This window comes from Longibaculum muris (assembly GCF_004343035.1).
Classification (GTDB): Bacteria; Bacillota_I; Bacilli_A; order Erysipelotrichales; family Coprobacillaceae; genus Longibaculum; species Longibaculum muris.
This window is the reverse complement of sequence record NZ_SMCQ01000006.1, coordinates 1-57671: the sequence shown is the minus strand read 5'-3', so window position 1 is coordinate 57671 and position 57671 is coordinate 1. Positions and strand designations below refer to the sequence as shown.

Annotated in this window: 59 protein-coding genes and 1 riboswitch (1 of these 60 running past the window's edge); of the genes, 49 read left to right on the top strand and 10 right to left on the bottom strand. The window is 29.9% G+C overall.

Going from position 1 to position 57671, the window contains the following annotated elements; translation table 11 throughout:
• Both EDD60_RS06105 and EDD60_RS06100 read right to left on the bottom strand, forming a co-directional pair.
• Positions 1–975, bottom strand: partial view of a HAMP domain-containing sensor histidine kinase gene (locus EDD60_RS06105; protein WP_229105208.1) — the 5' portion only. Its footprint begins 123 nt before the window's first position; only the first 975 of its 1098 coding nucleotides appear in the window; the start codon lies at positions 973–975; the stop codon falls past the left edge of the window.
• A gap of 23 nt (positions 976–998) precedes the next feature.
• The gene (locus EDD60_RS06100) at positions 999–1694 is read right to left on the bottom strand and encodes a response regulator transcription factor (protein WP_066446567.1); all 696 of its coding nucleotides are present in this window, start codon (positions 1692–1694) and stop codon (positions 999–1001) included.
• A 243-nt stretch (positions 1695–1937) separates the two neighbouring features.
• On the opposite strand from EDD60_RS06100, the gene EDD60_RS06095 reads away from it, so the two are divergent.
• From EDD60_RS06095 to EDD60_RS06055, 9 genes are all read left to right on the top strand, one after another.
• A complete protein-coding gene (locus tag EDD60_RS06095; RefSeq protein WP_066446569.1) occupies positions 1938–3536 on the top strand; it encodes a CTP synthase in 1599 nt (532 codons plus the stop codon).
• 54 nt (positions 3537–3590) lie between these two features.
• Complete coding sequence (locus EDD60_RS06090) at positions 3591–4037, top strand: hypothetical protein (protein ID WP_066446571.1); 447 nt, start codon at positions 3591–3593, stop codon at positions 4035–4037.
• Positions 4038–4067: 30 nt separating this feature from the next.
• Entirely contained in the window at positions 4068–4421 is a 354-nt protein-coding gene (locus tag EDD60_RS06085; RefSeq protein WP_243646645.1) for a GNAT family N-acetyltransferase, read from the top strand.
• A 172-nt stretch (positions 4422–4593) separates the two neighbouring features.
• A complete protein-coding gene (locus EDD60_RS06080; RefSeq protein WP_066446584.1) occupies positions 4594–4962 on the top strand; it encodes an ArsR/SmtB family transcription factor in 369 nt (122 codons plus the stop codon).
• Positions 4963–5709, top strand: coding sequence for an EFR1 family ferrodoxin (locus EDD60_RS06075; protein ID WP_066446587.1), 747 nt, complete (start codon positions 4963–4965; stop codon positions 5707–5709).
• Between the two features lie 12 nt (positions 5710–5721).
• Entirely contained in the window at positions 5722–6375 is a 654-nt protein-coding gene (locus tag EDD60_RS06070) for an HAD family hydrolase (RefSeq protein WP_066446589.1), read from the top strand.
• 90 nt (positions 6376–6465) lie between these two features.
• A complete protein-coding gene (locus tag EDD60_RS06065; protein ID WP_102135702.1) occupies positions 6466–7314 on the top strand; it encodes a Cof-type HAD-IIB family hydrolase in 849 nt (282 codons plus the stop codon).
• Positions 7315–7361: 47 nt separating this feature from the next.
• Entirely contained in the window at positions 7362–8357 is a 996-nt protein-coding gene (locus EDD60_RS06060) for a Gfo/Idh/MocA family protein (protein ID WP_066446592.1), read from the top strand.
• 64 nt (positions 8358–8421) lie between these two features.
• Complete coding sequence (locus tag EDD60_RS06055; RefSeq protein ID WP_066446595.1) at positions 8422–9432, top strand: MerR family transcriptional regulator; 1011 nt, start codon at positions 8422–8424, stop codon at positions 9430–9432.
• Here the strand turns inward: EDD60_RS06055 and EDD60_RS06050 are convergent.
• Positions 9401–10117: a hypothetical protein gene (locus EDD60_RS06050; RefSeq protein ID WP_243646644.1), complete on the bottom strand. Its 717-nt coding sequence runs from the start codon at positions 10115–10117 to the stop codon at positions 9401–9403. The two genes, EDD60_RS06055 and EDD60_RS06050, sit on opposite strands and share 32 nt — an antisense overlap.
• Positions 10118–10152: 35 nt before the next feature.
• Between EDD60_RS06050 and EDD60_RS06045 the strand changes: the two genes are divergently transcribed.
• The 8 genes from EDD60_RS06045 (at position 10153) to EDD60_RS06010 (ending at position 18853) form a co-directional block, all read left to right on the top strand.
• On the top strand, positions 10153–10824 hold the full coding sequence (locus EDD60_RS06045) for a GTP pyrophosphokinase (RefSeq protein WP_229105210.1): 672 nt from the start codon (positions 10153–10155) through the stop codon (positions 10822–10824).
• A gap of 50 nt (positions 10825–10874) precedes the next feature.
• Entirely contained in the window at positions 10875–12278 is a 1404-nt protein-coding gene (locus tag EDD60_RS06040; RefSeq protein ID WP_066446601.1) for a VanZ family protein, read from the top strand.
• Positions 12279–12357: 79 nt separating this feature from the next.
• Complete coding sequence (gene ispF, locus EDD60_RS06035) at positions 12358–12840, top strand: 2-C-methyl-D-erythritol 2,4-cyclodiphosphate synthase (protein WP_066446604.1); 483 nt, start codon at positions 12358–12360, stop codon at positions 12838–12840.
• 3 nt (positions 12841–12843) lie between these two features.
• Positions 12844–14280, top strand: a complete 1437-nt coding sequence (gltX, locus tag EDD60_RS06030) for a glutamate--tRNA ligase (RefSeq protein WP_066446649.1) — start codon at positions 12844–12846, stop codon at positions 14278–14280.
• A 150-nt stretch (positions 14281–14430) separates the two neighbouring features.
• Positions 14431–15225, top strand: a complete 795-nt coding sequence (locus tag EDD60_RS06025; RefSeq protein WP_066446607.1) for an immunoglobulin-like domain-containing protein — start codon at positions 14431–14433, stop codon at positions 15223–15225.
• The gene (locus EDD60_RS06020; RefSeq protein WP_243646643.1) at positions 15212–15784 is read left to right on the top strand and encodes a rhomboid family intramembrane serine protease; all 573 of its coding nucleotides are present in this window, start codon (positions 15212–15214) and stop codon (positions 15782–15784) included. The genes EDD60_RS06025 and EDD60_RS06020 overlap by 14 nt, the downstream gene beginning before the upstream one ends.
• Positions 15781–16224, top strand: coding sequence for a YaiI/YqxD family protein (locus tag EDD60_RS06015; protein WP_066446617.1), 444 nt, complete (start codon positions 15781–15783; stop codon positions 16222–16224). The genes EDD60_RS06020 and EDD60_RS06015 overlap by 4 nt, the downstream gene beginning before the upstream one ends.
• 51 nt (positions 16225–16275) lie before the next feature.
• Positions 16276–16359: riboswitch (cyclic di-GMP riboswitch) on the top strand.
• A gap of 70 nt (positions 16360–16429) precedes the next feature.
• Entirely contained in the window at positions 16430–18853 is a 2424-nt protein-coding gene (locus EDD60_RS06010) for a transporter substrate-binding domain-containing diguanylate cyclase (protein WP_066446628.1), read from the top strand.
• 18 nt (positions 18854–18871) lie between these two features.
• On the opposite strand, the gene EDD60_RS06005 is transcribed toward EDD60_RS06010, so the two are convergent.
• A complete protein-coding gene (locus tag EDD60_RS06005; protein WP_066446630.1) occupies positions 18872–20170 on the bottom strand; it encodes an MATE family efflux transporter in 1299 nt (432 codons plus the stop codon).
• A gap of 60 nt (positions 20171–20230) precedes the next feature.
• On the opposite strand from EDD60_RS06005, the gene EDD60_RS06000 reads away from it, so the two are divergent.
• From EDD60_RS06000 to EDD60_RS05925, 16 genes are all read left to right on the top strand, one after another.
• Complete coding sequence (locus tag EDD60_RS06000; protein ID WP_066446632.1) at positions 20231–21058, top strand: MerR family transcriptional regulator; 828 nt, start codon at positions 20231–20233, stop codon at positions 21056–21058.
• A 36-nt stretch (positions 21059–21094) separates the two neighbouring features.
• Positions 21095–21913, top strand: a complete 819-nt coding sequence (locus EDD60_RS05995; RefSeq protein ID WP_066446633.1) for a Cof-type HAD-IIB family hydrolase — start codon at positions 21095–21097, stop codon at positions 21911–21913.
• Positions 21913–22086: a DUF4250 domain-containing protein gene (locus EDD60_RS05990; RefSeq protein WP_066446640.1), complete on the top strand. Its 174-nt coding sequence runs from the start codon at positions 21913–21915 to the stop codon at positions 22084–22086. The genes EDD60_RS05995 and EDD60_RS05990 overlap by 1 nt, the downstream gene beginning before the upstream one ends.
• Positions 22087–22133: 47 nt before the next feature.
• Entirely contained in the window at positions 22134–23336 is a 1203-nt protein-coding gene (gene ilvA, locus EDD60_RS05985) for a threonine ammonia-lyase (protein WP_066446641.1), read from the top strand.
• A gap of 217 nt (positions 23337–23553) precedes the next feature.
• Positions 23554–24369: a PD-(D/E)XK nuclease family transposase gene (locus tag EDD60_RS05980; RefSeq protein ID WP_132226321.1), complete on the top strand. Its 816-nt coding sequence runs from the start codon at positions 23554–23556 to the stop codon at positions 24367–24369.
• A 189-nt stretch (positions 24370–24558) separates the two neighbouring features.
• Positions 24559–25236 (top strand): LytR/AlgR family response regulator transcription factor, encoded by a 678-nt coding sequence (locus tag EDD60_RS05975; RefSeq protein WP_066448106.1) that lies wholly within the window; start codon positions 24559–24561, stop codon positions 25234–25236.
• The gene (locus tag EDD60_RS05970; RefSeq protein WP_066448107.1) at positions 25233–26447 is read left to right on the top strand and encodes a sensor histidine kinase; all 1215 of its coding nucleotides are present in this window, start codon (positions 25233–25235) and stop codon (positions 26445–26447) included. Before EDD60_RS05975 ends, EDD60_RS05970 begins: the two co-directional genes overlap by 4 nt.
• A gap of 8 nt (positions 26448–26455) precedes the next feature.
• The gene (locus EDD60_RS05965; protein WP_132226320.1) at positions 26456–27508 is read left to right on the top strand and encodes a hypothetical protein; all 1053 of its coding nucleotides are present in this window, start codon (positions 26456–26458) and stop codon (positions 27506–27508) included.
• Between the two features lie 265 nt (positions 27509–27773).
• Positions 27774–30992, top strand: coding sequence for a carbamoyl-phosphate synthase large subunit (carB, locus tag EDD60_RS05960; RefSeq protein ID WP_066448111.1), 3219 nt, complete (start codon positions 27774–27776; stop codon positions 30990–30992).
• A 148-nt stretch (positions 30993–31140) separates the two neighbouring features.
• A complete protein-coding gene (locus EDD60_RS05955; RefSeq protein WP_132226319.1) occupies positions 31141–32346 on the top strand; it encodes a transglutaminase domain-containing protein in 1206 nt (401 codons plus the stop codon).
• A 9-nt stretch (positions 32347–32355) separates the two neighbouring features.
• Positions 32356–33069 carry an aspartate/glutamate racemase family protein gene (locus EDD60_RS05950; protein ID WP_066448114.1) on the top strand — a complete coding sequence of 238 codons (714 nt, stop codon included), beginning with the start codon at positions 32356–32358 and terminating at the stop codon, positions 33067–33069.
• Between the two features lie 9 nt (positions 33070–33078).
• The gene (locus EDD60_RS05945) at positions 33079–34599 is read left to right on the top strand and encodes an AMP-binding protein (RefSeq protein ID WP_066448117.1); all 1521 of its coding nucleotides are present in this window, start codon (positions 33079–33081) and stop codon (positions 34597–34599) included.
• On the top strand, positions 34600–34827 hold the full coding sequence (locus EDD60_RS05940) for an acyl carrier protein (RefSeq protein ID WP_066448124.1): 228 nt from the start codon (positions 34600–34602) through the stop codon (positions 34825–34827). It begins immediately after the preceding gene.
• A gap of 1 nt (position 34828) precedes the next feature.
• Positions 34829–36415 (top strand): MBOAT family O-acyltransferase, encoded by a 1587-nt coding sequence (locus tag EDD60_RS05935; protein ID WP_066448126.1) that lies wholly within the window; start codon positions 34829–34831, stop codon positions 36413–36415.
• An 11-nt stretch (positions 36416–36426) separates the two neighbouring features.
• Positions 36427–37512: an SGNH/GDSL hydrolase family protein gene (locus EDD60_RS05930; protein WP_066448129.1), complete on the top strand. Its 1086-nt coding sequence runs from the start codon at positions 36427–36429 to the stop codon at positions 37510–37512.
• Positions 37509–38003: a hypothetical protein gene (locus tag EDD60_RS05925; protein WP_066448132.1), complete on the top strand. Its 495-nt coding sequence runs from the start codon at positions 37509–37511 to the stop codon at positions 38001–38003. The genes EDD60_RS05930 and EDD60_RS05925 overlap by 4 nt, the downstream gene beginning before the upstream one ends.
• Positions 38004–38032: 29 nt before the next feature.
• Here EDD60_RS05925 and EDD60_RS05920 read toward each other — a convergent pair whose 3' ends face one another.
• The 6 genes from EDD60_RS05920 to bilQ form a co-directional block, all read right to left on the bottom strand.
• The gene (locus EDD60_RS05920; RefSeq protein ID WP_066448134.1) at positions 38033–38242 is read right to left on the bottom strand and encodes a helix-turn-helix transcriptional regulator; all 210 of its coding nucleotides are present in this window, start codon (positions 38240–38242) and stop codon (positions 38033–38035) included.
• Positions 38243–38251: 9 nt separating this feature from the next.
• Positions 38252–38566 (bottom strand): DUF6442 family protein, encoded by a 315-nt coding sequence (locus tag EDD60_RS05915; RefSeq protein ID WP_066448137.1) that lies wholly within the window; start codon positions 38564–38566, stop codon positions 38252–38254.
• 11 nt (positions 38567–38577) lie between these two features.
• Positions 38578–38895, bottom strand: a complete 318-nt coding sequence (locus tag EDD60_RS05910) for a DUF6442 family protein (protein ID WP_066448139.1) — start codon at positions 38893–38895, stop codon at positions 38578–38580.
• 142 nt (positions 38896–39037) lie between these two features.
• On the bottom strand, positions 39038–39865 hold the full coding sequence (locus EDD60_RS05905; protein ID WP_132226318.1) for a PD-(D/E)XK nuclease family transposase: 828 nt from the start codon (positions 39863–39865) through the stop codon (positions 39038–39040).
• A 224-nt stretch (positions 39866–40089) separates the two neighbouring features.
• Entirely contained in the window at positions 40090–40587 is a 498-nt protein-coding gene (bilS, locus tag EDD60_RS05900) for a flavodoxin family protein BilS (protein WP_066444038.1), read from the bottom strand.
• A gap of 13 nt (positions 40588–40600) precedes the next feature.
• Complete coding sequence (gene bilQ / locus EDD60_RS05895) at positions 40601–41032, bottom strand: bilirubin utilization transcriptional regulator BilQ (RefSeq protein WP_066444037.1); 432 nt, start codon at positions 41030–41032, stop codon at positions 40601–40603.
• 155 nt (positions 41033–41187) lie between these two features.
• Between bilQ and EDD60_RS05890 the strand changes: the two genes are divergently transcribed.
• The 16 genes from EDD60_RS05890 (at position 41188) to EDD60_RS05815 (ending at position 57610) form a co-directional block, all read left to right on the top strand.
• On the top strand, positions 41188–41736 hold the full coding sequence (locus EDD60_RS05890) for a LemA family protein (RefSeq protein WP_132226317.1): 549 nt from the start codon (positions 41188–41190) through the stop codon (positions 41734–41736).
• A 2-nt stretch (positions 41737–41738) separates the two neighbouring features.
• A complete protein-coding gene (locus EDD60_RS05885; protein ID WP_082787322.1) occupies positions 41739–43511 on the top strand; it encodes a DUF2207 family protein in 1773 nt (590 codons plus the stop codon).
• A 14-nt stretch (positions 43512–43525) separates the two neighbouring features.
• Positions 43526–44440 carry a M15 family metallopeptidase gene (locus EDD60_RS05880; protein ID WP_066444033.1) on the top strand — a complete coding sequence of 305 codons (915 nt, stop codon included), beginning with the start codon at positions 43526–43528 and terminating at the stop codon, positions 44438–44440.
• Positions 44441–44448: 8 nt separating this feature from the next.
• Positions 44449–44958 (top strand): dUTP diphosphatase, encoded by a 510-nt coding sequence (locus EDD60_RS05875; protein ID WP_066444031.1) that lies wholly within the window; start codon positions 44449–44451, stop codon positions 44956–44958.
• 124 nt (positions 44959–45082) lie between these two features.
• Positions 45083–46954: a BglG family transcription antiterminator gene (locus tag EDD60_RS05870; protein WP_066444028.1), complete on the top strand. Its 1872-nt coding sequence runs from the start codon at positions 45083–45085 to the stop codon at positions 46952–46954.
• Positions 46955–47082: 128 nt separating this feature from the next.
• A complete protein-coding gene (locus EDD60_RS05865; RefSeq protein ID WP_066444026.1) occupies positions 47083–48324 on the top strand; it encodes a PTS sugar transporter subunit IIC in 1242 nt (413 codons plus the stop codon).
• 3 nt (positions 48325–48327) lie between these two features.
• On the top strand, positions 48328–49599 hold the full coding sequence (locus EDD60_RS05860) for a 6-phospho-beta-glucosidase (RefSeq protein ID WP_066444025.1): 1272 nt from the start codon (positions 48328–48330) through the stop codon (positions 49597–49599).
• Between the two features lie 11 nt (positions 49600–49610).
• Entirely contained in the window at positions 49611–50639 is a 1029-nt protein-coding gene (locus EDD60_RS05855) for an SIS domain-containing protein (protein ID WP_066444023.1), read from the top strand.
• Positions 50640–50801: 162 nt separating this feature from the next.
• Positions 50802–51425 carry an LPXTG cell wall anchor domain-containing protein gene (locus EDD60_RS05850; RefSeq protein ID WP_066444020.1) on the top strand — a complete coding sequence of 208 codons (624 nt, stop codon included), beginning with the start codon at positions 50802–50804 and terminating at the stop codon, positions 51423–51425.
• A 20-nt stretch (positions 51426–51445) separates the two neighbouring features.
• Positions 51446–52087: a class D sortase gene (locus EDD60_RS05845; protein WP_165973131.1), complete on the top strand. Its 642-nt coding sequence runs from the start codon at positions 51446–51448 to the stop codon at positions 52085–52087.
• The gene (locus EDD60_RS05840; protein ID WP_066444015.1) at positions 52084–52908 is read left to right on the top strand and encodes a hypothetical protein; all 825 of its coding nucleotides are present in this window, start codon (positions 52084–52086) and stop codon (positions 52906–52908) included. The genes EDD60_RS05845 and EDD60_RS05840 overlap by 4 nt, the downstream gene beginning before the upstream one ends.
• A 115-nt stretch (positions 52909–53023) precedes the next feature.
• Complete coding sequence (locus EDD60_RS05835) at positions 53024–53641, top strand: CDP-alcohol phosphatidyltransferase family protein (protein WP_066444012.1); 618 nt, start codon at positions 53024–53026, stop codon at positions 53639–53641.
• Entirely contained in the window at positions 53641–54513 is an 873-nt protein-coding gene (locus EDD60_RS05830; protein WP_066444009.1) for a phosphatidylserine decarboxylase, read from the top strand. Before EDD60_RS05835 ends, EDD60_RS05830 begins: the two co-directional genes overlap by 1 nt.
• Positions 54514–54548: 35 nt before the next feature.
• A complete protein-coding gene (locus tag EDD60_RS05825; protein ID WP_066444004.1) occupies positions 54549–55319 on the top strand; it encodes a ParA family protein in 771 nt (256 codons plus the stop codon).
• Positions 55309–56205 carry a ParB/RepB/Spo0J family partition protein gene (locus EDD60_RS05820; RefSeq protein WP_066444002.1) on the top strand — a complete coding sequence of 299 codons (897 nt, stop codon included), beginning with the start codon at positions 55309–55311 and terminating at the stop codon, positions 56203–56205. Before EDD60_RS05825 ends, EDD60_RS05820 begins: the two co-directional genes overlap by 11 nt.
• A gap of 28 nt (positions 56206–56233) precedes the next feature.
• Positions 56234–57610, top strand: a complete 1377-nt coding sequence (locus EDD60_RS05815; protein ID WP_102135690.1) for an MATE family efflux transporter — start codon at positions 56234–56236, stop codon at positions 57608–57610.
• Positions 57611–57671: the final 61 nt, after the last annotated feature.

Below are 57671 nucleotides of genomic sequence, written 5' to 3'. Positions count from 1 at the left end.
CGTACCACCAGTAGAAGATGAACGAGACGAATCAGAACGATAAAACTTATCAAAAATATAAGGTAAATCTTCTTGAGAAATAGGATTTCCATAATTCATAATCTTAATGGTTACAGTTTCATCATCATTAAGAACTTCAATTTTAATCTCATGATTATCTTGACCATATTTCACAGCATTTGACAACAAATTATCAAAAACTCTTGCAATTAATTGACCATCACCTTTAATAAAAAGATTAGGTTGACTAATTCTAATAACAGGAGTTAAAAGATGTTCTTGAAAAGTTGGATAAAACTCATCAACCATCTGTAAAACCAATTCAGAAATATTGATTGTTGTCATATGAACTTTAACATTGGCTTGATCTAAACTTGTAAATTCAAACAAATCATCCATCATTCCTTGTAATCTCTTTGACTTTTCATAAGCCACAGTAGAATATTTTTGAATATCTTCTTTAGATAAATGTTCATTATTTTTAATCAATTCCAAATATCCCACAATAGTCGTAAGTGGTGTTCTTAAGTCATGAGCAACATTTGTAATCAAGTCATTTTTTTGCTTTTCAGCATTTCTTTCTGCATCAAAAGCTAATCTTTCATTTTCCTTTAAAATTTCACTTTCTCTTTCTTTATCTTTTAAAGTCTTTGCTAAAGCATTAATATTAGCCGCTAATAAACCAAGCTCATCATCATATTCAATCGGTGCTTCCACATCATAATACCCAGCCGTTACTTCTTGTATTGTTCCACTTAAGACACTAATATATTTTAAAGTAATATTCATTAAATCAAAAAAGATCACTAAGAAAATAACTAAAGAAATGACAAAAGCTAAGAAGTATTTCACTTCAATTGACATTCCAAAAATATTAAAACTCTCTAAAATAATCACAATTGCACTATAAACTAAAAACGTTAAAATATAAGTCACAACTAAATTAATGAACAGTCTCCAACGAAAACTGCTCATAAATAATCTTCTTATTTTATTCATCATAAGTCAAATTTATAACCAATCCCCCAAACTGTCTTAATATGTCGAGGATTTCTTGGTTGCCTTTCTACCTTTTCACGAAGTTTTCTAATATGAACCATAATTGTATTATTAGAATTTGTTGACTTCTCATGCCATATTTTTTCAAAAATATCTTCAATTGAAAAAACTGTACCAGGAGCACTTGCTAGTAAAATAAGAATCTCATATTCAATTCTTGTTAGTGATAAAGCAACACCATCTAAAGTAACAGACTTCTTTTGTGTATCAATGAGTAAATCATTCGCTTCAATAATATGTGTTGAATCATTGATTGGTTTATTAAAAACTTGAGCACGACGTATTTGTGATTTAACACGGGCAACTAATTCCATCGCATTAAAAGGTTTACTTACATAATCATCAGCTCCGGTTAAAAGGCCTTCAATCTTATCAGTATCAGCAGTCTTTGCTGAAACAATGATTACAGGAATATTATATTTTTCTCTAATCATTTTTAAAGCTTGAATACCATCAATCTCAGGCATCATCACATCCAATATGACAAGATCAATATGAAAAGCTTCAATATCATCTAATAAAGTCAAAGCATTATATCTTTTTTCAACTTGATATCCTTCTTGAGTTAAATAAATTTCTATTAAATCAGTAATTTCTTTTTCATCATCTACAACTAAAATATGAGGTACATCCATTCTATCATCCTCCTTCATATTCATTATAAAGAAAAATAGAAAAACGACAACCTATTTCTTTTCTTGAAGGTTATTTTTATAAGGTTGTATAGAATAAATGAGATAGTTCATACTTAAAAAAGGAAGATGTTATTGATATGATAGAAAATAATTGATTTGATAATAATTTTTTGTTAGAATAATAAAGGGCACTCAGAATCTTCCATTGAGTGCATTTTTTATTGAGTTGAAAGGAGATAAAGTATGACAAAATTTATATTTGTAACAGGTGGTGTAGTATCTGGTTTAGGCAAAGGATTGACAGCTGCATCTTTAGGTAGAATACTTAAACAACGTGGCTTAAAAGTTTTTATGCAAAAGCTAGATCCCTATATAAATGTTGACCCAGGAACCATGTCCCCATTTCAACATGGTGAAGTTTTTGTTACTGCAGACGGAGCAGAAACAGACCTTGACTTGGGTCATTATGAAAGATTTATTGATGAAGAATTAAATCGTGATTGTTCCATTACAACAGGAAAAATCTATAGCCATGTCATTGCTAAGGAAAGACGTGGTGATTATTTAGGAGCGACAGTCCAAGTTGTTCCACATATTACAAACGAAATTAAAGAAAGAATCTATGCAGCCGCTAAAAGCAGTCAAGCTGATATTGTGATTAGTGAGATTGGTGGAACGGTTGGAGATATTGAAAGTTTACCATTTATTGAAGCGGTTCGTCAGATTCGTTTAGATTTAGGTTATGAAAATACACTTTATATACATACAACCTTGCTTCCTTATATTGGAGCTAGCCATGAAGTGAAAACAAAACCTACTCAACATAGTGTAAAAGAATTAAGAGGTTATGGAATACAACCTGATATTATTGTTTGTCGTAGTGAGAAATATATTGATCAAGAATTAAAAGATAAGATTTCTTTATTTTGTAATGTTCCTACAAAAGCAGTTATTTCTAACTATGATGTAGATGTTTTATATGAATTACCAATGTTATTGTTAAATCAACATATGGATGATTTGGTTTTAGAACATTTAAGAATAGATGCTCCTAAAGCAGATATGAAAGCTTGGCAGGAGTTGATTCAAAGAGTCAAAGGGTTAAATAAAGATATTACAATTAAAATGGTTGGAAAATATGTTCAATTACCCGATGCCTATTTATCAGTTAATGAAGCTTTAAAACATGCAGGATACTATGAAAATAGTATTGTGAATATCGAATGGGTGAATGCTGAAGAAATAACTCAAGAAAATGTTAGCCAAATGTTACAGGGGGCAGATGGTATTTTGGTTCCTGGTGGATTTGGTGAACGTGGAATTGAAGGTATGATTACAGCTATTCAATATGCAAGAGAAAACAAAGTTCCGTTTTTAGGAATATGTTTAGGTATGCAATTAGCTTCTATTGAATACGCAAGACATGTTTGTGGATTGAAAGATGCCAATTCGATTGAGTTTGATGAAAATTGTTTAACTCCAATCATTCATTTAATGAATGATCAATCATTAGATGATATGGGTGGAACTCAAAGACTAGGAAATTATGATTGTCAATTGATTCCAAAAACGAAAGCCTATGCATTATATGGTAAACCACTTATTCAACAAAGACATCGTCATCGTTATGAATTTAATAACGAATATCGTTCAATTTTAGAACAACATGGTTTAACAATTTCGGGAATCAATCCAGAAAGAAATTTAGTTGAAATTATTGAAATAGAAGATCATCCTTATTTTGTAGCTGCTCAATTTCATCCTGAATTTGCTTCAAGACCAAATCATAGTGAACCATTATTTCAAGGATTTATCACTGCAGCAAGTCAAAATGGCAAGTAATTGCCATTTTCTTTTTGTCTAAAAAAGGGTAAAATAGAACAAAGGAGATTTATTATGAATAAACATAACATGGAAAATATTAAAGATTCATATTTTGTTTTTAAAACTTTAGCACAAACAAATATTCAAGAATTATTTCAATATCATTCTCGAAAATATTATACATTTGATATCACAAAATTACATAAACATGAAAATAATACATATTTACCAATTGATTTAAAAGATTGGACAAGTTTTGAAGATGTTTTAAAAGTTCTTTATCGATTAACAAATCCTTCATCAGGGAGACCAGGTTTCTCAATAACAACAATGATTAAGGGATATGATTTATCTCAACAACAACATTTTGTTTTTATTGGACAGTTTATAAATGGAAAACATACCGTGTTAGGGTATTATGAAGATGGAGTAGAGATGTATTATGATAAAAGGAATGAAGTTCTCTATTTAAGTGGAGATGTCAAACCAGAAGCTTATCAAAAGATTGGGAGAATGTGAAATAACTTGAATTGAAAGGAAGATAGGTTTATGGAAATAAAAGAAGTGACACAAAGAACAGAAATTATAGAACCATTATTAGAGGTTTGGCAAAAATCAGTTAGAAGTACACATCATTTTTTAAGTGAGGAAGAAATTGTTACAATTTCTCAATATGTACCAAGTGCTTTTGAAAACGTCCCACATTTCATTGTGAGCTATGAAGAACAAAAGCCAGTTGCTTTTATGGGAATTGATGGAGAAAGAATAGAAATGTTATTTATTGATCCTATTTGTCAGGGTCGGGGAATTGGAAAAAAATTAATTCAAATAGCAATTCAAGATTATGGAGCAAATGAGGTTTGTGTTAATGAACAAAATCCTCAAGCTAAAGGTTTTTTATGAGCATTTAGGATTTCATGTTTACAAAAGAAGTGAATATGATGAACAAGGGAATCCTTATCCTTTGGTGTATATGAAATTGGATATTAATGGTAACGATTTGCTTAACCAATATTGATAGTTCACGCATTTAAAGATATAATGGTCAATGAACTTTGACGAAAGGATTGATGATATGGGCCAGACAAGAAAAGACTTAGCTAAGGAATTTAATGAATGTCGTCCAATCCTTTCAGTATTAGGGGACACAACACGGCAAAGTATTATTTTATGTTTATTAGAAAATATTCAATGTGGAGGTATGCGAGTAGGAGAGTTATCTTCAGTGATTCATATTTCTAGAACAGCTTTATCCCATCATTTAAAAATATTAAAAGAAAGTGGTATTGTTGCGATGAGAGAAGAAGGTACAAAGAATTTTTACTACTTGAATTATCGGAGTCGACGTATGGCTTCTTTAGTCAAATTATTTCGTAAGATTGAAGAAGTTCAAGATGATAAATGTGAAACATGTCAAAATCGTATATGTGAAGGAGGGAAATAAATGAATTATAATATTTATTTTAGTCCTACAGGTGGGACTAAAAAAGTAACAAGTTTGGTTTCAGAACAATTTTCACCAGTTAAAGATATTGATTTATCTTTAATTGAAGATTTTAGTCAATATGAATTTAATCAAGATGATTTTTGTATTGTTGGGGTACCTTCATTTGGAGGACGTGTTCCTGCGATTGCGATTGAAAGATTAGCTATGATGAAGGCTCATCAAACACCTGTTTGCATGATTGTAACTTATGGGAATCGTGCTTATGAAGATACTTTATTAGAATTGAAAGATACTTTAAAACAACAAGGTTTTCTTCCTTTTAGTGCAATGGCCTGTGTTTGTGAACATTCTATTATGCATCAATTTGGACAAGGGAGACCCAATCAACAAGATCAACAACAAATTATTCACTTTACGAAAAATATAAAAGAAAGATTAACCAAAGAACTTACTGAAATAGAAGTTCCAGGTCAAAGACCTTATAAAGAATATCATGGGATTCCATTAAAACCAACAGCTTCAAAAAAATGTATTGAATGTGGGATTTGTGCAAAATCATGTCCAGTTCAAGCAATAGATATCAAACATCCTCAACAAACAGATAAAGATAAATGTATATCATGTATGCGTTGTATTGCAGTATGTCCAACACACGCAAGAAAAAATAATCCTGTTTTATTGGCAGCTTCAGTTCAAAAATTAAAGAAAGCATGTCAACAAGCAAAGGAAAATGAACTTTTTTAGGAGGTAATGAAAATGTTAAAAGCTATATTTATTGATCATATGGGAACTTTGGTATATGAACAAAGTGAATATTTAGAAGCATTATTAAAAAAATGTGTTGAACATTCAGATGAAAAGGATCCTCAAAAGATTGCTGATTTATGGCAAAAGAAGCATGATGCATTATTAAAGAAATATAATGGTGAGAACTTTAAAAAAGAATATGATATTGTTTTAGAAGCTTTTGATGATTTAAAGGCAGAAATTAATCTTGAAGGAGATAGTCATGAATATTGTGATTTATTAGTTCAACATTGGCTTCATACACCTGCTTATGATGATGCTTATGATTTCTTTGAACAATGTCCATTACCAATTTATATTATTACAAATAATGATACTTGTTATGTTGAAGAAAGTATGAAATTGTTAGAATTAAAACCAAAGGGTATTATTTCTAGTGAAACAACACATTATTATAAACCAGCTAAAGAAATGTTTGAAAAAGCATTAGCAATCACAAAGCTTAATGCTGATGAAGCTATTTATATTGGTGATAGTTTAAATAAAGATATGGAAGCAGCAAAGGCTGTAGGAATAAGAGCTTTCTTAATTGGAAAAGAAAAAACAGATGATCCTGATATTCAATCACTTGAATCATTACTAGATGTTTTTCAATATTTATAATCAAGTCATTTGACTTGATTTTTTTCAATTTCTGCAAAGTTTAATTCATTCGTTTAAAAATCATGTATGATGAATAATGGAGGTATAATTATGGCAATAAAAGTAATTATTATGGATGTGGATGGAACCCTTACCAATTCAAAAAAAGTGGTGACACCAAAAACAAAAGAAGCTTTATTAAAAGCAGAAGAAAAAGGAGCAATTTTAATATTAGCATCAGGAAGACCAACATCTGGTTTAATGGATTTAGCAAGAGAATTGAAAATGGATCAATATCATGGTTTATTAGTAGCTTATAATGGTTCAAAGGTTATTGATTGTAAAACAAATGAAACATTATTTAATCAAGCTTTAAGTGTTGAAGAAGGAAAAGCTGTCTTAGAACATATGAAGAAGTTTGAGCGTGTAAGACCAATGATTGATAAAGGTGAGTACATGTATGTTAACAATGTTTATGATAATTGGATTACATGGAAAGGGGAACCTTTTGATGTCATTCAATATGAATCACGTGGTGGTAAGTTTAAATTATGTGAAATAGATGATTTAGCAGCATTTGTTGATTTCCCTTTAAATAAAATTTTAACAACAAGTGATCCTGAATATTTACAAGCTCATTATAAAGAAATGATGGAACCTTTTAAAGATACATTAAGTTGTATGTTTACAGGAGATTTCTATTTTGAATTTACTGCTCAAGGCATTGATAAAGCCAAAGCTTTAGATACTGTATTATCACCTATGGGATATCGTAGGGAAGAAATGATTGCTTTTGGAGATGGACACAATGATGCTTCAATGGTGAATTATGCAGGAATTGGTGTAGCTATGGCGAATGCTGTGGATGATTTAAAGGCTATTGCTGATGAAGTGACTTTATCCCATGATGAAGATGGAATAGCTGCATCATTATATAAACATATGCCTGAAATAGTCTAAACAAATAAATTAAAAAAGTGATAAAATGGATAGTGGAGGTGTTTATTATGAAATTAGGAATTGTAGGTAGTGGTATGATTGTTGGTGATTTATTATCGTTTATTGAACAAATTCCAGAAATTGAATTGGTGCATATTTCGGGAACAAAACGTAGTGAAGAAAAATTAAGAACAATTTATCAAGAACATCATTTTCAAAGATATTCTACATCATATGATGAATTACTTAATGATGAACAAGTAGATACAATCTATATTGCTTTACCAAATCACTTGCATTACACATATGCCTTGCAAGCACTAGAAGCACAAAAAAATGTCATCTTAGAAAAACCAATGACATCAAATATTGAAGAAGCCAAAGAGTTACAACGTGTCGCAACTTCAAATCGTTTATTCTTATGGGAAGCCATAACTAATCAATATTTACCAAATTATTATAAAATCAAATCATTATTAAAAGATTTAGGCAAAATTAAGGTAGTAGAATGTAATTATTCACAATACTCATCACGTTATAATGCTTTTAAAGAAGGAAATATCTTACCTGCTTTTGATTATACAAAATCAGGTGGAGCATTAATGGATTTAAATATTTATAATATCCATTTTGTTGTGGGATTATTTGGCAAACCAAAAGATGTTCACTATTATCCAAATATAGAAAATCATATCGATACATCAGGTATCCTTATTCTTGAATATGAAACATTCCAATGTGTATGTATCGGAGCAAAAGATTGTAAAGCTCCACTTTCTAATAATATTCAAGGTGATCAAGGATGTTTACATGTTCCAACACCATTAAGTTATATTGGTTCAATGGAATTATTATTAAATGATGGAACAAAAGAAATAATCAATGACAATAAAGATGTCCATAGAATGTATGAAGAATTTATGGCATTTGTTAAGATGTATCAAAATAATGATTATCAACAATGTTATGAAATGTTAGAACATAGTATGATTGTAACTGAAGTTCAAACAATTGCAAGAAGAAAAGCAGGGGTTATCTTCCCAGCTGATGAAAAGCACATTTAGTGCTTTTTTCTTGACTGTAGAGTGACTCTATAGTGTTTAATGGAGTTAGAAAGAAGGAATGAGCATGAAAACAAGTGATTTAGAAAAATTGTTAGGATTATCAAAACATACCATTCGTTACTATGAAAAAGAAGGCTTCATTCAACCTCATAGAGATGAAAACGGATATCGTGATTATCGTGATGAAGATGTACAAACACTCAAATTAGTCAAATTTTTAAGAAGTTTAGAAATCTCGATTGATGATGTTAAAGCTATTTTAAGTGGAGATTTAAATTTTCAAGAATGTTTAAAAATGAATCAAGATTACCTCAGTCAACAATTAGAAAGTATTAAAGAAGTCAAACAAACGGTAGATTATTATCAAGAAAAAAACGTTCCTTTAATTCCTGCTCTTAATGAATTTCAAATACAGTCAACCAAATCTAAACTTGGTTTTCAAAAAACAACATCAAATGTTTCTCTAGGTAGAAAATTAACACGCTCTTGGGCATTGAGACAGATTATTTATGCTATGATAGCGTCATTAACTTTAGGGTGGATATTAGCAACTTTTTTCTTCGATGATCTCTTTGCTAAAACAATATGTATAATCATTATTGCAATGATATTTGAAGTACTATTTATAGCCAGTGCATTTAGACAAACAACCTCTTTGATGCTGGATAATTCTATGAATCAATCAGTCGAATTTTTAAATGATGGGATTCGTTATTATCAATTTACTGGTTTTGTTCATAACCTAAAGTATTTTATTGCTGTATTGTTGAATAAAGATGAAAAATATATGTCTTATTATCGTTATGAAGATATTGTAAGTGTTGAGATTCGAACAGTAAAAAGATATATGAAAATAGGTTCACCACTAGCTTATGAAGTGTTTGTGCCAGATTTCCACTTTTATTTTAAAGACGGTAAAGATTTCTATTTCTTTTGGCCGATGATTTTAGGCGATGATATAAGAATGATTGCTTGTATTTTAGAAGATAAAATAAAAAACATAGACGATAAAAAGAATATCCTCTATGCAATGAAAAATGGTATTAATTTAAATGATTATTTGATTGGTGAATAATTTTCAAAGAACGCTCTACTTCTTTTATTAAAGTAGGGTGTTTTTTTGTCTGTAAGAGTTCTAATAAAAGAGGTTGACTTTGTGGAAAAGCACTTAAACAAGTTATCAGTTTAAACATCATTAAATCATCTTGTGAATATTTTTCAATTTGTTGACAGACAAAAGAATAGGTTTCTTCATTTGCGAGTTCTTGGTGATAGAAGCAAAGAAAACCTAAGGCATCAATGGCTTCTAGTAACTGTTCTCTTGAAAGTGAGTTTAAACAATCGAAAAATAAATTAAACTTTTCAATAGAAATATATGCCAAACTTCTCGCAATAATATCTCTAGGTAAAGGGTAACTCTTTTTTAGTGAACCTTTAACTGGCAATTGTCGATATTGGTTATGTCCAATTTTTCCTAAATACTGACACATCATGGGAATATCACCATATTGAGTTAATTGATTTTGAATCTCTATTTTCGTATAGAGAGCTTTTTCTTTATGTAATTGTTGAAGTAAAATAGAGGTGTAATCTTCATCTTGATGATAGTTTTGGGATAATATACGAATACAAGCTGTTCTTATAGATGCAAAGTCATGTAAGTGAGAAATTAAATCTGCTTTGGATAAATCAAGAAATTGATTATATTCTTGTTCATCAAATTGACCTCTTTGTTTTAATTGTTGTAAATTACTTTTCATTGTCATCACCTTTTTTATCATAACATATTTTCACAATGAAGATAGAAAATTTATCATATTTTAAGGAATATAATGAAAATGGTGATGTTATGGAATTAATGGAAATATTTGATAATATAAAGGAAACAAGGAAGCTAATGCATCCTTACCGTAGTGCAATTGAAGTTGTAACAACAAAATTACATAATATTGATGATGAATTAAAATGTGAAAATGGTTATAGCCCCATTCACAATATTCAATCAAGAATCAAAACGCCACAAAGCATTATAGATAAACTCAAAAGAAAAAAGCTACCTATCACCTTAGAAGGTTTAAACCAACTTAATGATATTGCAGGTTTAAGGGTTGTATGTCACTATATCAATGATATTCAATACATATCACAATTATTTATTATGAATGAAGATATTCAACTCATTAAAAAAGAAAACTATATTGATTATCCTAAAGAAAGTGGTTATCGTTCTTTACATTTGGTAGTGAAAGTTCCAATCTATTTAAAAACAGGAGTAACTTATGTCCCTGTAGAAATTCAATTAAGAACGATTTCAATGGATTCATGGGCAAGCCTAGAACATGTTTTATCTTATAAAAGTGAGCAACCTATTGATATAGAAATACGCGAAAGGCTCAAAAAATGTGCTCGAAAGATGGCCGAGGTTGATTTAGAAATGCAAAAAATATCTCAGGAACTAAAAAAATAATTCACAATCTCTCCATAATATTATGTATAATAAACAATGGAGGTATTTTTATGAGATTATCATCTATTATAAATTTAGGGAAAGAATGTTTGATACTTGCTGGATTATTTATTTTAGGGATATGTATATTTTATGGATTCTATTGTTTTATTCAAAAATATGTTTTTAAAAAATCAATTCAAATAAAAAAGAAGAAATTTATCATAAATATTCTTTTAATCGGATATATCATTGTTGTTTTGTTAGTCACATTAGCAGGTCGTGCACGTGTAATACAATATGGGATAAGTTTAGAATTATTTAGTTCATATCACTATGCTTGGAATAATTTTTCAATAGTTGAATGGCGTAATATCATTTTAAATATCCTCATGTTTGTGCCTTTAGGTTTTTTATTACCTTTGGTTCATGAAAGTTTTAAGACATGGTGGAAAACTTATTTAGCAGGATTAGGTTTGACGGTTTTTATTGAGTTAAGTCAATTGATTTTTCATCTAGGGGTTTTTGAAGTTGATGATATAATGAATAATGCTGTTGGATGCATGATTGGTTTTGGGATTTATGCACTATTTGTTTTGATATATGGTTGTTTTCAAAAGAAAAAAGTAAAGATTTTACCAACTTTGTTAAAACAAATTCCTACTTTATTAGCCGTTTGTCTTTTTACCGGAATTTTTATGACTTATAAATATCAAGAATATGGGAATCTTAGAGATTATCCGAGTTCTCATATAAATATGAATGATATTCATGTTGAAACGCAAATATCTTTATCAGATAAAAAAGAAAAAGTTTATACTTATCAAAGTCAAAGCTATACACAAGAACAATGTTTAGAAAAGGCTAAAAGCTTTTTTCAAATGATTGGAGTGACAATAGATGAATCTTTAAATGAGTATTATGATGAAACAGTCTATTTTTATTCAGTTAACAAAACCCATTGTATATCAATTGATTATATAGATGGATTTATAAATTATAATGATTTTTCATTGTTTGATCAAAAAGATAAAGGTTTATCCTTAAAAGATATTCAAAAAATATTAAAAAAATATGATGTGATGATTCCAGATCAGGTCAGTTTTAGTGAAACAGAAGGAACATATGAAATTATTGCTTATATGACAAAGGTTAATGATGTATATTTGAATGGAACTTTAACTTGTGTAGTAAATAACGGAAAGTTGGCTAATCTTCAAAATGGACTCATAACATATATGCCTTATAAGCAAGTGGATATTCTTTCAGAAAAAGAAGCTTATCAAAAAATATTAGATGGTTCATTTATTAGTGATTATATGAAATACTTACCTCAAGATTTAATTATATCTAAAGTACGATTAACTTATCGAAAAGATACAAAAGGCTTTATGCAGCCAGTCTATGTTTTTAACTGTATAACGAAAGAAAATGAAAATTTAGGACCAATTTATATTCCGGCCATCAGAGGATAGATTTTTTCTATGAATAGTGTAAGTTGCTTTTGTATATTCATAGAAATTGTGCTAGAATAGGGCAGGAAGGGTGATAAACATGATGAGAATTGGGCAATCTATAGATATTCATCAATTAGTAGAAAATCGTAAGTTAATTTTAGGTGGTGTTGAAATTCCATATGAAAAAGGCTTGAAAGGTCATAGTGATGCAGATGTTTTGTTACATGCAATTATTGAAAGCATCATTGGGGCGATGGGATTAGGGGATATTGGTAAACATTTCCCAGATACAGATCCTCGCTATAAAGGAATATCATCAATGATTTTACTAGAACATACTTATGAGATGATGAAAAAAGAAGGTTATACAATTGGGAATATTGACAGCATTATTATGTGTGAAGAACCAAAGATGGCTCCTCATATTATGCAAATGCGTCAAAATGTTGCTGAAGTTTTACATTGTGATATCACACAAGTGAATATCAAAGCAACACGTGGAGAGAAACTTGGTTTTGTGGGAAGAAAAGAAGGCATTGTTTCTCAAAGTGTTGTGCTATTAAATAAGGAAGGGTTATAAATGATGGATAAAGTAAGAGTAAGATATGCACCAAGTCCTACAGGACATTTACATATTGGTGGTGCCAGAACAGCATTATTTAATTATTTGTTTGCAAAACATTATAACGGAGATTTTATTTTCAGATTAGAAGATACTGATATTGAAAGAAATATCGAAGGTGGAGAAGCTAGCCAATTAGAAAACTTAAAATGGTTAGGAATTATTCCTGATGAATCACCTTTAAATCCAAATCCAAAATATGCACCATATCGTCAAATGGAAAGATTAGATATCTATAAAAAATATATTGATATCTTACTTGAAAAAGGATATGCCTATAAATGTTTCTGTACTCCAGAAGAATTAGATGCAGAACATGAAAGACAAGTGGCTGCAGGAATTGCACCTAAATATAACCGAAAATGTTGTGATTTAACACCAGAAGAAGTCAAAGCAAAAGAAGAAGCTGGGTTACCTTATACAATCAGAGTGAAAGTACCAGCAGGGAAAACATATGAATTTGATGATATGATTAGAGGACATGTGTCTTTTGAATCAGAAGATATTGGTGACTGGGTTTTAATTAAAGCCAATGGGATTCCAACATATAACTTTGCAGTTGTCATTGATGATCATTGTATGGATATTACACATGTTTTTAGAGGTGAAGAACATTTAAGTAATACCCCTAAACAATTAATGATTTATGAAATGTTAGGATGGAGTGCGCCAACTTATGGTCATATGACATTAATTGTTAATGAAGATAGAAAGAAATTATCAAAACGTGATGAATCAATCATGCAATTTGTTTCTCAATATAAAGAAGAAGGATACTTACCTGATGCAATGTTTAACTTTATGGCATTATTAGGTTGGTCTCCAGAAGGAGAACAAGAAATCTTTAATCATGATGATTTAATTAAAGAATTTAGTGAAAAACGTTTATCTAAATCACCATCTATGTTTGATAAAGAAAAATTAAAATGGGTGAACAACCGTTATATCAAAGAAAGATCTTTAGAAGAAGTAGTTGATTTATGCTTACCATTTTTAAGTGATGCTTATGATTTATCAAATCATAGTGAACAATGGGTTAAAGATTTAGTCGCTGTATATCATGATCAATTATCATATGGCAAAGAAATTGTTGAACTTGTTTCATTATTCTTTGAAGATGAATTACAAATAGACGAAGAAGCTCAAGAGTTTATGAAAGATGAATCAATTCCAAATACATTAGCTGTCTTTAAATCAAAATTAGAAGAATTATCTGATGCTGATTTTACAAAAGACAATATCCAAGCATGTATTAAAGCAACTCAAAAAGAAGCGAAAGCTAAAGGGAAAATGTTATATATGCCAATCCGTATTGCGACAACAGGGATTATGCATGGTCCTGATTTAGCAAGTTCAATTATGTTATTGGGTAAAGAAAAAGTATTATCAAGATTATAGAATAGCCTTGGCTATTCTTTTTCTTTTATAAAACTATGAAAAAAATGTAATGTTATGTTGAAATTTGTGATAATCCCGTGAGAAAAAAAGATGAGTTGGACACAAAGATTTCATATTCAAGTGATATAATTAACATTGGAGGTGAATGTCATGCAAAATAGACTTATTATTTCTATATTAACAGCTTTTATTTTAATAGATGCTCTTTTGATATATCTTGTATTGACAATTTCACCAATCAGATTAAAAAGAGAAAGTTTTGTTTATCAATATGGTGAAGAAATTCCTGTTGATGTTGCAGAATATGTGAATGCCAATCCATCGGTTTTACAAAATGTCAAATTAGATTTATCTTCTGTTTCTAAAGAAGTAGGGACTTATCCTGCTACAATTGAGTACTTTGGTAAAAAACAAAGTTTTCAAATTCAAGTTGTTGATACGATTAAACCAAAAGTACAATTAAAACAAGTTCAATTTAATATTGAAGTAGGACAAACAATCAAAGCTAAAGATTTGATTAAGAAAATTGATGATCAATCAAAAACAACTGTCTATTTCTATGATGAAGAAACACAAAAAAAATCAAAGAGTAAAACATTTTATACTGAAAAATCATATATTGAAAAAATTATTGTAGAAGATGCTCATGGGAATCAATCAGCTGCTTTACGTGTCAAGATTGTTGTTGAAGCTAATAAAGTTTTACCAATTATTAGTGGGGTAAAAGATGAAGAAATTCAAATTGGTGAGGTATTGGATTTAAAGAAAGGTGTTAAGGCAATTGATGATATTGAAGGAGATATTACTTCAAGAATGATTATCAGTGGTGAAGTGAATAATCAAGTTCCAGGCGTTTATCAAATTGTATATACAGTCAGTGATAAAGATGGTAATATAGGAAAAGCTGTAAGAAAGGTAACTGTTTTAGAAAATGATGATAACTAATATATTTTTATTGATTTGTGCAGGAGTGTTTGTTTATATTCGATTTATTCAAAAAGATGATATGATGGCTACGGCTATAAAGTTAGGGGCTTTTTATCCACCAGCTATTGTCGAGGATCATCAATATTGGCGTTTTATAACATGTCATTTTATACATGTTGAGATTTTCCATTTTTTAATGAATGCTTATGCTTTCTATCAATTAGGAAGATTCTTTGAAGCATTATTGGGAAGTGTCTGTTATTTGTTTTTGATTTTAGTGTCAATGCTTTTAAGTTCATTGCTTTGTTATAGTGCTTCACAAATATCATCGCGATATTATTATACAATGACAATAGGGGCATCAGGGGTTGTCTATGGTTTCTTTGGTGCTATTATTGCTTTAGGATATTTAGTAGGTGGACCATTTATGTCTTTATTAGAGAGTTTTGCTTATGTCATTTTAATTAACTTAGCTTATACCTTGTTTGATCGCCAGATTTCTAAGACTGGGCATTTAGGTGGTCTTATTGGTGGGATTGTTGCAATTGTTATTTTATTAGCATTGAGGATTGTATGAGAATATTAGTTGATGGCGATGCTTGTCCCAATAAAACAGAGATAGCAGCCTTAGCAAAAAAGTATCACATTCCTATGCTTGTTTATATTGATTATGCCCATGAATTAGTTAACGATTATTATGAAGTGATTCAATGTGCAATAGGGCATGATAGTGTAGATTTAGTGATGATCAAAGATGTTCAAGTAGGAGATATTGCGATTACTCAGGATTACGGGTTAGCGAGTTTATTACTTGCTAAAGGAGCAACAGTGATTCATCCTAAAGGTATGATTATAGATGAACATAATATTGATAGTTTTCTTATGAGTCGCTTTATTGCGGCTAAACAAAGAAAAGCTCGTCAACGTTTAAAAGGTCCTTCAGCCAGAACAAAAGAAGATTGTGATAGATTTTTGGATGTTTTAGAAAAAACAGTGATAAAAACAAGTGATTTTTAAATAAAAATTTGATAAATATTGACAGTTGAAGATGTCAACGTTAAAATAAAAGTACAAACAAGGCAAAGTTGTTGAAAAACAATGACGCAAAACTATAGGGTCTAAACTTTTTAAGTATGACAGCCAGTTGCACTACAATAATGATTTTGTCGTGGACATATAAATTCATATGTTCACTTTTTTAATAAAATAGAGGAGAGATAGAATGAGGAAAGTTATAACAACATTGATTTGCTGCTTCGTTTTGCTGTTGAATACCATACCCATACAAGCAAAAGAGAAAATAAAAGTTGCTTTTCCAATTCAGCCGGGGTTGACTGAATTAACACAAGATGGGGAATTTACAGGATATACGTATGATTATTTAAAAGAATTAGAACGTTTTACAAATTTTGAATTTGAATTTGTTGTTTATGATAAAGAAGATGTTAATGATAATATTGTTGAGGCTATGGATGATGTAGCTAAAGGGAAAGTTGATATCATGGGTGGTATGGTTTATAGTGAATCTATGACAGATACTTATGATTATACAGCTACTAATTATGGAACAAGTAATATGGTTTTATATGTAACCTCTGATAAAGCTGAATTAAATGAAACAAGTATTTATTCAGCAAAAGAATTAACAGCTGGAGTTGTTTCTACAAAGAAGGTAGAAAACAAGAATTTAACAGAATTTGGTGAAACAAATGGAATAAAGTTTAAGCAAGTGTTTTATTCAAATATTGAAGATATGATTAAAGGTTTGCAAGCTGGTAAGATTGATGCAATGGTAGGAACTGATTTATCTATTTTAAGTGGGAACTATCGTATTATTGCTAAGTTTTTTCCACGTTCTTTCTATTTTGTAACAACGAAAGGGAAAACGAGTCTTATTTCTAAATTAAATAGTGCAATGATGGATTTAAATAAGGAACAACCTAATTTTATGAGTGAATTGCATGAAGAATATTTTTCTATGAAGAATGTTGAATTTAATTTAACAGAACTAGAAGAAAAGTTTGTGAAAGATAATCCAGTGATTGATGTTGCTGTATTAGGTGGGAGAGCACCTTATCAATCTAAAGATAATAATGGAAAATTGAATGGGATTACAATTGAACTATTGGATAATATAGGTAAGTTAAGTGGATTAAAGTTTCATTATGATTATGCTGAAACGTATGATGAGTATCAGGAACTTTTAGCTAAAAAGACTTATTTAATACAAGCTGGAGTAACTTATCCTTATTCAGATTGGAGTCAAGACTACTCTTTATCAAAATCTTTTTTAGAAGCGAACATGTCTTTGGTTATTAATGATAAAGTATCAAGTAGTGATTTAAAAGGAAAAAAACAAGCTTCAATCAAAGGTTTGCAATATAATGGTGAATTTCAAGGTGAGATAGAATATTATGAATCAACATTAGAAGCATTTAAAGCTGTCATGAATCAAGATGCAGATTATGCTTATATAAATAGTTATATTGCTGAATTTTATAACAGTTATTTTCAGTCAAATGATATAAGTATTCTTCCACAAGAAAAGAATCACAAACAAAATATTTGTTTCTCTATTCATAAAAGTACAGGAACAACACTATTAAGTATTATTAATAAAGGTATTGATGCATCATCTTATAAAATGCAGGATATTATTTTTAGAAATGCAACATATGTTAAAGATAATACATCATTTAGTGATTATGTTAAAAATAATCCTGAGCAATTTTTATTAACGATTACTATTATTTTAGGTTTGAGTGTCTTTTTTAGATATTATATGAATAAGAAAAACAGTAAGAAAATTCTAAGAGAATATGAGCGTTTCCAACAAATCAGTGATTTATCAAAAGATTGTTTTATTGAATACAACGTGAAAAGTGATTGTTTAACATTAAGTGGTGGGGGAGCTAAGTTGATTTATCCTGAATCAACATATGAACAATATATTGAAAAGAAAGCGATTGGATATGAACAAGTTGAAAGATGTATTCAGACTCATAAAGGAATTGTTGTAGAAGAATATGTTTCATTTGTTGATGGATCAAGACATTGGCTTAAAATTATACTTCAGCCTATTTTAGATGATAATGGTCATGTCAATCGTGTTATTGGAAAAGCTACGGATATTCAAAGTGAAAAAGAAGAACAATTATTGTGGAAAGAATTAGCGCAAAAGGATGGATTAACAAATCTGTATAATTCTTCTGCTAGTCGTGAACAAGTTGAGAAATTATTAAAAGATGCTCCTGATAATGCAATTGCATTAATGATTATTGATGTAGATAACTTTAAGAATATTAATGATCAATATGGACATTATTCTGGGGACTTGGCTTTACAACGATTAGCTCAAGTGTTATCAAGTGTTGTTTACTTAGATGATATTGTTGGTCGTGTGGGTGGCGATGAATTTATTATTGCGATTAAAGAACCACAGAGTGAAGAAGTTATCTTTGATTATTATCAAAGTATTATTAATAAGCTAGAACAATATGATGATATCCTTACAACAATTAGTATTGGAGTTGCATTTTCTAAACAAGGAATGAGCTATGATGATATTTATCGAAAAGCTGATAATGCTTTATATGATGTAAAAAATCATGGTCGTAATGGCTGTAGAATTGCTAATGATTTATAGAATAGAAAAGAACGAACATCATGCTCGTTCTTTTTTTCGATATAAAAATAAACAGATAAGGGTAATAAGACATTCACTGATAGGAAATGATAACCAAACACCAGTTAATGAGAATAATATTGATAAGATCATAACTAAAGGAATAACTATCAAACCACCTCTTAATAAAGAAATAAAAAATGAAGGCTTAAACTTTTGAACAGAAGCAAAATAAGAAACAAAAATCATATTAATACCTGCAAAAAAGAACCCAAAGAAATATAAAGGTAAGCCTTGTATCGCAATGTTCATCATCATAAAATTATTCTCACTGTTAAAGATAGAAATAATCCGTTGAGGGAAAAGCATAATGCAACTATAAACAAGCATAGAAACAATGAAAGAAGTCATTAAAGAATAACGTAAATAAGCTGACATCAACGAAGTATTCTTTTGGCCATGACTTTGACTAAGTAATGGCTGTACCCCTTGAGCAATCCCCGTATATAAAGAAGTAACAACCAAAGCTAAATTACTAATAATACCATAACTTGCCACCGCAATATTACCACCAATAGATAAAATAACCATATTAAATACAAAAACAATAATCCCACCAGATAACTCAGTAATAAAAGAAGGAATTCCAACACTTATTATCTGATAAACCTTATTCTTATTAATTTGACAAGGAAGATAATGAAAATAATTTTGTTTCCATAAAATATGTAAACCACAAATCAATAAAGTTATAATAGGAGAAAAACCAGTTGCTAAGGCAGCACCTACCATTCCTAATTGACATGGAAAAACTAATATATAATCAAAGACAATATTGAATAATGTTCCAAGTAACATTGCTATACTAGCCAATCTTGGATTGTTGTCATTTCTAATAAATGCCACAACAATCTGCTGTAAGATAAAAAATGGGGTAAAAATAATATAAGCCTTTAAATATGCTGAAGCAATCGGAATAATTTCTTGATTAGCACCCATAAAATGCATGATGTTTTCAGCAAACAAGAATCCCATAACAGCAATAGGTATAGAAATCATCAAAGCTAGCTTCATAGCGATACTAAAATATAAAGAAGCTTCTTTCGCTTTGTTTTGTACTTTTAAGATAGAAAAATGCGTGGCACTTCCCACTCCAATTAACAAACCAATCCCTGTAATAACATTATATAAAGGAATAATAAGATTTAAAGCAGCCAAACCCATACTTCCAACCCCATTGGCAATAAATAAAGTATCTGCAAGGATATAACAAGATAAACCAATCATACTTAACATATTAAAACTCACATACTTTAAAAATATGAATTGTCTTTTCATAAGCCACCTCCCTATGCTATAATAAACTATAGTCTAACCCTATAGTCAAGGAGAAATTTTATGTCACAATACTATCAAACCTATTATACAACTGGTGAATTTGCTAAACTTTGTCATACAACTAAAGAAACCTTATTTCATTATGATGAAATAGGCTTATTAAAACCCAAAATGATTAAAGACAATGGCTATCGTTATTATTTATCTATTCAATATTTTGAATTTGATTTAATTAAAGTCTTACAAGAAGCAAATATGTCTTTAAAAGAAATAAAAGCATTTATGATACAAAGAAATAATCAAAACTTTGTTAATATTTTACGAGAAAAATCACAGGAATTAGAAAATGAAAAGAAACGAATTGATAATATGCAATATCGTATTCAACAAGCTATTCAAATGACAGAATATGGAATGGAAATGCAACATATGGTACCATTTATTGAAGAATGTGAAGCTGAACATCTTTTAACAATTGCTGTACCTAATAAAGAATTAACTGATCGAGAAATGATGGATTATGTAAGTGAACATCTTGAATATTGTCATAGTCACCATTTAACTGAGGAATTACCTTTAGGAACAATTATTTATCAATCACAATTATTACAAAAGAATTATCAGGAAAATAGATATTATGTGAGATTAAATCAAGCTTTTGATGATCCTCGTTACTGGTTGAAGCCTCAAGGAATGTATGCAACTATTTTACATGAAGGGTTTTATGATACGATTGATGAATCTTTTCATATATTATTTGATTATATTGAAAAAGAAGGTTATCAGATTATTGGGGATGCTTATGAATATGAAATTCATAGTTATTTTACTTCATTAGATCAAGATCAATATTTAATTTCTTTATCTATTCAAGTAGACAAAAAATAAAAAATCATTTAATATGATAAAAAATGGAGGAAGATTATGAAGTATAAATTAATAGCGTTAGATTTAGATGGAACATTAAAAAATTCCAATAATGAAATTACTGAAAAAACAAAGAATGCTTTAATTAAAGTTCAAGAATTAGGAGTAAAAATTGTTTTAGCTAGTGGGAGACCTACACCAGGATTACGTCATGAAGCTAATGAATTGGAATTAGAAAAATATGAGGGATATATTTTATCTTTTAATGGTGCAAGAGTTGTTGATGTTAAAACAAAAGATACAATTTATGAACAAACATTAACTGTTGAAGAAGCTAAAAAGGCTTATGATCGTGCTAAAGAATTTAATCTTGCATGTATGACATATAGTCAAGATACAATTTTAACCGAAGATATTGGTGATGAATATGTTTGTGTTGAAGCTAAAATCAATGATATTGAAAAACAAAAAGTTGAATCTTTTAAAGCTTGTTTAAAAGATCCTATTCATAAAGTCTTATTAACTGGAAAGCCAGATTATGTAGCAAGTATTGAGGAAGAATTTAAGCAACCATTTGGGGATACTTTAAGTATTTATCGAAGTGCTCCTTTCTTTATTGAAGTTATGGCTCAAGGAATTGATAAAGCAGCGTCTTTAGATAGACTTGCTCAATCATTAGGAATTAAACAAGAAGAAGTTATGGCATTTGGTGATGGCTTCAATGATTTAAGTATGATTGAATATGCTGGTCTTGGGGTTGCGATGGAAAATGCTGTTGAAGGGGTTAAAGAAAGAGCGAATGTTATTACAAAATCTAATGATGAAGATGGAATTGCCTATATTTTATCACAAGAATTTGAAGGGGTTGAATATTAATGTTACCACAAGATCCAGCGATGTTGTTGAGTTATGTGAATATGAAATTAAGAGATCAATATGCTTCTTTAGATGATTTATGTGACGATTTAGATATTTCTAAGGAAGAAATTGTAGAAAAACTAAAATCGATAGACTATATTTATGATTTTGAAAAAAATCAGTTCAAATAAATTTTAAGCTGTGCTATAATTGGGGAAAATAAGTGGAGGATAAGAATATGTTAAAATTAGAACAGTTTCAAGAAGCAAAAAAGAGAGTCGATGAAGTCATTATTCCAACTCCCTTAATATATAGTGAAGCTTTTTCAAAAGAATGTAAGAATGAAGTATATATTAAACCAGAAAACTTACAAAGAACAGGGGCATTTAAAATTAGGGGAGCCTACAATAAGATTGTCAAGATGGATGATGAATCTAAGGCAAAAGGTTTAATTGCCTCATCGGCTGGAAATCATGCTCAAGGTGTTGCCTATGCAGCACATAAATTAGGCGTTAAGGCAACTATTGTTATGCCAAAACATACACCTTTGATTAAGGTTGAAGCGACACAATCTCATGGTGCAGATGTTGTTTTAGCTGGAGAGGTTTATGATGAAGCTTATCAAGCAGCTTGTGATTTACAAAAGAAACATGGTTATACTTTCGTACATCCTTTTAATGATGAAGATGTTATTGAGGGGCAAGGAACAATTGCATTAGAGATTTTAGAAGAATTACCTGATACTGATATTATTTTAGTACCAATTGGTGGTGGTGGATTAATTTCTGGGATTGCTTGTGCCGCAAAATTAATCAAACCAACAATTAAGATTATTGGGGTAGAACCAGAAGGTGCAGCTAGTGCTTTAGCAGCAATTAATGAAGATCAAGTTGTTGCTTTAAAAGAAGCAATAACAATTGCTGATGGAACAGCAGTTAAACAAATTGGGGAAGTAACGTTTGATTATATTAAAGAATTTGTTGATGGAATTATTACTGTCTCTGATTATGAATTGATGGATGCATTTTTGTTATTGGTTGAAAAGCATAAACTTGTAGCAGAAAATTCTGGTATTTTATCACTAGCAGCATTGAAAAAATTAAATGAAAAAAATAAAAAAGTTGTTTCTTTAATTAGTGGTGGAAATATTGATGTAATGACTATCTCATCAATGATTAATAAAGGGTTGATTGCTAGAGGTAGAATCTTTACATTCTCTGTACAATTACCAGATAAACCTGGTCAACTAGAATATGTTGCTAAAGTGTTAGCTCAATGTAATGCGAATGTTATTGGGGTTGATCATAACCAATTTAAAAACTTTGCTCGTTTCTCTGAAGTAGAATTACGTGTTACTTGTGAAACAAATGGGGAAAGTCATATTCAAAAAATCATTGATACATTTAATGAACAAGGTTATACAATCACAAGAATTAATTAATTATTTGATAAAGGTTCAAATCTTTTTAACAGATTTGAATCTTTTTTTTAAATAAAAAGAAAAATTGAATTTTTTTGCGTATATAAGTAGTAGGGAAGGTTTTTTTGTACATATGATCTTTAGCACTCTTTTTATGTTTTTTATATCTATTTACTATAAGCAAATATTGTTGTATAATCTTTGTATAAGAGATCCTTCCCTAGAAAGAAGGTGTTCTATGACCACAAGTGTTCTAGAAAAAAGTTTGTCCTATGATGATCTCATTGCCTCGCTTAGGCTGATTGATGATGACTTTATGAGAATCATCTTCAAGAATCAGGATTGTATTCAGCTCCTCTTGGATATCATCCTTGATGAGCATGTGGAAATCATTGAGAATGATTCCCAGTATGACCTTAAGAATCTCCTTGGCAGGTCACTGACAATTGATGTATTGGTTAAAGACAATAAAGGAAATTACATCAATATCGAAGTACAGAGAGATGAAGCAGGTGCCCATCCCAAGCGGGCAAGGTATCATCAGAGTCTGATTGATTCATTTCTAAGCTTTCCAAATGAGAAATGGAGAGAGATTCCAAAGACAATTGTCATATTCATAACGGAAGAAGATGTATTGGGATATGATCTACCTATCTATCATGTGAGAAGAAGGATTGTTGAAAATGGAGAGAGCTTTGATGATGAAACAGAAATCATCTATGTGAATGCATCGATACAGGATGATACTGAGCTAGGGAAACTGATGCATGACTTTATGTGCAAAGAAGTTGAGAGTATGAATTATGAAGTATTAAAGAAACGGGTAGGGTATTACAAAGAGAGTGAAGGAGGAAAGAGAGAGATGTGTGAAATCTGGCAGAAGATAAGAGATGAAGGAAAAATGGAAGGCTACGTCGAGGGAGAGATGAATAAAACGATTGAATTTATAAAGAAGTTAACTACGAAGAATGGTTGTACTATTGAAGATGCCATGGAATTATTGGATATTCCACCAGTTGAACGTCAACAATACCGACAAAGAATTGTTTCATAAATAATAATAAGATTCAAATAGACTATTTAAAGTTATTTGAATCTTTTTTTAATCATATAAAGAGAAAAACATGACGTTTAAAGAGAATCACAAACATAAAAGAATAAAAAGAATATAATGAATTTAGGAAAGGGATGAGACCAATGGATTGTGAATGTGTTAAAATGAATATATAAGGAGGACAATGATATGAACATTGTTATTGTGGATGATGAACCAATGATTTTAAATATCATACAAAAACAACTCCAATATATTCATGATAAAGATATTGAAACATACAGCTTTACAAGTATTCAAGATATGCAAAAAGCAAGAGTTCCTATTGATTTATTATTATTGGATATAGATATGCCTGACTGTGATGGGATTACTTATTCTAAAGAACATCGTGATATGAAGATTATTTTTGTAACAAGTCAAGGTCAAAGAATGAAAGAAGCATTTGGATATAATGTTTATGGTTTTGTAGAAAAAGATCATTTAAAAGAAGAATTGTGTCAAAAGGTTATTGAAGTGATTAAGGAATTAAAACAAGAAAGAACTATTGAATTAAAGACTGATTTAGGTTGTTTTCAATTTTATTTGAAAGATATTGTTTATGGACAATATTTATCAGATCGTAGAATTAGTTTTGTAGTTAATCAAAAATCGTATATTTATAAAGGAAAAACGTTTAAAGAGTTTGTTGAAATGTTAGGTGATGGATTTTATTTTATTGATAGAGATACTTTTATTAATATGGATCATGTGATTGGAATTGTTAATAATCAAGTAATCTTAAAAGATATTCATCAAAAATTAATTATAAGTTCAAGAAGGCAAAAAGAAGTTAAAGATATCTTCTTGAGGAGGAAAAGAAAATGACATACCTCATATTTTATATCAGTGGGTTATTTTATGTTTTAGGTTTAACATTTAGTGTTTATCCTTTCCTTCATCAAAAACGATCAGTTCTACAAATTATTATATTACTATGTGTTTATTCAATTCTTTATTTTCTTATCAGTCAAACAATCTTAATATTTGAACAAAGTGTCCTCATTTATGTATTAACCATTCTACTAGATTGGTTAATGATGAGTTGGCTTTATGGTAAGCTGGAAAAATGGATTATGTTTTATACAACTTTTTATCTATGTCAGTATCTTATAGTTTTTAGTATAATAACTCAAGTTTTAAGAACAGTTCATTTACAACCAGTTTTATTTGTTAGTTTACTTGCTAATGTAATTATTGTTGTAGAAATCAAGATTTTGAATCAATATCATATGATGGCAGATTATAAATTGGTTCAAGAACATGAACTTATTTATGATTTAATTAATTTTTTAATGATATCCATTGTTTATATCTTTTATAGTTTTAAAGGAAGTTCATTACAAAGTAGATATATTATCTTTATTTATCTATTATTAATGAGTTTATGGATTTATTTACTGATGATAATGAGTCGAAGTTTTTGTTTGGCGAAAGAAAAAGCAGAATTAAAAGTCATGAATATGTATAACCAAAATGTTGAAGATTATGTTATGCGTTATATGCAAAGTCATGAACAAATAAGAAAACTAAGACATGATTTAAAAAATCATCTATTCATATTAAAGAACTTAGATAATACTCAACAAATTCATGAATATTTAGATCAATTATCATCAAATATGCCATTACTTTTAGAAAACCAAGAAACACTTAGTGGGAACCCATATATTGATGCTTGCTTAAATATTAAAAAACAAACATATCCCGAAGTTAAATTTCAATGGGATTTACAAGTGCAGGATTTAAATATGCCATGTACTGATTTATGTTCGCTCTTATTTAATTTATTAGATAATGGCGCAACAGCAGCTATGAAAGTTCAAGGAAGTGTAGAATTACAAATGATTTATAATCAAGGAAATCTTTTGATTAATGTAAGTAATGATTGTTATGAAGAACCTGATTTTACATCACATGAGGATAATCATGGTTATGGTTTAAAGATTATCCATGAAATTGTTTATAAGTATAAGGGGGCTATTGAAATGCGTTATACTGATCATAAATTATATGTGGAGATTTGTTTAGAAGTATGAGTCAGACTATGAAGAAATTTTTGAGTATCTTTGTTATTGCAAGCTTACTCATAACAATAAGTACTTCATCAAGTCCCCTCATTATATCAATGTTATCAATGTTTACAAATACAATATTTAATATCCAATTTGGATTATTCTTAATGATTGTGTACTTTATTATTGTACAAAAATATGAAGTCAACATAAAAGATATACAAACAATGATATTGACTTGTATTTTATTACTTGTCTTAAATCTATTTATTAATAACACAGCTTTTTCTACAATGAATGATTTATATTTAGTAAGAGATAGTTATCTTATAAGTATGATATTATTTAATGCTGGATTATGGTTGAAGAAGAAAGGCATATCAATAAATTATCATTATTTATTGATAATGATTTGTTTAGTGATTATTGGAATAACCTTTATTGAGTATCAACTAAATAGTACTTTACATTTTATTGGAGTTGGAATTGCACAATTGATTATGTTGTTTTGGTTAAATTGCTTACAAGAACATCATCAAGTTGAAAAGAAAGATATAATGATTCACTTATTAATATTAGTTGTTATCATCACTATCTTACTACAAGGTTATACAACAGATATTATATTGATTACATGCGTCCATCTTTTGACATTATGTTTCATTGAATTTATGAGATTTGTTCTTCCCAAAAAATATCAAATCTATCAAGGCATCATCTTTGTTATTATCTTTATGATTTTAAATGTTTATATTCTTCCAATCCATCATAATTCACTTCTTATTTTCAATGAATTCATTAGACAATCATCAATTGTTCTAACTGGTTTAGCTATATACAGTTTAAAAAATAAATATGCAAGTATTATTATAGCTATAGGTTTAGGAAGTATTGTTATTTTTAATCTTCTCATGTCTAGTCAACTTTCTATGGACATAGTTATCTCTATAAGTAATGCTTTAACATCAATGGGAATCTTATGGATATATCCAAAAGCTATAAAATCAAGTTATAAACTTTGTTTATTAGCTGTCGCTATGTTTATTATATTGATGTTCATTTATGTGATACGTATGGGAGGATAAAAAAGCGAATATAGTGATTGAATAAATTTTGCATTTCATGTATTTTTTTCTTGAATATTATAGATATTTCTACTATACTATATAGGAATAAGGAAGGAATGAGGAAAAATGACAAAAAACACTCTTTTTAAAAGTAGCTTTAATCAATTCAGTGTTGTTAAAAAAAGTCCTTTTTTCCCATTTTTTATATTTGTTTCATAAACATATCATTTTATTTGATATGTTTTTTTATGAAAGTCATTAATCAATTTAAGGAGGACGAATTATGCCAAAAAGAGATGACATTAATACTGTATTAGTGATTGGATCAGGTCCAATCATCATTGGACAAGCTTGTGAGTTTGATTATTCAGGGACACAAGCATGTAAAGCTTTAAGAAGTTTAGGTTATAAGATTGTGTTAGTGAATTCCAATCCAGCAACAATCATGACAGACCCAGAAACTGCCGATGTCACTTATATTGAACCATTAAATTTAGAAAGATTAACTCAAATTATTGAAAAAGAAAGACCAGATGCATTACTTCCTAACTTAGGTGGGCAATCAGCATTAAACTTATGTTCTGAATTAAATGAAGCTGGCATTTTAGAAAAATATAATGTGCAAGTCTTAGGAGTTCAAGTTGATGCGATTGAACGTGGTGAGGACCGTTTAGAGTTCAAGAAGGCTATGAATGAACTAGGAATTGAAATGGCAAAAAGTGAAATTGCTAATACGGTAGATGAAGCTTTAGCAATTGCTGAAAGACTTGGTTATCCTGTTGTTGTTAGACCTGCTTATACAATGGGTGGTGCCGGAGGAGGACTTGTTTACAATGTTGAAGAATTGAAAACAGTTGTTTCTCGTGGTTTACAAGCAAGTTTAGTTCATCAATGTTTGATTGAAGAATCAATCTTAGGATGGGAAGAATTAGAAGTCGAAGTAGTTAGAGATGCTAAAAACAACATGATTACTGTTTGCTTCATTGAAAATATTGACCCATTAGGTGTACATACTGGAGATTCTTTCTGTAGTGCTCCAATGTTAACAATTTCTCAAGAATGTCAAGATCGTTTAAAAGATCAAGCATTTAGAATTGTTGAATCAATTGGTGTTATTGGTGGAACAAACGTACAATTCGCCCATGACCCAGTCACAGATAGAATTTGTGTTATTGAAATCAATCCAAGAACATCTCGTTCTTCAGCTTTAGCCTCTAAAGCAACAGGATTCCCAATTGCTTTAGTATCAGCTATGTTAGCTGCTGGATTAACATTAGATGAAATCCCATGTGGAAAATATGGAACATTAGATAAATATGAACCTGATGGTGATTATGTTGTGATTAAGTTTGCAAGATGGGCATTTGAAAAATTCAAAGGTGCTGAAGATAAACTTGGTACACAAATGAAAGCTGTTGGAGAAGTTATGAGTATTGGTAAGACTTATAAAGAAGCTTTCCAAAAAGCTATCCGTTCTCTTGAAATTGGTCAATACGGATTAGGATATGCTAAAAACTTCAATGAATTATCAAAAGAAGAATTATTAAAGATGTTAACTGTTCCTACAAGCCAAAGACAATTTATTATGTATGAAGCTTTAAGAAAAGGAGCAACAGTTGAAGAATTATTTGAATTAACTCAAATCAAACATTATTTCATTGAACAAATGAAAGAATTAGTTGAAGAAGAAGAAATGATTAAAACATACCAAGGAAAAGATTTACCTGTAGATGTTTTAAGACAAGCAAAGAAAGATGGATTCTCTGATAAATATTTAAGTCAAATCTTAAATGTAGAAGAAAAAACAATTAGAGATGAAAGATTAGCTAATGGTATTAATCAAGCTTGGGAACCAGTGCATGTCAGTGGTACAGAAAATAGTTCATATTACTATTCAACATATAATGCCGAAGATCATAGTGATATCCATCATGATAAACAAAAGATTATGATCTTAGGTGGAGGTCCAAACAGAATTGGTCAAGGAATTGAATTTGACTATTGCTGTGTACATGCTGCCTTAGCATTAAAGAAATTAGGATTTGAAACAATTATTGTTAACTGTAATCCAGAAACAGTTTCAACAGACTACGATACATCTGATAAATTATACTTTGAACCATTAACATTAGAAGATGTATTAAGTATTCATGATAAAGAAAAACCAGTTGGGGTTATTGCTCAATTTGGTGGACAAACACCATTAAACTTAGCTTCTCAATTAAAAGAAAATGGTGTCAATATCTTAGGAACAACTCCTGAAACAATTGATATGGCAGAAGATAGAGATTTATTCAATGCTATGATGGAAAAATTAAATATTCCTATGCCAGAATCAGGAATGGCAGTCAATGTAGAAGAAGCATTAGAAATTGCTAAACGTATTGGTTATCCACTAATGGTAAGACCTTCTTACGTATTAGGTGGTAGAGGAATGGAAGTTGTTTATGATGATGAATCATTAGAACAATACATGAAAGCTGCTGTTGGAGTTACACCTGATAGACCAATCTTAATTGATAGATTCTTAAATAATGCAATGGAATGTGAAGCAGATGCTATTAGTGATGGTGAAAATGTCTTTGTTCCAGCAGTTATGGAACATATCGAATTAGCTGGTATCCACTCAGGAGATTCAGCATGTATCTTACCATCTCGTCATATCCCAATGAGACACTTAGCAACAATTAAAGAATATACAAAGAAAATTGCAAAAGAAATGAATGTTCGTGGTTTAATGAACATGCAATATGCAATTGCCGATGATAAAGTTTATGTCTTAGAAGCTAATCCAAGAGCTTCAAGAACAGTACCTTTGGTATCAAAAGTATGTAACATCAACATGGTTAAGATTGCAACTGATATCGTAACAAGAGAATTAACTGGTAGAGATTCTCCAGTTCCTACATTAACAGAAAAGAAAATTCCTCATATTGGGGTTAAACAAGCAGTCTTCCCATTCAATATGTTCCCTGAAGTCGATCCTATCTTAGGACCTGAAATGAGATCTACAGGTGAAGTTTTAGGACTTGCAAGTTCTTATGGTGCAGCAATGTACAAGGCTGAAGAAGGTGCTAAAACAATCTTACCAACTGAAGGAAAAGTTTTATTCAGTGTTAATGATTTAGATAAACCTCAAATCGTTGATTTAGCAAGAGGATATTATGATGCTGGATTTGAAATTGTAGCTACTGGAAATACTTATAAATTAATTAATGAAGCAGGAATTCCAGTAACTAAGATTAAGAAAATTCATGAAGGACAACCAAATATCTCAGATGCTTTAATCAATGGAGATTTAGCAATGATCGTCAATACACCTCATGGTAAACAAAGTGCTCATGATGATAGTTATATCCGTAAAACAGCTATCAAGATGAGAATTCCATATATGACAAATATTGCTGCTGCAAAAGCATCATTAGAAGGTATTATGGAAATGAAGATTCATGGTAGCCATGAAGTCAAATCATTACAAGAATATCACAAAGCAATTAAATAATTATCAAAAAAGTCACAGTTTATGTGACTTTTTTGTTTGAAAAGATAGCTTATATTGCCAGAAACTGGTGAAATGTTGACTATATTTTAATATTTCAGTATAATATGGAAGTATTAATTTCTAAAAAAGATGATTAGAGGAAGAAAAAATGAAATATTTGAAAAAGGGAAAGTATATCATTGGTTGTTTAGTTATCGTTTTGATTGGATTTTTATTTGTTCGTATTTTTACTTATCACCCAGTAAAATCACATATTGAGATAGAAGCTGGGGCAAAAGAATTAAAGGTTTCAGATGTTTTAGAAGATCAAGATGCTAAGGCTGTGATTAAAAATAATCTAACAACTGAACAGTTAAAGACAGTAGGAGAATATGAAATTCAAGTTATCGTTGATGATAAAGAATATACATGTGCAGTGAATGTGAAAGATACTACAGCTCCAAAAGCTGTTCTTCAAACAGTAAAAATCTATCAAAATCAAAAGATTGAACCAAAAATGTTTATTAAAGAAGTTCAAGATGTTTCCAAAGTTAGTATTAAGTTTAAAGATGAGGTCAAGACATCAAGTCTTGGTCAACATAAAGTTACACTCATTTTAGAAGATCAAGCAAAAAACAAAAGTGAAGTCACAGGTGAATTAAATATTATGAAAGATAAAACACCTCCAGTGATTAAAGGAACAAAAGATATTATTGTGACAAAAGGAAAGACAGCTTCTTATAAAAAAGGAGTTACTGTTAGTGATAATGTTGATAAAGATATTGAACTAGAAATTGATTCTTCAAAAGTAAATCTAAATAAGGTTGGAAGTTATAAAGTTGTTTATAAAGCTACAGATAAAGCTGGAAATACAACAAAAAAAGAAATTAAAGTAACTGTTGAAGCACCTGTACCTAAAGCATATAATTTAGAAACTGTTTATAAAACAGCAGATGCAATATTAAAAGGGATTATTAATGACAATATGACCCAAAGACAAAAATGTCAAAAAATTTATAATTGGATTCATGGACATATAGGATATGTTGATTATTCTGATAAATCATCTTGGACAAAAGGAGCTATGGATGGTTTTAATAATCGTAGAGGAGATTGTTATAACTATTTTGCAATGAGTAAAGCATTGCTTACTAGAGCTGGAATTGAAAATATTGATTTAAAGGCTACAAAACATAAACATTATTGGAACTTTGTAAAGGTTGAAGAAGGCTGGTATCACTTTGATACAACACCTAGATGGGATCATCCAAATTTATGCTTAAGAACAGATGCTTGGATGAATAGCTATTCAGTGAAAAATGATAACTGTTTTTCATATGATACTGCCAGTAAACCAGCCTCTGCAAAACGTTAGGTTGATTATATGAAATTAGGAATTATAGGTGGTTTAGGGCCTTTAGCCTCCTCATATTTTTATGAACTTTTAACAAAAATGAGTGATGTTCATCATGATCAAGAACATTTAGAAATATATCTACACTCTTGTCCACGGATTCCAGATCGTACAGAATATATATTAGATCATCATAAGCCTAGTCCTATTCTTGAGCTTATTCAAGTTGCAAAGGAGTTAGAAGCTGCTGGTGTTGATATGATAGCTATTCCATGTATTACTGCACATTATTTTCATGAGGAATTATCTCAGGTAGTAGATATTCCAATTATTCATTTGATTCAAGAAGTAAGAAACTATATCTTAAGAAAACAAGTGAAAAAAGTTGGAATTATGGCAACTGATGGAACAATTCAAAGTCAAATTTTTCAAAAAGAATTAAAGGAGTATAATATTGATTGTTGTATTCCAAGTATTGAATATCAAAAAGATGTAATGCATATTATCTATGATAATGTGAAATGTGGAAAAGCGATTGAAATGAATTGTTTTTATGGAATAGAAAAGGATTTATTGTTAAAGGGAGCAGATTTAATTATTTTAGGATGTACAGAATTATCAATCGTCAATAAAGAAGAAAAGCTAGATTCATTGTATTTAGATGCAATGGAATTATTATCAGCGGTAGCTTTACAAAAATGTCAAATACCAATAAAAAAAGAATATCAATATTTGATTAAATAAGGGGAAAATATGCAAACAAATGTATTAGATTATTTAGAAAAAACAGTAAAACTTGTGCCAAATAAAATAGCATATGCAAATGAAAAAGAATCATTAACCTTTATTGAGGTTTATAACTCAGCTAAGTCAATTGGTTCATATATTGCATCTTTTCATTTATGTAAACAACCAATTGTTGTTTACATGGAAAAATCACCATCAGCCATTAGTGCTTTCTTTGGTGTTGTTTATAGTGGTAATCATTATGTACCGATAGATGAAGAAATGCCACAATATCGAGTTAAATTAATTTTTGATACATTACAACCACAAATGGTTATATGTGATGATAATACAAAAGCTTATTTAGATGAAATGAATTATAGTGGAAAAGTTTGTTTATTTGATGATATTAAAACATATACAATTGATATGTTACAATTACAACATATTAAAGAACAAACTTTGGATATTGATCCACTCTATATAGTTTTTACTTCTGGATCAACAGGAGTTCCTAAAGGGGTTGTAGCCTGTCATAGAAGTGTTATTGATTATATTGAAAACTTATCAGAAGTCTTACAAATTCAAAGTGATACAGTTTTTGGTAATCAAGCTCCACTTTATTTTGACGCTTGTTTAAAAGAACTTTATCCAACACTTAAATTTGGAGCAACAACATATCTAGTGCCAAAGAAGTTATTTATGTTCCCTGTTCAATTGATTGAATATTTAAATGAACATAAAATTAATACTATTTGTTGGGTTGCTTCAGCATTATCACTTGTTTCTGGTTTTAAAACTTTTGAGACAGTAACTCCTAAATATTTAAGAACAGTTGCTTTTGGTAGTGAAGTGTTTCCAATTAAACAATATAACGAATGGAAAAGAGTCTTACCAAATGCTAGATTTATTAATCTGTATGGACCTACAGAAGCAACAGGGATGAGTTGTTATTATGAAGTTAATAAAGAGTTTTCTATTGATGAAGTCATTCCTATTGGAAAACCTTTCCATAATACAGAAATCTTACTTCTCAAAGATGACAATACCCTAGCAAAAGGTCATGAGGTTGGAGAAATTTGTATTCGTGGAACTGCTGTTACATTGGGTTATTATAATAATCCAGAAAAGACAAAAGAAGCATTTGTTCAAAATCCTTTAAATCAGGCGTATATTGATATTATTTATCGTACTGGTGATTTGGCTTGTTATAATGATGAACATGATTTGATTTTTATTTCAAGAAAAGATTATCAAATTAAGCATATGGGTCATCGTATTGAACTAGGGGAAATTGAATTAAATGTTCATGAGTTAGAAGGAACGGTTCATAATTGTTGTATTTATGACCAAGACCAAGAAAAAATTATTTTATATTACGTGGGTAATAAAGAAACGAAAGAAGTAAAAGCTTATTTAAAAGCTAAATTACCACGTTATATGTTACCAAATCGTGTGATTAAATTAGAACAAATGCCACTCACACCAAACGGTAAAATAGATAGAAATTATTTAAAAAAACTATATAAAGAAAAGGGGAAAATTTAAATGGATGAATTGTTAGAAATTTTAGAGGATTTACATGATGATGTTGATTTTACAACTTGCACAACTTTAATAGATGATAAGATTTTAGATTCTTTTGATATTGTGACAATTGTAGCGGAAGTGAATAATGTTTTTGATGTTCAAATTCCTGCCGAAGAATTAAAACCAGAAAACTTTAATTCAGCAAAAAGTTTATATGCATTAATCGAACGTTTGGAAGAAGAATAGTATGTTATTTACGACTTATCAATTTGCTTTATTTGTTTTTGTTTTATTTGTCATTTATTATCTAGTGAATAAAAAATATCAATGGATTATTTTACTTATTGGCAGTTATTTGTTTTATGCTTATGCAGGAGTGAGTTATTTATTTTACTTTTTAACTACAACTCTTTCAACATATTTGATTTCACAAAGAATTAAAGTTGTAAAACAAAGACAAAAAGAATATATGTCACAACATAAAGAAGAATTAACAAAGCAAGAAAAACGTCAATATAAAGAAGCCATGAAGGCAAAACAGTGGCATTATTTGCTTTTATGTTTATTATTTAATTTTGGTGTTTTAGCCGTTGTTAAATATACTGATTTTATGATTGGAAATATCAATGGGATTATTGGTTTATTTAATGGTCAACCATTATCTTTTATGAATTTTGCTTTACCAATGGGAATATCTTTTTATACTTTCCAGACAATGAGTTATATTATTGATGTTTATCGAGGAACTTGTCAGGTTGAAGATAATGTCTTTAAATTAGGTTTATTTGTTTCTTTCTTTCCACAGGTTATTCAAGGACCAATTAGCCGTTTTAATGATTTATCACAAACCCTTTATCAAGAACATGATTTTGATTTACGTCAAATTCATTTTGGATTTCAAAGAGTTTTATGGGGATATTTTAAGAAATTGGTGATTGCTGATCGTATTTTAGTTGCTGTAAATACTTTGATTGGTGATCCATCAACTTATGACGGTATCTTTGTTTTGGTTGGAATGGTTTTCTATGCTATTGAGTTATATGCAGATTTTACTGGAGGAATTGATATTACGATTGGGGTTGCTCAAATGTTTGGAGTTCATTTAACTGAGAACTTTGAACGACCATATTTCTCTAAAGATATTGCTGAATATTGGCGTAGATGGCATATCACTATGGGAACTTGGTTTAAGGATTATATCTTTTATCCATTATCAATTCATAAGAGTATGCTACATTTTTCGACTTGGTGTAGGAAACATATGCCAGGAGGATTAGGAAAAAGAGTACCAGTTTATGTTTCTAGTTTTATTGTTTGGTTTGCGACTGGGATTTGGCATGGAGCAAGTTGGAACTTTATAGTCTGGGGATTATTAAACTGTTTGGTTATTTGTGTAAGTGAGGAATTTAAACCATTTTATAAATGGTTCCATGAACATTTTCATGTTTCAGGTAAGTTATATTTTAGATTATTTCAAGTTATGAGAACATTCTTATTGATGAGTTCATTAAGAATATTAGATTGTTATAGAAATGTACCATTATCTTTTTCTATGTTTGGATCAATGTTTACTGATTTTCATATTTCAGAGTTGACTGGTGATGCTTTATTGCAACTGGGATTAAGTCATATTGATTATATGATTTTAATTGTTGGTGTGATTATTTTAATAACATTTAGTCTTATTCAAAGAAAAGGTAGTGTTAGGGAAAAATTAAATCAAAAACCAATAGTAAGTTTTGTGGTTGATTATGTTTTAATTTTTGTTATTGTTTTATTTGGAGCTTATAGTATTGGCTATGATGCAAGTCAATTTATCTATAATCAATTTTAAGGAGGAGAGGAATGAAAAAAGTTATTATACTTATGCTATCATTATGCCTTATATTGACATCATTCTTTCTTCTTCAAAAGTTACTTATTCCTAAATATATAAGTGATGTTCCTGAAGGAAGTTTAATTGAAGAATATTACAATGAAAAAGTTTTTGATCATGATGTTGTTTTCATAGGTGATTGTGAAGTTTATGAAAATATTTCACCTGTTCAATTATGGAAAGATTATGGTATAAGTAGTTATATTCGAGGTAGTGCTCAACAATTGATTTGGCAATCATATTATCTCATGGAAGATACATTACGTTATGAAAAACCAGATGTTTTTGTTTTCAACGTATTATCAATGAAATATGGAGAGCCGCAAAACGAGGCTTATAATCGTTTGAATCTTGATGGAATGAAATGGTCAAAAAGCAAATGGAATGCAATTGAAGCATCAATGACTGATGAGGAGTCAATGATTGATTATCTTTTTCCACTTCTTCGTTATCATCAAAGATGGTCAGAATTAACAAGCGAAGATTTTCAATATATGTTTGCTAAAAAACCATTAGTTTCGCATAATGGATTTATCATGCGTGCTGATGAATTACCAGTTAAAACAATTCCTAAAGATCAACCTTTATCAGATTATCAGTTTTCAAAAACATGTTATGAATACTTAGATAGAATGGTGAAGTTATGTAAAGAGAATGGAATTAAGCTGGTTTTAATGAAAGCTCCAAGTTTATATCCAAGTTGGTACGATGAATGGGATAAACAAATGGTTGATTATGCTAAAAAGAATGATTTATTATATGTGAATTTCTTGGATAGTATTGAAGAAATTGGTTTGGATTTCAATCATGATACATATGATAGAGGATTACATTTAAATTTAAGTGGTGCTGAAAAATTATCACATTATTTTGGTAAGATTTTACAAGATAACTTTAATTTAAAGAATCGTCAAAATGATGAATCAATTCGTCAAATTTGGCAAGAGAAAGTTTCAGACTATAACAAAATGAAAGATGATCAATATGCTCAAATTAAAAAATACGGTTATCTAAAAGGTTATGGGGCAAAAACTCAAGGAGGAAAAGAAGAATGAAAAAAATAATTTGTTTATTAGTCGTTTCAGTGTTTTTCTTAGTGGGATGTTCTCAAGATAAGAAAACAACAACATCAAAAACAAATGAAAGTCAAGGATATGTATTTAAAGTTAAAGATGTAGATATTGCGATGAATGAAAAAACTGATGATTTTATAAAATCATTGGGAAAAGAATTAGAATATTTTGAAGCACCTAGTTGTGCATTTAAGGGATTGGATAAAACATATACATATGCTGGTTTCCAATTAAAAACTTATCCAAAAGATGAAGTAGATTACGTGAATGCGATTGTTTTAACAGATGATACAGTTAAAACAGCTGAAGGTATCTGTATTGGTGATAGTAAAGATCAGGTTGTTGAAAAATATGGAAAAGATTTTAAAGAAAAATCAGGAGGATATGTTTATACAAAAGGTAAATCAGAACTAGAATTTATCTTTGATGGTGATAGTGTAAGTGCTATTACTTATACAGCTATTACAAAATAGCAAAAAAGGATCAATTGATCCTTTTTCTTTTACTCAAAATAGAAAAGTTCTTCAAAAGTTTTATCTAATGCAATACACAAGATTAAGGCTAGTTTGGCTGTTGGATTAAATTGCCCAGTTTCAATTGAACTGATTGTTTGTCTAGAAACACCTACCATTTGTGCTAATTGACTTTGTGATATATTTTTTTCACTTCTAGCTTCTTTTAAGTGATTTCTTAAGATTAATTTATTATTCATATCATATTCCTAAAATAACACTTTCATAATATCAATAAAACGCATAATATATAAGAAAATCCAAACAGCTGATATAAAGATAGTTGTTTTATCTTTAGTATAATAACCTTTAATACCATAAAAACAAAAAAGAAAAGGAATAATTAATAAAAAGCAAATATCAGTTATAATTGTATCACCACTTAAAAGAAAAGCCATTATCATCAAAAACATAGCAATCAACATCATCATTGTAAAACCCTTAAATAAAGCTCTACTTTCAAAAAACACTTTTCCTTCATCCTTTTCATTTTGATATCGTCTTAAAATTTCTTCTTTATTCATTGTTTAGCCTCCTACCATATAATCATCCATACTTTAGCAATAGTAAAACATGTTACAATAAAAAACATAAGTCCAAGAATAAAACTCCATTTATTCCTTATATAATAATAACGTGTCCAACCATAAATACAAAGAAAAGTCGAAAAGAGAGTAGCAGATGTATAAAATATTTCAGCTTGTTTTGAACTTTGAAAAGACAAGATCATCATTAAAATACAAGAAATAACAAAAATAATAGAAGAATATTGAGTTGTTTTATTATCAATATATTCATTAATTTCATCATTCTTTTCTAACTGACTTCTTTTTAAAACTTCATTTTTATCCATAAAATTTCCTCCTTGTACATCATTTTTAGATATCTTGATTTATTATTGACAAGTATTCTTTACATATATTATACCATGTCAAGTATACTTGTCAAAAGAAAAGATTCAAAATCTTTTAAATGATTTTGAATCTTAATCTAGATTAAGATAAAATTTTATGAATATATTTTGGTCTTTCTAACATCGGAATATCTAATAATTCCATAGCATCTTCAATAGTACAACCATTATTCGTAGTTAACTTCTTTATAAATTCAATCGTTTTATTCATCTCTCCTTCAATGTATCCTTCTTCTTTCCCATTCAAATAACCTTCATCTCTTATCTTCTGCCAGATTTCACACATCTCTCTCTTTCCTCCTTCACTCTCTTTGTAATACCCTACCTGTTTCTTCAACACTTCATAATTCATACTCTCAACTTCTTTGCACATAAAGTCATGCATCAGTCTCCCTAGTTCACCATCATCCTGTATTGATGCATTCACATAGATGATTTCTGTTTCATCATCAAAGCTCTCTCCATTTTCAACAATCCTTCTTCTCACATGATAGATAGGTAGATCATATCCCAATACATCTTCTTCCGTTATAAATATAACGATTGTCTTTGGAATCTCTCTCCATTTTTCATTTGGAAAGCTTAGAAATGAATCAATCAGACTCTGATGATACCTTGCCCGCTTGGGATGGGCATCCGCTTCATCTCTCTGTACTTCGATATTGATGTAATGACCCCTATTGTCTTTAACCAATACATCAATTGTCAGTGATCTGCCAAGGAGATTCTTAAGGTCATACTGGGAATCATTCTCAATGATTTCCACATGCTCATCAAGGATAATATCCAAGAGGAGCTGAATACAATCCTGATTCTTGAAGATGATTCTCATAAAGTCATCATCGATCAGTCTAAGCGAGGCAATGAGATCATCATAGGACAAACTTTTTTCTAGAACACTTGTGGTCATAGAACACCTTCTTTCTAGGGAAGGATCTCTCATACAAAGATTATACAACAATATTTGCTTATAGTAAATAGATATAGGAAACATAAAAAGAGTCCTTAAGATCACATGTACAAAAAAACCTTCCCTACTACTTATATACGCAAAAAAATCTAATTTTTCTTTTTATTTTTGAAAAAAATAAAAGCCATGATTTTAATCATGGCTCTATAGAAAGGAAATATGTGTTATATAGGAGTGGATTTCAAGGTCTCAGAAAGTGACTGAAAATCTTTCAAATCTGGATGAGAGAGTGCGTGATCAAAATTTTCAATCATGGGATTAAATTTCTGAGGATCCTTTTTAGCCAATTCTTGATAACGTCTTTTAACAGCTATTGGCATTTTGCCTTGACACATATAGGTCCCAACTACCAAATTAGATTCATCTATAAAAGCTTTGTTGCGATTTAAAATCGCTTCAAAATATGCTTGACTACCACCAAATCCAGCAGTTCCAAAGAGGAATATTTTTTGTTGGTGTAGAGATTTTAAAAATGTCTGTACACTTTCATCACAAACTCCTTTATCAGTCCAAAAGCCAACAAATATGATGTCAGCTTTTATTTCATCATAATTCGGATGACCAAAATAAACACATTCTTCATCTATATAAAAATCTCTAATATAATTAGCTAACTGTGCAGTATTGCCAGTTTTGCTAGAATAAACAATTGCATATTTCATTATTAATTCCTCCTCATTTTAGATGTGTTAACATATTTGAATAATCTGCAATTTTGTCTAATGTTTGAAACAGATTTTCTTTTTCTTCATACGATAAACATGCTAAAACGCTTTGATCCCAATTTCTAAAGAAATCATGACTTAATTGAAAAATTTCTTGACCTTTATTCGTTAAATACAAAATTCGTGAACGTTTATCATTGGGATTAATATTTTGTTGAATAAAATGATTTTGTTCAAGTTTTGCTAGAGAACGAGTAGCATGACCACTATCAAGTTTCAAAGCTGTGATAAGTGCTTTTACATTACATCCAGGATGTTTACCAATGTAAAGAATAAAGAATAACAAGCCAGAAGATAGACCAGCATCACGTAATTCTTTTTGACAATATTCTCTAAATTGCCTTTGCATTAAGACTGCATAGAAGGCAAAAGAGTGAAACATAATATCACCGTCCTATATCTTTCTATGCTCATTATATGGCTGATAACTGACATAGTCAACTAATTTGATGAAACAAATGTAAAAATTAAGCGAATGTTAAGGAATTTTTAGTGAATTTAGTTTATAATAGGAACAAGTAGATAGGAGGAATATGTATGGCAGTGTGGATAATTTTAGGAGTCATTGTATTAATAGTTTTTTATATTGGAGTGACTTATAATGCTTTAACTAAGGCAAGGAATAGAGTCAAAACAAATTGGGCACAGATTGATGTTGTTTTAAAAAGACGTGCTGATTTGATTCCTAATTTAGTAGAAACAGTGAAAGGTTATGCAAAGCATGAAAAGGAAACTTTAGATGCAGTCATTAAGGCAAGAAATACTTATGTAAATGCCTCTTTACCTGAAGAACAGATGGAAGCATCTGGTGAATTAACTCAAGCATTAAATAAATTAATGATGTTAAGTGAAGCATATCCAGATTTAAAAGCAAATACAAATTTTGTCTCTTTACAAAAAGATTTAAAAGAAACTGAAGATAAAATTACTTTTGCCAGACAATTCTACAATGATAGTGTATATGCTTATCAAAATAAGATAGAAATGTTTCCATCAGTTATAATAGCAAATATGTTTGGCTTTAAACCATTTGCCTTCTTTGAAGTAGAAACAGAAGATAAGAAAGTTCCAGAGGTTAAATTTTAACAATGAAAAAGAGAATATATTTTATATCTTCTCTTTTGTTATGTTTATTATTTTCTTTAACACCTGTTCATGCCAGTGAAACAATAATCAAAGATATGAATGTTGAAGTTTATATCAATGAAAATGGGAGTGCACATATTAAAGAAATATGGGATATGAATATAACAAGGGGAACAGAAGTATATAAGGTTATGAATAATATGGGACCTTCTCAAATTAAGAATTTGAAAGTTCAGGATGAGAAAGGTTTTGTATATAAAAATATTGGTGATTGGAATGTTGATGCAACGCGTCAACAAAAGAATGGTAAATGTGGTTTAGTAAAAAGAGATGATAATTACGAATTATGTTTTGGGATTGGTAATTATGGTGAAAGAACCTATACATTTGAATATGATGTGACGCATTTTGTAAAACAGTATCAAGATAATCAAGGACTGAATTATGCATTTTTTAGTGATATGGATATTAGTATTGAACATGCTTTGATAACTGTAGCATCTCCTCATCCTTTTAATGAAGATACGGCCTTAATTTGGGCATTTGGTTATCATGGGAATGTTGTTTTTAAAGATGATAAAGTTGTTTTAGAGACAGAAAACTCTATGAGTGGTGGAAAAATGCAATTACTCATGCGTATTAATGATGGGACTTTTGAAAATGCCTATCAAACTAATGAAAACTTTGATGATATTTTAGCAGATGCAAAACAAGGTAGTGATTACGATAGCTATAACAATTATGAAGAAAATGATGATAATTATTTTATTCCTGGAATGATTAGTCGAACAAATCGAACAGTTGGTTTATTTATCTTTTTACCATTTGTTATGTTTTTTTGCTTGATAGTTTTTGGAGTGATTTTTGCGGCGAAGAAGTATCGCCAAGAACCATCTGTATTCAGTGATTATATTCCTTTTGGTACGAAAAATGTCAATATGTTTAGAGATATTCCTTGTCAAAAAGATATTTTTGAATTTTATTATTTAGCTAAAAAGGCTGGTTTAATTGGAGAAAATGATCGTGGGGGAATGATTGCTGCATTGATTTTGAAGTGGGTGCAGGAAGGATATATTCGTTTTGATAAAAGAGAAGAATCACATATGGTATTCTTTAAGAAAGATGGATTTTCTATTGATTTAGATAAATCAATTCCTTGTCATAATCGTTTAGATAGTAAGATGTTACAATATTTTAGAGAAGCTGCTGGAGAAAATAGATGTTTAGAAACAAAGGAATTTGATAAATGGTGTAGAAATCATTATACATCTATTGATTCATGGTTTGATGATATTGATTCCTTTATTGAAGAAGAATATCGTCGAAAAGGTTTAATTTCTATTGAAAAGACCGATACTCATTTTATGGGAATGAAAATATCTAAAGATAGAGATGTGTTTGATGCTTCTATTAGAGAAGAAATGGAACATATTGTTGGATTAAAGATGTTTTTAGAAGAAATGAGTTTAATTAATGAAAAAGAAGTTATTGAAGTCAAACTATGGGAAGAATATTTAATATTTGCATCTATTTTAGGTATTGCTGATAAGGTACAAGAACAATTGGGAGAAATGTGTCCAACATTTAATCAACAATCTAATTTAGATACAATTTATACAATGCATATGGTACATATGTTTGCTTATAACAGTATGCAGGCATCTCGTGCAGCCGCTTCAGCTGCTCGATCAGCAAGTTCAGGATTTGGTGGCGGTTCTTCATTTGGTGGTGGAGGCGGTGGCTTCTCCGGTGGAGGCGGCGGAGGTGTTCGCTAAGAAAGGAGGCGTTTATGAAACGTTATGTAAGTGTGATATTAGTTATGGGATTGTTGTTATCGGGGTGTAGTAAGGAAAAGAAAGAAGATAAAGAAGCACCGGTTTTAACTTTGAAAGAAAAAAGGATTCAAGTAGAATTAAATTCGAAAGTAGATTATCAATCTTTTATTGAAAAAGCAATGGATGAGGTAGATGGTGAATTAATTTCTGTTGTTAAATATAATGAAATAGATACTTCTCAAATAGGACAACAAGAAATTACATATACACTTAAAGATAAAGCAGGAAATGAAACAAAACAGACAATGATAGTAGATGTTGTGAAGTATTTTAAAAACAAGATTTTTAGTCCAACTCAAGTCAAACCAGAAATTGTTAAAAATCCTGAAGATATAACAGTTCTTGTGAATAAAGTTCATCAATTACCACAAGATTGGGAACCTAATGATTTAGAACCAATTATTGATAGTAAGTTTAGATATCTAAGAAAAGAAGCGAATGCAGCTTTTACAAAATTTTATAAAGCAGCAAAAGCAAAAGGGATAGAAATTTATTCAGTATCAGCATATCGTTCTTATCAAAAACAAAAGATAAATTGGGAAAATCAAGTAAAAGTCTTTGGTGAAGAATATGCTTCTTTATATAGTGCATATCCAGGAAGAAGTGAACATCAATTAGGACTAGCTATTGATATTTCATATAAGAATCAAGGCGATAATCTGACTGAAAAAGTAGCATCAAGTGATATTGGGAAATTTATTGAAAGTGATGCATATAAATATGGATTTATATTAAGATATCCAAAAGATAAAGTATCAATTACAAACTATGGTTATGAACCTTGGCATATTCGTTATGTAGGGGTAGATTTAGCAAAGAAATTACATAAACAAGGAATAACTTTAGAGGAATATTATAAAGAGGCATAGGAGAATTTATGGAAAAAGCAAAGTTTTACAAAGTATCTTATCAACAATTTGAAGAAGGGTATTTAGATTGTCAACCACAAGCTAATCAAGCTGAAATACAAGCTGCTTATGATGCATTAAAATTACCAAAACGAGCAACCAAAGGTTCAGCAGGATATGATTTTTACACACCTATTGATGTTGTCTTAAAACCAGGGGAAACATTAAAAATTCCAACTGGAATAAGATGTGAAATGAATGAAAGCTGGGTTTTAATGATCTATCCTAGAAGTGGATTAGGATTTAAATATCGTTTACAGTTAAATAATACAGTAGGGGTTATTGACAGTGATTATTTTAATTCAGATAACGAAGGTCATATCTTCATTAAAATGACGAATGATTCTAATGAAGGAAAAATTGTTGATGTTAAAGCTGGGCAGGGGATAGCCCAAGGAATCTTTATGCAATATGGGATTGTTGAAGATGATGATGTAAGTGAAACACGTAATGGTGGTTTTGGCAGTACTACAAAATAAGAAATAGCGAAATCATTTTGAATGGTTTCGCTATATTTTTTTGTCGAATTATAAAAAATATGATAATTGTAGATAAATAAGGTTTAAAAAGTTATAATGTTATTAAATGAAATGAGGTGATAGGATGAAGATAACATATTTAAAAAGACATCAGAAAATATTAGATTGTTTAGAAAAATTAGATGAACAAACATATGTAACCGGAACAGAACTATCAAAATTATGTGATGTTTCAACCAAAACAATACGTTCAGATATCCATGATATCAATACCTTTTTACAATCAAATGCTCAAATCTTATCCAAACCAGGGAAAGGCTATTATCTTCATATCTTATCTCCAAAATATAAATCAGAAAAAGATAAATATTTACGTCAGGAAGGAGAATTATTAGATAATTCAATTCAACGTTCATATTATATTATGCGTCAACTTCTTCTCAATGATCAACCTATTCGCATTGAAGAATTATCTACACAAATGTATATTGATCGTACGTCAGTAAGTCGAGATATGAAATATGTTAGAGAATATTTATCAAAATTTCATCTTAAAGTTGAATATAAAGTAGGTAAAGGAAATTATATTATTGGTGATGAATTACATAAAAGACTTTGTATGGAAGATATCTTTAATCAATACAGTCTTGATCAATTAATCAATATAGAGATTGATATAAAACAACAAATGAGTGAAATATTGGATCGTGATGGAATTTCAATGACAGATGCATCTTTAGATGATATGGTTAAGTATTTGTCTATTATGATGTTAAGAATTAATGAAAATCATTGTGTAAAAATGTCAGAAGAAGAAAAAACATTGCTTAAAAGTGAATATGAATATCAGGTGGCTAGAGATATTGTTGATTTTATTAAAACATATTATGATATAAAGATTAATGAAGAAGAAATTTGTTTTTTAACTGTTCATTTAATTGGTAAGAGAATTAATTATATTAGTGATATTGAAAGTTGTTTGGTTGATGTTTTGCCTGAAAGAATAGAAAATAAGATGATGAAACTTTTTTTATATTTAAATGAAATTTATGGAATTGATTTTTCTGATGATTTTTATTTAAAGAAGGCCTTGGGTGTGCATATTTTAGCAATGGAAAATCGAATGAGATTTGATACTTATCTTAAAAATCCAATGTTGAAGATGATTAAAAAGAATTATTTATTAGCTTATTTGATAAGTGTTGATATCTGGTTATTTTTACATCCTGAATTAAATGTTATTTATAGTGAAGATGAGATTGCTTATTTTACTATTCATATTCAGTATTCATTGATGAGAAATCATCTTAAAAATAAAAAAAGAGTCTTATTAATTAATAATCTTAATTCTTCATCAACAGAATTATTAAGTTATGAGCTATTACAAGAATTTGATGAGTTTATGGAAATTGTCGATAGTATTCATATTAGACAATTGGAAGATATTCATATGGAAAAATATGATTTAGTCATCTCGACATCAGCAATTTCACAAGCAACAATTCCATTCATTCAAATATCACCTATATTAGATCAAACATCAATTCATAAGATAAGAAATTATTTTATGCAGATAGAACATTATTCATTAGGGGATTTCATAAAACCTAAAAATATATTATTAAATAGTTCAATGGAATCTAAAACAGAAGTATTACAATATATTTCTAAAGTATTTCAGCTTTCATTTAGTGAATTAGATCTTAAAGAGAATGTTGGAAATATGGCGATGGAAGGGCATATTGCGATACCACAAATGATAGGATATAGTGATATTGTTGAAGAAATGTTAATAACATTTAATAAGCCAATTATCTGGGATCATGAGTTTATTCAATGTGTTTTATTTGTTTCTTTACCTAAGAGATTCTTTTTAAGGTATCAAGGATATTATTCTTTATTACAAAAGTTAGTTATGGATCAAGAAGCCATTGAAAAGATATTGAGTTTTCAAAAGACTAAAGAAGTTGAAGAATTTCTAAGTAGATATCATTAGGCATCCTTTATAGGATGCCTTTTGTGCACTAACTTCCACTTTGAAGTGAACAATTACGCTATTCATCTTTCTTTAGTTATTTTGTAAGATAAAAGTGTCAAAAGAAGGAGAAAAGAAAGGATGATAATATGAAAAAATTTATGGATTTTATTGAACTTAAATTAGCGCCACCTTTAGAAAAATTAGGTGAAGAAAGACATTTAAGTGCAATTAAAGATGGAATGATTAGTGTTATTCCATTAACCATCATTGGAAGTTTCTTTGTACTTATACCTAACTTTCCAATTGATGCTTGGATAAAGTTTATCGAACCTTATGCCCCTTGGTTTAATGCTGTTTCAGCAATTACAATAGATATTGTAGGTTTAGTTGCAGCAGGATCAGTAGCATATTTCTTTGCAAAAACTTATCGAGATACAAATCTTAATTCATTAACATGTAGTGTCATTTCAATGACAGCCTTCCTTCTTGCTACATTGAGTAATGAATGGACAATTGATACCTCGTTATTTGGAACAAAAGGACTATTTACAGCGGTTGTTATTGCTTTACTATCAACAACAATTTTACATTTCTTTTATAAACGTAATTTAGTCATTCATTTCCCTGATTCAGTTCCACCCCTTGTTTCTGAATCATTTATGTCATTAGTCCCAGCGTTAGCAGTACTTCTTATTGTTTGGGTATTACGTGTTATACTTGGGTTTAATATTAATTCTACATTAATGAAAATTTTTGAACCTGCTGTCTTTGCGTTAAATACATTACCAGGATTCTTAATCTTTATGTTGCTTCGTTCTTTATTGTGGTGTGTAGGTATTCATGGTGGTGCTGTTTTGGCCATTGCTGATCCAATATTCTTAGTTATGTTAGGTGATAATATTGCCGCTGCTGCAGCTGGAACACCACTTCCTTATATTACCGCTTCTGGATTTATGTATTTTGTTTTCCTAGGTGGCGGTGGAGCAACTTTACCACTTGTATTTTTAATGATGCGTTCTAAAGAAAAAGGATTTAGATCACTTGGAAAACTTTGCTTAGCGCCGGGGATTTTTGAAATCAATGAACCAGTTGTCTTTGGAGTTCCATTGGTTATGAATCCACTTATGATGATTCCTTATGTTTTAGCAACTGAGATTTTATCACTTGTAACTTATGGACTCATGTATTTCAATATTATTGCTAGACCACTTGTCAACATACCGTGGACAATGCCACCAGTACTTGCACAGTATTTCTTAACTGGTGGAGATTGGCGTGCAGCCATTTGGGGTGTTATTTCTTTATTTGTAGCAGGTGCTATTTATTATCCATTCTTTAAGATTATGGAAAAACAGAGATTAGAATTAGAAGCAGGAAAGGAAAAATAAAATATGAAAAAAGAATTAAAAGTTGTTATTATTGGAGCGGGAAGTTCATATACTCCTGAGTTGATTGAAGGGTTGAGTGAACATAGAAATGTCTTACCGGTCAAAGAAATTGTTTTAGTAGATATTAATGAAGAAAGATTAGAGATTATGGATGGTTTTGTTCATCGTTATTGTCGTCATTTGGATTATGACGTTGAAATTTCTTCGACAACATCTCGTCAAGAGGCCTTTGTTGGAGCCGATTTCATTGCTTGCCAAATTAGAGTTGGTGGAAATAAACAACGTATTTATGATGAAAAAATTCCTTTAAAATATGGTGTTATTGGACAAGAAACGACAGGTGTAGGTGGAATGTTTAATGCCTTACGTACAATTCCAGTTATGATTGAAATTGCTAAAGATGTTGAAAAATATTGTCCTGATGCTTGGATTGTCAATTATTCAAATCCAACTGGCTTAGTGACTGAAGCAGTTTTAAAAGTTTGTCATGTAAAAATGGCTGGTTTGTGTGCTGGGGGAATGCGTCCTCGTTGGTGGTGTGAAGAAGCTTTAGAAGTCAGCGAAGAAAGTGTATATTATGATTATATCGGTTTGAATCATATGAATTTTACTTATAATATCACAATTGATGGTAAACCTATCACTGATGAACAATTTAGTAAAGTCGCTAAAAAATGTGCAACTGTTTCACAAGATCTTATCCATAAACTTCGTCTTATTCCAAGTCAATATACACAATATTATTTTCATACATCAAAAATATTATCCCAGCTTAAGAGTCAGGATAAAACACGAGGTGAAGCTATTTTAGAATTAGAAAAACAAATTTGGCGTGAGTATTCAAATCCGGAAAATGATGATAAACCAAAAACACTTGCTAAACGTGGTGGTGGCGGATATTCACGAATTGCAGTAGGTGTGATGGAAGCTGTTTATAATGATACGGGAAAATGGATGGTTATTAATGTTCCTAACAATGGGACAATTCAATTCCTGGATGATGAGGCAGTCATTGAAACAGCCTGCTTTGTGAGCCGTGATGGAATAAAACCATTGAATTTAAAGAATTATCCAACAGAAGTTATTGGTTTGATTTCTGCTGTTAAAAATTATGAATCATTGACGGTTGAAGCTGCCTTAACAGGTGATTATGATACAGCGTTAAAAGCAATGCTAGCACATCCATTAATTCGAGAATATGATATTGCTAAACCATTATTAGATGAAATGTTAGAAGCACATAAAGATTATTTACCACAATTCTTTAAAAAATGAGCCAAAATGTAATGAAACAGTATATCAGAGAACAGGCTGATATACTGTCTCATATTTTAGAACATAGTGATTTTGATGTTTTATCATCAATAAAGAATAAACATCAAATAACCATTGCCGCTTCAGGAACATCTAAAAATGCAGCTTTAGTGGTAAAAGCTGCTTTAACAAAAGCAAATATTCAAATGAATGTAGAAACCCCTTTTCAATTACAACATTGTTCACGTTTGTTAGAGACTTCAGATTTAGTCATAGCAATTTCTCATACAGGTAAAAGTAAAGGAACTTTAGACTGTGCTAAAATCGCCCATGATCACGGTATCACAACAATCGGTATAACTGGCTATATGGATTCACCATTAACACAAACATGTGATTATAATATTGATATTGGTTGTGGTGATGAACCAATTGGACCTAAGACAAAAGGTTACATGGCCACATGTTTAACATTATTTCTTGTCTTATTTCAATTACTAAAAAACAATCATGATTTTACATATCAAAAAAAAGATTTTATGAAGGAATGGTTACAAGAAATAAAACTTTTCAATCAAACAATTGAAGCAACAGAAAATTTTTTAATGAATCATCAAGAATGGGCAAAAGCTTCTTGTGTATCAGTTATTGGTTATGGAATCCAATTTGGTGTAGCTTGTGAAGGAAATTTAAAATTATTAGAAACCATGCAAATACCAGCAATGTGTTATGAGTTAGAAGAATTTATGCATGGTGCACATCGAACAATTACGGAAGATAGTTATCTTATTTTTCTTCATGTCAATGGTGAAGGTTATGATTTAATGAGTCAATTGATCGACTTTGCTCATCAACAAAATGCTCACCTCATTGTTATAGAAGATAATCAAAAAGTAAAAGCTGATTTATATGTTCCCTATTTATCAAAAACAAAAGCAGTTTTTACAACAAGTCTTATTTTGCAAGTTATGGCATCATATCTCCCTGAATGTAAAGGAATCAATCCCTCAGACCCACTCTTTAAAGATTTTGCAACAACCGTTGGAACAAGAGTTATATAAATCTCGACAAAACTGTGTATAAAACAAAAGCAATCTGCAAAATATACAAATATATGCGTAGTGTATAAGTATGAAATTCATACGAAATCAGGTATGAGTATTGTTAAAAATAATAAAGCTAGCTACAATACGTGTATAACAAAAAACGAAAAGAGGGAACATATGAAAAAATTATTAGTCGCTTTTATTTGTGGAGCTTTTGTTTTTATGACAACATTAGCACCAACCAAAGCATTAGATGAAAGTATTAATGCCCAAGAACAAAGATTATTAGATTATGTTGAAAAGGGTATAGAAGTAGATGGACAAGTTATAAGTTGGAAAGTTGGTAGTGAAGAATACAACAATTTAAAAACCATCTTAGCAAGTCAACAAGTTAATTTAAGTGAAGAAAATGTCAACACAATCAAAGATTCAGCTAAAAATATTTTAGCTTATGCCAAATCACTACCAGCCGATACTCAAATGACACATGCTATTTTAACTCATGTTTTATCACTTGCTTCACCAGCCTTAGATATCTTTGGATTGAAAGCATACTATAATGCTGCTAAAGATATTTTAACAATTATGAGTGCTGATGGAGATGAAATCTATAAATTAGAAAATGTTTTAAAAGAAGCAACTCAAATCAAAGATCAAATGACAAAACCTACACAAGGAACAAAACTTGAACGTACTGGTGAAAACTTCACAAGTACATATACAATTATTGGTAGTTTAATGGTTGTGCTTGTTGGTGCTGGATTATTTGTTTTAAAGAAGAAAGAATTTATTGAATGCTAAAAGCAAAAATAAAGAACATAATGGTAAGCCTATTGCTTCCATTATGTTTTCTTGTTGTGGGGTATGGGATTTTAGGAGCATTGGCATTTCCTTATATAAGACCACTTCATTCGATATATGCTATGATATCGCAAAATCAAACCCCAGATTTTTTAAAAGAAGCCAGACAGCTTTATAATCAGGAAAAACAATTACCTACAAGTGGAATGATAGACGCATCAACATTAACCAAAATGAAAATAACTGATCAATATGGAAAAATTGATATTGATTCAGTACAAATCCATGTTCCTTTAATCTATGGTGCAACGACAAAGTGTTTACATATGGGAGCAGGACAAAGGATTCAATCACAAATGCCAGGTTTTGATAAACCTGTTATGATTGGAGCACATACCATTCCTTATTTCAAAGATTTAATTAAGATGGAAAAAGGGGATACTATAAAAATAACAACATATTATGGGATTTTTGAATATAAAATGACAGGTTCAAAGATAGCAAAGGCAACTGATACACAGGCTTATGATTTATTACAGAATAAAGAACAATTGATTTTATTTACTTGTTATCCAGTGGAAGGATTAGGTGAGAAAGAAGATCGTTTCTTTGTTTATGCTGATAAGATAAGTGGACCAACAGTGGTAGGTGAAATCAAATGAAAAAAACAAATCATTTACTAGCATGCCTTTTTAGTTTCTTTATTGCTTTCTTTATGTTTTTAGGATTATTTGTGACAATCACAAAATTAACTTTAATGAATGAAAATTATCTTTTCAAAACACTAGAGAAAGTTGACTATTATCAGGCTATTGCCAATGAGCTCAATGAAGATTTTATGCAATCAGCGGGGGCTGCAGGATTTGAACCAGATATCTATAAGAATTTTGTCAGTAGCAAAGAAGTCAAAAAAATGTCTCAAGATTATATTCAAAATTTCTATACTCATAAACAAGCCTCTATCCATACTGATGCTTTTGAAAAACGATTATATGAATATTTACATGATTATGCTAAAAAACAAAATCTACAATTAACTCAACAAGATGAAGAAAGATTAAATCAGTATATTCAAATAAATGTTAAAGGTTATCAACAATATCTTTCATTTCCTTTTATGCAATATTTGATAATGGCTTTTGATATGCTTGATCAAGTCATTCCTTTTATTTTAATAGCGTGTTTAATAATTGTATTATTTGCGATTGTGTTTTTATATCTATTAAAGTTAAAAGGGAAGTGGAAAGCGGTTTATATAAGTAGTATTTGTTTTGGCAGTGCATTTATGATAACCGGAATACCTTTGTTTATTTTATTAGGTCAATATATTGAACACATTCATTTATCTCCCGAAGCTTATTATTTGTTTATTGTGCAATATTTAAAAGGTTATTTAAATAGTTTGTTGTTGTGTGGTGGATTGTTGTTTATTATTGGGATTCTTGTTGTATTATTCCAAAAAAAGGGAAGAATAACTAACTAAAGTTCATTCTTCCTTTCTTTATGTATGAGAATTTTATCTAAAGTAGAAAAGTCCTATAAAAATTTGTAGAAGTATGCTATAATACAAACGTTAGATTAGAAGTCGGGAGAAAAATATGATTGGTTATTATAATTATACGGTTATATTGACGTATTTAAGTCTGATTAGTGCCTTATTTGGGACACATTTGGCTTTTAGAGGAGAACCTGTTGGCGCTTTAATTTGCCTTCTTTTATGTGGGGCATTTGATTCCTTTGATGGAATGGTTGCTCGTACAAAAAAAGGTAGAACAGAAGAAGAAAAGAAATTTGGAATCCAAATTGATTCCCTTGTAGATATGTTTAGTTTTGGGATTTTTCCAGCTATTATTGGATATACAATGGGACTTAATGGATGGCTATGGTTCGCTATTTTTGCCTTATATGCAATTTGTGCTGTAAGTCGACTTGGATATTTTAATGTTGCCGAAGAAATGAGACAAAAAGAAACAACTGAAAAAAGAAAATATTATCAAGGATTACCAGTAACAAGTTCTTCTTTGATCTTTCCTGCGGTTTATTTATTAAAAGCAGCTGTTGGACTTGGAACAATGCAAGGAATTTATGGAATTATGATGTTAGTGGTTGCTCTTGCTTTTGTAATTGATTTTAAAGTGATTAAACCTGGATTAAAGGGTATTTTAGCAATGGGTGTTGTTGGTGTATTTATTTTTATAGGATTGATATTATTGTAATGAAAATCTATGATCGTCAAGGTCAAGAAATTATTGTTGACCAAAGTCAAAACAATTTATTAAAATTGCTATATAGTCATGTATTAGGAAGATGCGCACTGAAAGTGTTAACCCTTCCTTTTATTACTCATATTGGTGGTATGTATATGAATAGTTCTTTATCTAAGCATAAGATTGCTTCATTTATTGAACATAATCATATAGATATGAGTCAATATGTTAAACAAGACTATCATAGTTATAACGATTTTTTTACGAGAAAAATTATACCAGAAAAAAGACCTATTGAAATGCAGGAAGATCAATTGATTGCTCCTGCTGATTCTAAATTAACATATTATCCTATTAGAGAAGATACTCATTTATTGATTAAAGATTCTCTTTATTCGTTATCTGATTTATTACAAGATGAAACATTAGCAAAAGAATATCATGGTGGAGATTGTCTGATTTTCCGTTTAACAGTTGATGATTATCATCGTTATTGTTTTATTGATGATGGTGATTTAGAAGGAGAACACTATATTCCAGGTAAGTTTCATACTGTTAATCCAATTGCCAATGATTATTATCCTATATATAAACAAAATGCTCGTTCTTATTCATTATTACATACTAAAAATTTTGATGATGTGATTTATATGGAAGTTGGAGCAATGATGGTTGGTAAGATTGTCAATCATCCAATAAAAAGCTTTAAAAAAGGTGAAGAAAAAGGTTATTTTGAATTTGGTGGTTCAACAATTGTTGTGTTATTTAAAAAAGGCATTGTTCAACTTGACCAAGATATTATTGAAAATTCTAAGACTCATCATGAAACAAGAGTTCTGATGGGTGAAAAAATAGGTGTCAAACAAAAGAGTATGTGTTAAAATAGCAACGCAGGAAATATGAGGAGGAAAGTAAGATGTCAAAAGTTATAGCAGTTACAAATCAAAAGGGTGGTGTAGGAAAGACAACAACAAGTGTCAATTTAAGTGCTGCACTCGCATATATGGGAAAAAAAGTGCTATTAATTGATATTGATCCTCAAGCAAATGCCACTCAAGGTATTGGTGTTGATCGTTCAGAATTAGACTTAACTGTTTATGACGCTATTACTCAAAATACGCCACTTAAAGATATTATTATTTCTACAGATGTAGAAGGATTATCAATTGTTCCAGCGAATATTGATTTAGCTGGAGTTGAAATTGAACTTTCTCAAGTGAAATCAGGAAGGGAACAAAGATTAAAAAATGCTTTGATTGCTGAAAAGGATAAATATGATTTTGTGATTATTGATTGTCCACCAGCATTGGGGTTATTAAATACAAATGCTTTAACAGCTTCAGATGCTGTTTTAATACCAGTTCAATGTGAATATTATGCCTTAGAGGGATTGACTCAATTATTAAATACAATCTTATTAACTCAAAAAGTCTTTAATGAAGATTTAACAATTGAAGGTGTTTTATTAACAATGTTAGATTCTCGTACAAATTTAGGAATTGAAGTTTCACAAGAAGTTAGAAAATACTTTAGAGAAAAGGTATATGATGTTGTGATTCCAAGAAATATTAAATTATCAGAAGCACCTTCTGAAGGATTGAATATTTTTGATTATGATAAGACATCTGAAGGTGCAAAAGCATATGCGAAATTAGCTAAGGAAGTGGTGAGACGAAATGGCAACTAGTAAGAAAAGTAAAAAATTAGGAAAAGGATTAGATGCTATCTTTGGTGATGCTTCTCAAGGTGGAGATTTACAATCAGTTATTAATGCAATTGAGAAAAAAGCACCATCACTTAATCATGTTGAAGTGCCATTAAAAGATATTCGTCCTAACCCTTATCAACCAAGAAAACATTTTGATGAAGAAAAGTTGAATGAATTAGCACAATCTATAAAAGAACATGGAATTTTTCAACCAATTATCTTAAAAGAATCTGTTCAAGGTTATGAGATTGTAGCTGGAGAAAGACGTTATCGTGCTGCTTCAATTGTTGGTTTAGAGAATGTTCCAGCGATTATTGTTGATTTTACTGATCAGCAAATGATGGAAATTGCTTTATTAGAGAATATTCAAAGAGAAGATTTAAATGCGATTGAAGAAGCTCAAGCTTATGCAACAATGATGAAAAAGCTTAATTTAACACAAGAGGAACTTGCAAAGCGTGTGGGAAAATCTAGAGCACATATTGCGAATACGGTAAGACTTTTGAAAATGCCTAAGAAGCTTCAAAATTATGTTTTAGATGGTGAATTAACAATGGGACATATTAAACCATTGATTACAATAGATGAAGATAAAGCTTTAGAAGTTGCTCAAAAAGCAATTGCTCAACAATTATCAGTAAGAGAAGTTGAAGATATTGTTAAGGGAATTAAATTACAGGCAGCAAGAAAAGCTAAACCTAAAGAAGTGAAACCTAAGGAATATGTTTATGTTGAAGGTTTATTAAGAAAAAAATATCGTACAAAGATTAAAGTTGATGATAATGCTATTACGATTAAATATAGTGATACAAAAGATTTAAACAGAATCCTAGAATTAATGGGTGTTATTGAGGAAGAACTCTAGAGTTCTTCTTTTTGCTAAGGAGGAATTTATGAAGAAATCAACAAATTTATTAGAAGGACCAATCTTTCAAACCTTGATGAAATTAGCTTTACCAATCATGGGGACTTCTTTAATACAAATGGCTTATAATTTAATAGATATGATCTGGATAGGGAAATTAGGAGCAAGTGCAGTGGCAGCAGTGGGAAGTGCTGGTATGTATATGTGGCTATCTAATGGCATTAGTGCACTAGCAAGAATGGGTGGACAAGTTTGTGTTGGACAATCGCTTGGTTCTCATCAAAAGCAAGAAGCTACGAATTATGCCGGAGCAACTATTCAGCTAGGAATTTTATTTGGAATTATTTTTGGTTTGGTGACATTTTTGTTTTATCAGCCAATGATTGGTTTTTTTCATTTGACTTCTAAGGAAGTTATTCATCAGGCTGAAATTTATTTGATTGTGACATGTGGATTTGTAGTGATTAACTTTTTAAATCAGATATATACAAGTTTAATGACCGCGATTGGAAATAGTCATCATCCCTTTATTGCCACAACCATTGGTTTGATTTTAAATATTTTCTTAGATCCGCTCTTTATTTTTGCTTTTGAAATGGGAGTCTTAGGAGCTGCTGTAGCAACTGTTATTTCACAAATCATAGTTTTACTTATGATGATTTATTATGCTAAAAAAGATACTTTGTTATTTGATGAAGTAAAATTAAAAAAGAAATATACAAAACCTGTTTTTTCAAGAATATTAAAGATTGGTTTACCAACGGGTTTACAAAGTCTATGTTTTACTTTCATTTCAATGGTTATAGCAAGATTTATTGCAGGTTATGGTGATGTAGCTATTGCGGTACAAAAAGTAGGGTCACAAATTGAATCTATTTCTTGGATGAGTGCAGATGGTTTTGGGAGTGCATTAAATGCTTTTGTTGCACAAAACTATGGAGCGAACAATATTGAACGTGTGAAAAAGGGAACATATTCAGCTTTAAAGACATGTGTTCTTTGGGGAATCTTTACAACTTGTGTTTTGTATTTCTTTCCGCAATTTATTTTCCAAATATTTATTAGTGAAAAGGATGTTATTCCTTTAGGGGTAGATTATTTACAGATTCTTGCTTTATCACAATTATTTATGTGTATTGAAAGTACGCTTGCTGGAACTTTAAATGGTCTAGGGAAAACCTTTATTCCATCGTTTATTTCTGTAACATTAACAGCTGCAAGGATTCCATTGGTAATGATTTTATCAGCAACGGCATTAGGTTTAAATGGAATTTGGTGGTCTATTTCTTTATCAAGTATTTTAAAAGGTGTTGTGATTACGATTTGTTTTATATTTGTTATAAAAAAGCTTACAAAAAAACCTATAGAATATGAACCGCCCCTGTCAAGTAGACAGGTGAAATAATTAAAATTATTATTGAAGTTGTCGATAAGACAACTTCATTTTTTTATGTAGCTAATATTGT

Coding starts and splice junctions, on each gene's coding strand:
- EDD60_RS06100 (WP_066446567.1), bottom strand. CDS start 1,694: ATGGATGTACCTCATATTTTAGTTGTAGATGATGAAAAAGAAATTACT.
- EDD60_RS06095 (WP_066446569.1), top strand. CDS start 1,938: ATGACAAAATTTATATTTGTAACAGGTGGTGTAGTATCTGGTTTAGGC.
- EDD60_RS06090 (WP_066446571.1), top strand. CDS start 3,591: ATGAATAAACATAACATGGAAAATATTAAAGATTCATATTTTGTTTTT.
- EDD60_RS06085 (WP_243646645.1), top strand. CDS start 4,068: ATGGAAATAAAAGAAGTGACACAAAGAACAGAAATTATAGAACCATTA.
- EDD60_RS06080 (WP_066446584.1), top strand. CDS start 4,594: ATGGGCCAGACAAGAAAAGACTTAGCTAAGGAATTTAATGAATGTCGT.
- EDD60_RS06075 (WP_066446587.1), top strand. CDS start 4,963: ATGAATTATAATATTTATTTTAGTCCTACAGGTGGGACTAAAAAAGTA.
- EDD60_RS06070 (WP_066446589.1), top strand. CDS start 5,722: ATGTTAAAAGCTATATTTATTGATCATATGGGAACTTTGGTATATGAA.
- EDD60_RS06065 (WP_102135702.1), top strand. CDS start 6,466: ATGGCAATAAAAGTAATTATTATGGATGTGGATGGAACCCTTACCAAT.
- EDD60_RS06060 (WP_066446592.1), top strand. CDS start 7,362: ATGAAATTAGGAATTGTAGGTAGTGGTATGATTGTTGGTGATTTATTA.
- EDD60_RS06055 (WP_066446595.1), top strand. CDS start 8,422: ATGAAAACAAGTGATTTAGAAAAATTGTTAGGATTATCAAAACATACC.
- EDD60_RS06050 (WP_243646644.1), bottom strand. CDS start 10,117: ATGAAAAGTAATTTACAACAATTAAAACAAAGAGGTCAATTTGATGAA.
- EDD60_RS06045 (WP_229105210.1), top strand. CDS start 10,153: ATGAAGATAGAAAATTTATCATATTTTAAGGAATATAATGAAAATGGT.
- EDD60_RS06040 (WP_066446601.1), top strand. CDS start 10,875: ATGAGATTATCATCTATTATAAATTTAGGGAAAGAATGTTTGATACTT.
- ispF (WP_066446604.1), top strand. CDS start 12,358: ATGATGAGAATTGGGCAATCTATAGATATTCATCAATTAGTAGAAAAT.
- gltX (WP_066446649.1), top strand. CDS start 12,844: ATGGATAAAGTAAGAGTAAGATATGCACCAAGTCCTACAGGACATTTA.
- EDD60_RS06025 (WP_066446607.1), top strand. CDS start 14,431: ATGCAAAATAGACTTATTATTTCTATATTAACAGCTTTTATTTTAATA.
- EDD60_RS06020 (WP_243646643.1), top strand. CDS start 15,212: ATGATGATAACTAATATATTTTTATTGATTTGTGCAGGAGTGTTTGTT.
- EDD60_RS06015 (WP_066446617.1), top strand. CDS start 15,781: ATGAGAATATTAGTTGATGGCGATGCTTGTCCCAATAAAACAGAGATA.
- EDD60_RS06010 (WP_066446628.1), top strand. CDS start 16,430: ATGAGGAAAGTTATAACAACATTGATTTGCTGCTTCGTTTTGCTGTTG.
- EDD60_RS06005 (WP_066446630.1), bottom strand. CDS start 20,170: ATGAAAAGACAATTCATATTTTTAAAGTATGTGAGTTTTAATATGTTA.
- EDD60_RS06000 (WP_066446632.1), top strand. CDS start 20,231: ATGTCACAATACTATCAAACCTATTATACAACTGGTGAATTTGCTAAA.
- EDD60_RS05995 (WP_066446633.1), top strand. CDS start 21,095: ATGAAGTATAAATTAATAGCGTTAGATTTAGATGGAACATTAAAAAAT.
- EDD60_RS05990 (WP_066446640.1), top strand. CDS start 21,913: ATGTTACCACAAGATCCAGCGATGTTGTTGAGTTATGTGAATATGAAA.
- ilvA (WP_066446641.1), top strand. CDS start 22,134: ATGTTAAAATTAGAACAGTTTCAAGAAGCAAAAAAGAGAGTCGATGAA.
- EDD60_RS05980 (WP_132226321.1), top strand. CDS start 23,554: ATGACCACAAGTGTTCTAGAAAAAAGTTTGTCCTATGATGATCTCATT.
- EDD60_RS05975 (WP_066448106.1), top strand. CDS start 24,559: ATGAACATTGTTATTGTGGATGATGAACCAATGATTTTAAATATCATA.
- EDD60_RS05970 (WP_066448107.1), top strand. CDS start 25,233: ATGACATACCTCATATTTTATATCAGTGGGTTATTTTATGTTTTAGGT.
- EDD60_RS05965 (WP_132226320.1), top strand. CDS start 26,456: ATGAAGAAATTTTTGAGTATCTTTGTTATTGCAAGCTTACTCATAACA.
- carB (WP_066448111.1), top strand. CDS start 27,774: ATGCCAAAAAGAGATGACATTAATACTGTATTAGTGATTGGATCAGGT.
- EDD60_RS05955 (WP_132226319.1), top strand. CDS start 31,141: ATGAAATATTTGAAAAAGGGAAAGTATATCATTGGTTGTTTAGTTATC.
- EDD60_RS05950 (WP_066448114.1), top strand. CDS start 32,356: ATGAAATTAGGAATTATAGGTGGTTTAGGGCCTTTAGCCTCCTCATAT.
- EDD60_RS05945 (WP_066448117.1), top strand. CDS start 33,079: ATGCAAACAAATGTATTAGATTATTTAGAAAAAACAGTAAAACTTGTG.
- EDD60_RS05940 (WP_066448124.1), top strand. CDS start 34,600: ATGGATGAATTGTTAGAAATTTTAGAGGATTTACATGATGATGTTGAT.
- EDD60_RS05935 (WP_066448126.1), top strand. CDS start 34,829: ATGTTATTTACGACTTATCAATTTGCTTTATTTGTTTTTGTTTTATTT.
- EDD60_RS05930 (WP_066448129.1), top strand. CDS start 36,427: ATGAAAAAAGTTATTATACTTATGCTATCATTATGCCTTATATTGACA.
- EDD60_RS05925 (WP_066448132.1), top strand. CDS start 37,509: ATGAAAAAAATAATTTGTTTATTAGTCGTTTCAGTGTTTTTCTTAGTG.
- EDD60_RS05920 (WP_066448134.1), bottom strand. CDS start 38,242: ATGAATAATAAATTAATCTTAAGAAATCACTTAAAAGAAGCTAGAAGT.
- EDD60_RS05915 (WP_066448137.1), bottom strand. CDS start 38,566: ATGAATAAAGAAGAAATTTTAAGACGATATCAAAATGAAAAGGATGAA.
- EDD60_RS05910 (WP_066448139.1), bottom strand. CDS start 38,895: ATGGATAAAAATGAAGTTTTAAAAAGAAGTCAGTTAGAAAAGAATGAT.
- EDD60_RS05905 (WP_132226318.1), bottom strand. CDS start 39,865: ATGACCACAAGTGTTCTAGAAAAAAGTTTGTCCTATGATGATCTCATT.
- bilS (WP_066444038.1), bottom strand. CDS start 40,587: ATGAAATATGCAATTGTTTATTCTAGCAAAACTGGCAATACTGCACAG.
- bilQ (WP_066444037.1), bottom strand. CDS start 41,032: ATGTTTCACTCTTTTGCCTTCTATGCAGTCTTAATGCAAAGGCAATTT.
- EDD60_RS05890 (WP_132226317.1), top strand. CDS start 41,188: ATGGCAGTGTGGATAATTTTAGGAGTCATTGTATTAATAGTTTTTTAT.
- EDD60_RS05885 (WP_082787322.1), top strand. CDS start 41,739: ATGAAAAAGAGAATATATTTTATATCTTCTCTTTTGTTATGTTTATTA.
- EDD60_RS05880 (WP_066444033.1), top strand. CDS start 43,526: ATGAAACGTTATGTAAGTGTGATATTAGTTATGGGATTGTTGTTATCG.
- EDD60_RS05875 (WP_066444031.1), top strand. CDS start 44,449: ATGGAAAAAGCAAAGTTTTACAAAGTATCTTATCAACAATTTGAAGAA.
- EDD60_RS05870 (WP_066444028.1), top strand. CDS start 45,083: ATGAAGATAACATATTTAAAAAGACATCAGAAAATATTAGATTGTTTA.
- EDD60_RS05865 (WP_066444026.1), top strand. CDS start 47,083: ATGAAAAAATTTATGGATTTTATTGAACTTAAATTAGCGCCACCTTTA.
- EDD60_RS05860 (WP_066444025.1), top strand. CDS start 48,328: ATGAAAAAAGAATTAAAAGTTGTTATTATTGGAGCGGGAAGTTCATAT.
- EDD60_RS05855 (WP_066444023.1), top strand. CDS start 49,611: ATGAAACAGTATATCAGAGAACAGGCTGATATACTGTCTCATATTTTA.
- EDD60_RS05850 (WP_066444020.1), top strand. CDS start 50,802: ATGAAAAAATTATTAGTCGCTTTTATTTGTGGAGCTTTTGTTTTTATG.
- EDD60_RS05845 (WP_165973131.1), top strand. CDS start 51,446: ATGGTAAGCCTATTGCTTCCATTATGTTTTCTTGTTGTGGGGTATGGG.
- EDD60_RS05840 (WP_066444015.1), top strand. CDS start 52,084: ATGAAAAAAACAAATCATTTACTAGCATGCCTTTTTAGTTTCTTTATT.
- EDD60_RS05835 (WP_066444012.1), top strand. CDS start 53,024: ATGATTGGTTATTATAATTATACGGTTATATTGACGTATTTAAGTCTG.
- EDD60_RS05830 (WP_066444009.1), top strand. CDS start 53,641: ATGAAAATCTATGATCGTCAAGGTCAAGAAATTATTGTTGACCAAAGT.
- EDD60_RS05825 (WP_066444004.1), top strand. CDS start 54,549: ATGTCAAAAGTTATAGCAGTTACAAATCAAAAGGGTGGTGTAGGAAAG.
- EDD60_RS05820 (WP_066444002.1), top strand. CDS start 55,309: ATGGCAACTAGTAAGAAAAGTAAAAAATTAGGAAAAGGATTAGATGCT.
- EDD60_RS05815 (WP_102135690.1), top strand. CDS start 56,234: ATGAAGAAATCAACAAATTTATTAGAAGGACCAATCTTTCAAACCTTG.